At 61.4% G+C, this 56,444-nt stretch carries 57 protein-coding genes (2 of these 57 cut by a window edge); 25 read left to right on the top strand and 32 right to left on the bottom strand.

Annotated elements, in window-relative coordinates; translation table 11 throughout:
* From Q0908_RS07950 to Q0908_RS07965, 4 genes are all read left to right on the top strand, one after another.
* A protein-coding gene (locus tag Q0908_RS07950; protein ID WP_299283154.1) for a hypothetical protein crosses the window boundary here: on the top strand, positions 1-480 show its 3' portion. Its footprint begins 135 nt before the window's first position; the window shows 480 of its 615 coding nt (coding positions 136-615); the start codon falls outside the window, past its left edge; its stop codon occupies positions 478-480.
* A 122-nt stretch (positions 481-602) separates the two neighbouring features.
* Positions 603-1,673 (top strand): transporter substrate-binding domain-containing protein, encoded by a 1,071-nt coding sequence (locus Q0908_RS07955; protein ID WP_299282687.1) that lies wholly within the window; start codon positions 603-605, stop codon positions 1,671-1,673.
* Between the two features lie 2 nt (positions 1,674-1,675).
* The gene (locus tag Q0908_RS07960) at positions 1,676-2,758 is read left to right on the top strand and encodes a transporter substrate-binding domain-containing protein (RefSeq protein WP_299282690.1); all 1,083 of its coding nucleotides are present in this window, start codon (positions 1,676-1,678) and stop codon (positions 2,756-2,758) included.
* Between the two features lie 92 nt (positions 2,759-2,850).
* Positions 2,851-3,561 (top strand): alpha/beta fold hydrolase, encoded by a 711-nt coding sequence (locus tag Q0908_RS07965; RefSeq protein WP_299282693.1) that lies wholly within the window; start codon positions 2,851-2,853, stop codon positions 3,559-3,561.
* A 125-nt stretch (positions 3,562-3,686) separates the two neighbouring features.
* Here the strand turns inward: Q0908_RS07965 and Q0908_RS07970 are convergent, their stop codons facing one another.
* Together Q0908_RS07970 and phaZ are read right to left on the bottom strand one after the other, a co-directional pair.
* On the bottom strand, positions 3,687-4,271 hold the full coding sequence (locus Q0908_RS07970; protein ID WP_299282696.1) for a DUF6151 family protein: 585 nt from the start codon (positions 4,269-4,271) through the stop codon (positions 3,687-3,689).
* A gap of 3 nt (positions 4,272-4,274) precedes the next feature.
* On the bottom strand, positions 4,275-5,549 hold the full coding sequence (gene phaZ / locus Q0908_RS07975) for a polyhydroxyalkanoate depolymerase (protein WP_299282699.1): 1,275 nt from the start codon (positions 5,547-5,549) through the stop codon (positions 4,275-4,277).
* A gap of 154 nt (positions 5,550-5,703) precedes the next feature.
* Here phaZ and phaC point away from each other — a divergent pair, with 154 nt between their 5' ends.
* Positions 5,704-7,509: a class I poly(R)-hydroxyalkanoic acid synthase gene (gene phaC / locus Q0908_RS07980; RefSeq protein WP_299282702.1), complete on the top strand. Its 1,806-nt coding sequence runs from the start codon at positions 5,704-5,706 to the stop codon at positions 7,507-7,509.
* A 141-nt stretch (positions 7,510-7,650) separates the two neighbouring features.
* The gene (locus Q0908_RS07985; protein WP_299282705.1) at positions 7,651-8,103 is read left to right on the top strand and encodes a phasin family protein; all 453 of its coding nucleotides are present in this window, start codon (positions 7,651-7,653) and stop codon (positions 8,101-8,103) included.
* A gap of 93 nt (positions 8,104-8,196) precedes the next feature.
* Here Q0908_RS07985 and Q0908_RS07990 read toward each other — a convergent pair whose 3' ends face one another.
* Entirely contained in the window at positions 8,197-9,066 is an 870-nt protein-coding gene (locus tag Q0908_RS07990; protein WP_299282708.1) for a LysR family transcriptional regulator, read from the bottom strand.
* Between the two features lie 106 nt (positions 9,067-9,172).
* Here Q0908_RS07990 and Q0908_RS07995 point away from each other — a divergent pair, with 106 nt between their 5' ends.
* Positions 9,173-10,108: an NAD(P)H-binding protein gene (locus tag Q0908_RS07995; protein WP_299282711.1), complete on the top strand. Its 936-nt coding sequence runs from the start codon at positions 9,173-9,175 to the stop codon at positions 10,106-10,108.
* Between the two features lie 93 nt (positions 10,109-10,201).
* Positions 10,202-10,756, top strand: a complete 555-nt coding sequence (gene phaR, locus Q0908_RS08000; RefSeq protein ID WP_299282714.1) for a polyhydroxyalkanoate synthesis repressor PhaR — start codon at positions 10,202-10,204, stop codon at positions 10,754-10,756.
* A gap of 25 nt (positions 10,757-10,781) precedes the next feature.
* Here the strand turns inward: phaR and Q0908_RS08005 are convergent, their stop codons facing one another.
* The 19 genes from Q0908_RS08005 to secG form a co-directional block, all read right to left on the bottom strand.
* Complete coding sequence (locus Q0908_RS08005) at positions 10,782-11,678, bottom strand: aminotransferase class IV (RefSeq protein WP_299282717.1); 897 nt, start codon at positions 11,676-11,678, stop codon at positions 10,782-10,784.
* A 140-nt stretch (positions 11,679-11,818) separates the two neighbouring features.
* Positions 11,819-13,006 (bottom strand): aminotransferase class I/II-fold pyridoxal phosphate-dependent enzyme, encoded by a 1,188-nt coding sequence (locus Q0908_RS08010; protein ID WP_299282720.1) that lies wholly within the window; start codon positions 13,004-13,006, stop codon positions 11,819-11,821.
* Positions 13,007-13,104: 98 nt separating this feature from the next.
* Complete coding sequence (locus tag Q0908_RS08015) at positions 13,105-14,406, bottom strand: FAD-binding oxidoreductase (protein ID WP_299282724.1); 1,302 nt, start codon at positions 14,404-14,406, stop codon at positions 13,105-13,107.
* A 45-nt stretch (positions 14,407-14,451) separates the two neighbouring features.
* Positions 14,452-15,840, bottom strand: a complete 1,389-nt coding sequence (locus Q0908_RS08020) for a glutamine synthetase family protein (protein WP_299282726.1) — start codon at positions 15,838-15,840, stop codon at positions 14,452-14,454.
* 3 nt (positions 15,841-15,843) lie between these two features.
* Positions 15,844-16,521 (bottom strand): type 1 glutamine amidotransferase, encoded by a 678-nt coding sequence (locus Q0908_RS08025; RefSeq protein WP_299282728.1) that lies wholly within the window; start codon positions 16,519-16,521, stop codon positions 15,844-15,846.
* Between the two features lie 39 nt (positions 16,522-16,560).
* Positions 16,561-17,895: a glutamine synthetase family protein gene (locus tag Q0908_RS08030; protein ID WP_299282731.1), complete on the bottom strand. Its 1,335-nt coding sequence runs from the start codon at positions 17,893-17,895 to the stop codon at positions 16,561-16,563.
* Positions 17,896-17,949: 54 nt separating this feature from the next.
* Entirely contained in the window at positions 17,950-18,756 is an 807-nt protein-coding gene (locus tag Q0908_RS08035; protein WP_299282733.1) for an ABC transporter permease subunit, read from the bottom strand.
* Positions 18,753-19,634 (bottom strand): ABC transporter permease subunit, encoded by an 882-nt coding sequence (locus Q0908_RS08040; protein WP_299283156.1) that lies wholly within the window; start codon positions 19,632-19,634, stop codon positions 18,753-18,755. Before Q0908_RS08040 ends, Q0908_RS08035 begins: the two co-directional genes overlap by 4 nt.
* Positions 19,635-19,717: 83 nt before the next feature.
* Positions 19,718-20,440, bottom strand: coding sequence for a transporter substrate-binding domain-containing protein (locus tag Q0908_RS08045; RefSeq protein ID WP_299282736.1), 723 nt, complete (start codon positions 20,438-20,440; stop codon positions 19,718-19,720).
* A gap of 30 nt (positions 20,441-20,470) precedes the next feature.
* Positions 20,471-21,244: an ATP-binding cassette domain-containing protein gene (locus Q0908_RS08050; protein ID WP_299282740.1), complete on the bottom strand. Its 774-nt coding sequence runs from the start codon at positions 21,242-21,244 to the stop codon at positions 20,471-20,473.
* 123 nt (positions 21,245-21,367) lie between these two features.
* Positions 21,368-22,105 (bottom strand): PhnD/SsuA/transferrin family substrate-binding protein, encoded by a 738-nt coding sequence (locus Q0908_RS08055; protein ID WP_299282743.1) that lies wholly within the window; start codon positions 22,103-22,105, stop codon positions 21,368-21,370.
* A complete protein-coding gene (locus Q0908_RS08060; protein ID WP_299282746.1) occupies positions 22,102-22,536 on the bottom strand; it encodes a TerB family tellurite resistance protein in 435 nt (144 codons plus the stop codon). Before Q0908_RS08060 ends, Q0908_RS08055 begins: the two co-directional genes overlap by 4 nt.
* A gap of 27 nt (positions 22,537-22,563) precedes the next feature.
* Complete coding sequence (locus tag Q0908_RS08065; RefSeq protein ID WP_299282749.1) at positions 22,564-22,995, bottom strand: TerB family tellurite resistance protein; 432 nt, start codon at positions 22,993-22,995, stop codon at positions 22,564-22,566.
* Positions 22,996-23,009: 14 nt separating this feature from the next.
* Entirely contained in the window at positions 23,010-23,783 is a 774-nt protein-coding gene (rlmJ, locus tag Q0908_RS08070; protein WP_299282752.1) for a 23S rRNA (adenine(2030)-N(6))-methyltransferase RlmJ, read from the bottom strand.
* Between the two features lie 74 nt (positions 23,784-23,857).
* Positions 23,858-24,457 (bottom strand): ferric reductase-like transmembrane domain-containing protein, encoded by a 600-nt coding sequence (locus Q0908_RS08075; protein ID WP_299282755.1) that lies wholly within the window; start codon positions 24,455-24,457, stop codon positions 23,858-23,860.
* A gap of 7 nt (positions 24,458-24,464) precedes the next feature.
* The gene (locus tag Q0908_RS08080; protein ID WP_299282758.1) at positions 24,465-24,953 is read right to left on the bottom strand and encodes a Twin-arginine translocation pathway signal; all 489 of its coding nucleotides are present in this window, start codon (positions 24,951-24,953) and stop codon (positions 24,465-24,467) included.
* 67 nt (positions 24,954-25,020) lie between these two features.
* Positions 25,021-25,869, bottom strand: a complete 849-nt coding sequence (locus Q0908_RS08085; protein WP_299282761.1) for a hypothetical protein — start codon at positions 25,867-25,869, stop codon at positions 25,021-25,023.
* Between the two features lie 60 nt (positions 25,870-25,929).
* On the bottom strand, positions 25,930-27,573 hold the full coding sequence (locus tag Q0908_RS08090; protein ID WP_299282763.1) for a CTP synthase: 1,644 nt from the start codon (positions 27,571-27,573) through the stop codon (positions 25,930-25,932).
* A gap of 157 nt (positions 27,574-27,730) precedes the next feature.
* A complete protein-coding gene (secG, locus tag Q0908_RS08095; protein ID WP_299282765.1) occupies positions 27,731-28,099 on the bottom strand; it encodes a preprotein translocase subunit SecG in 369 nt (122 codons plus the stop codon).
* Between the two features lie 166 nt (positions 28,100-28,265).
* Here secG and nthA point away from each other — a divergent pair, with 166 nt between their 5' ends.
* The 3 genes from nthA to Q0908_RS08110 are packed head-to-tail and all read left to right on the top strand — an operon-like array spanning position 28,266 to position 29,859.
* Complete coding sequence (nthA, locus tag Q0908_RS08100) at positions 28,266-28,883, top strand: nitrile hydratase subunit alpha (protein ID WP_299282768.1); 618 nt, start codon at positions 28,266-28,268, stop codon at positions 28,881-28,883.
* Positions 28,880-29,554, top strand: a complete 675-nt coding sequence (gene nthB / locus Q0908_RS08105) for a nitrile hydratase subunit beta (protein ID WP_299282771.1) — start codon at positions 28,880-28,882, stop codon at positions 29,552-29,554. Before nthA ends, nthB begins: the two co-directional genes overlap by 4 nt.
* Positions 29,551-29,859 (top strand): nitrile hydratase accessory protein, encoded by a 309-nt coding sequence (locus tag Q0908_RS08110; RefSeq protein ID WP_299282774.1) that lies wholly within the window; start codon positions 29,551-29,553, stop codon positions 29,857-29,859. The genes nthB and Q0908_RS08110 overlap by 4 nt, the downstream gene beginning before the upstream one ends.
* 92 nt (positions 29,860-29,951) lie before the next feature.
* Here Q0908_RS08110 and Q0908_RS08115 read toward each other — a convergent pair whose 3' ends face one another.
* Positions 29,952-30,347 carry a DUF6524 family protein gene (locus Q0908_RS08115; protein ID WP_299282777.1) on the bottom strand — a complete coding sequence of 132 codons (396 nt, stop codon included), beginning with the start codon at positions 30,345-30,347 and terminating at the stop codon, positions 29,952-29,954.
* 188 nt (positions 30,348-30,535) lie between these two features.
* Here Q0908_RS08115 and Q0908_RS08120 point away from each other — a divergent pair, with 188 nt between their 5' ends.
* Together Q0908_RS08120 and Q0908_RS08125 are read left to right on the top strand one after the other, a co-directional pair.
* Entirely contained in the window at positions 30,536-31,828 is a 1,293-nt protein-coding gene (locus Q0908_RS08120; RefSeq protein WP_299283158.1) for an adenylosuccinate synthase, read from the top strand.
* 10 nt (positions 31,829-31,838) lie between these two features.
* Positions 31,839-32,054 (top strand): DUF2842 domain-containing protein, encoded by a 216-nt coding sequence (locus tag Q0908_RS08125; RefSeq protein ID WP_299282780.1) that lies wholly within the window; start codon positions 31,839-31,841, stop codon positions 32,052-32,054.
* On the opposite strand, the gene Q0908_RS08130 is transcribed toward Q0908_RS08125, so the two are convergent.
* Positions 32,033-32,581, bottom strand: coding sequence for a GNAT family N-acetyltransferase (locus Q0908_RS08130; RefSeq protein ID WP_299282782.1), 549 nt, complete (start codon positions 32,579-32,581; stop codon positions 32,033-32,035). The genes Q0908_RS08125 and Q0908_RS08130 overlap by 22 nt on opposite strands.
* Before the next feature lie 71 nt (positions 32,582-32,652).
* Entirely contained in the window at positions 32,653-34,812 is a 2,160-nt protein-coding gene (locus Q0908_RS08135; RefSeq protein ID WP_299282784.1) for a hypothetical protein, read from the bottom strand.
* A 138-nt stretch (positions 34,813-34,950) separates the two neighbouring features.
* Here Q0908_RS08135 and Q0908_RS08140 point away from each other — a divergent pair, with 138 nt between their 5' ends.
* Positions 34,951-35,670, top strand: coding sequence for a thiamine diphosphokinase (locus Q0908_RS08140; protein WP_299282785.1), 720 nt, complete (start codon positions 34,951-34,953; stop codon positions 35,668-35,670).
* Here the strand turns inward: Q0908_RS08140 and Q0908_RS08145 are convergent.
* The 3 genes from Q0908_RS08145 to Q0908_RS08155 form a co-directional block, all read right to left on the bottom strand.
* Entirely contained in the window at positions 35,588-36,541 is a 954-nt protein-coding gene (locus tag Q0908_RS08145; RefSeq protein ID WP_299282788.1) for a DMT family transporter, read from the bottom strand. The genes Q0908_RS08140 and Q0908_RS08145 overlap by 83 nt on opposite strands.
* A gap of 153 nt (positions 36,542-36,694) precedes the next feature.
* Entirely contained in the window at positions 36,695-38,068 is a 1,374-nt protein-coding gene (locus Q0908_RS08150) for an L-serine ammonia-lyase (protein ID WP_299282791.1), read from the bottom strand.
* Positions 38,068-38,757, bottom strand: a complete 690-nt coding sequence (locus Q0908_RS08155) for a glutathione S-transferase family protein (protein ID WP_299282793.1) — start codon at positions 38,755-38,757, stop codon at positions 38,068-38,070. Before Q0908_RS08155 ends, Q0908_RS08150 begins: the two co-directional genes overlap by 1 nt.
* A 126-nt stretch (positions 38,758-38,883) precedes the next feature.
* Between Q0908_RS08155 and Q0908_RS08160 the strand changes: the two genes are divergently transcribed.
* The 7 genes from Q0908_RS08160 to Q0908_RS08190 all read left to right on the top strand — a co-directional run bounded on the left by Q0908_RS08160 (position 38,884) and on the right by Q0908_RS08190 (position 45,885).
* The gene (locus tag Q0908_RS08160; protein WP_299282796.1) at positions 38,884-39,471 is read left to right on the top strand and encodes a hypothetical protein; all 588 of its coding nucleotides are present in this window, start codon (positions 38,884-38,886) and stop codon (positions 39,469-39,471) included.
* Between the two features lie 165 nt (positions 39,472-39,636).
* The gene (rpiA, locus tag Q0908_RS08165; protein WP_299282800.1) at positions 39,637-40,425 is read left to right on the top strand and encodes a ribose-5-phosphate isomerase RpiA; all 789 of its coding nucleotides are present in this window, start codon (positions 39,637-39,639) and stop codon (positions 40,423-40,425) included.
* 18 nt (positions 40,426-40,443) lie between these two features.
* On the top strand, positions 40,444-41,910 hold the full coding sequence (locus Q0908_RS08170; protein ID WP_299282803.1) for an FAD-dependent oxidoreductase: 1,467 nt from the start codon (positions 40,444-40,446) through the stop codon (positions 41,908-41,910).
* A 74-nt stretch (positions 41,911-41,984) separates the two neighbouring features.
* Entirely contained in the window at positions 41,985-43,151 is a 1,167-nt protein-coding gene (gene hflK / locus Q0908_RS08175; protein WP_299282806.1) for an FtsH protease activity modulator HflK, read from the top strand.
* Positions 43,151-44,038, top strand: a complete 888-nt coding sequence (hflC, locus tag Q0908_RS08180; RefSeq protein ID WP_299282809.1) for a protease modulator HflC — start codon at positions 43,151-43,153, stop codon at positions 44,036-44,038. Before hflK ends, hflC begins: the two co-directional genes overlap by 1 nt.
* Before the next feature lie 3 nt (positions 44,039-44,041).
* Positions 44,042-44,236, top strand: coding sequence for a DUF2065 domain-containing protein (locus tag Q0908_RS08185; protein WP_299282812.1), 195 nt, complete (start codon positions 44,042-44,044; stop codon positions 44,234-44,236).
* 176 nt (positions 44,237-44,412) lie between these two features.
* Positions 44,413-45,885, top strand: coding sequence for a Do family serine endopeptidase (locus Q0908_RS08190; protein WP_299282815.1), 1,473 nt, complete (start codon positions 44,413-44,415; stop codon positions 45,883-45,885).
* Positions 45,886-45,957: 72 nt separating this feature from the next.
* On the opposite strand, the gene Q0908_RS08195 is transcribed toward Q0908_RS08190, so the two are convergent.
* Entirely contained in the window at positions 45,958-49,005 is a 3,048-nt protein-coding gene (locus tag Q0908_RS08195) for a valine--tRNA ligase (RefSeq protein WP_299282818.1), read from the bottom strand.
* A 100-nt stretch (positions 49,006-49,105) separates the two neighbouring features.
* On the opposite strand from Q0908_RS08195, the gene Q0908_RS08200 reads away from it, so the two are divergent.
* The 3 genes from Q0908_RS08200 to Q0908_RS08210 all read left to right on the top strand — a co-directional run bounded on the left by Q0908_RS08200 (position 49,106) and on the right by Q0908_RS08210 (position 53,115).
* Positions 49,106-49,663, top strand: a complete 558-nt coding sequence (locus tag Q0908_RS08200; RefSeq protein ID WP_299282821.1) for a hypothetical protein — start codon at positions 49,106-49,108, stop codon at positions 49,661-49,663.
* 82 nt (positions 49,664-49,745) lie between these two features.
* Positions 49,746-52,043, top strand: a complete 2,298-nt coding sequence (locus Q0908_RS08205; protein ID WP_299282824.1) for a xanthine dehydrogenase family protein molybdopterin-binding subunit — start codon at positions 49,746-49,748, stop codon at positions 52,041-52,043.
* Complete coding sequence (locus Q0908_RS08210; protein WP_299282827.1) at positions 52,021-53,115, top strand: DUF2235 domain-containing protein; 1,095 nt, start codon at positions 52,021-52,023, stop codon at positions 53,113-53,115. Before Q0908_RS08205 ends, Q0908_RS08210 begins: the two co-directional genes overlap by 23 nt.
* A 7-nt stretch (positions 53,116-53,122) precedes the next feature.
* Here the strand turns inward: Q0908_RS08210 and Q0908_RS08215 are convergent, their stop codons facing one another.
* Both Q0908_RS08215 and Q0908_RS08220 read right to left on the bottom strand, forming a co-directional pair.
* A complete protein-coding gene (locus Q0908_RS08215; protein WP_299282830.1) occupies positions 53,123-53,608 on the bottom strand; it encodes a PaaI family thioesterase in 486 nt (161 codons plus the stop codon).
* 67 nt (positions 53,609-53,675) lie between these two features.
* Positions 53,676-54,533: a methylenetetrahydrofolate reductase gene (locus Q0908_RS08220; RefSeq protein WP_299282833.1), complete on the bottom strand. Its 858-nt coding sequence runs from the start codon at positions 54,531-54,533 to the stop codon at positions 53,676-53,678.
* Positions 54,534-54,621: 88 nt separating this feature from the next.
* On the opposite strand from Q0908_RS08220, the gene Q0908_RS08225 reads away from it, so the two are divergent.
* Positions 54,622-55,527 carry a LysR family transcriptional regulator gene (locus tag Q0908_RS08225; protein ID WP_299282837.1) on the top strand — a complete coding sequence of 302 codons (906 nt, stop codon included), beginning with the start codon at positions 54,622-54,624 and terminating at the stop codon, positions 55,525-55,527.
* A 54-nt stretch (positions 55,528-55,581) separates the two neighbouring features.
* Here Q0908_RS08225 and Q0908_RS08230 read toward each other — a convergent pair whose 3' ends face one another.
* Positions 55,582-56,444, bottom strand: the 3' portion of a protein-coding gene (locus Q0908_RS08230; RefSeq protein WP_299282840.1) for an NADP-dependent oxidoreductase. Its footprint extends 175 nt past the window's final position; 863 of the gene's 1,038 nt are visible here — the last part of the coding sequence; the start codon falls outside the window, past its right edge; the stop codon is at positions 55,582-55,584.

The following is a 56,444-nucleotide window of genomic DNA, read 5'->3' on the forward strand; positions in this document are numbered from 1 at the left end:
GGGCGGATGCTGTGTACGCAGTTGCTCGACCCGCTCGAAGAGACGTTTGGGCGGCTGGCGGTCCGCTCCGGCTATCGCTCGCCCGAGCTGAACCGATATGGCAACGAGAACAAGCTGAACTGCGCGCGCAACGACAATCCGATCGAGTGTCATATCTGGGATTGGGGCACCGGAGAGACGGCGATTGCGGGCACGTCCCTCGCCATCCCCTGGTTCACGGATCAATACGAACAGGGCCGCGATTGGCGTGATCTGGCATGGTGGATCCATGATCATCTGCCCTATTCGGGTATGTGGTTTTTCCCGAAACTCTGCGCTTTCAATCTGGATTGGCGGCCCACGCCGCACCGCATGATCGGCAGCTATATTGCGCCCAAAGGTCTGCTGTTGCGCCGAGGAGCGCAGCCTGCCGAACCGGCCAAGGCACGGGCCAAGCGATATGCCGATTTCCCGCCGTTTCGGGGAATCGCCTACCCATGATGCGGCGGGCGTCCATCGCACAGTGTCAACATATATACTTGCCCACCACATCTCGTTTTGGCGTTGACGGAGCCCCTCAAAATAAGGGATTTTGCCGCCACATTCGGACTGGGGGATGAGGGATGAAGCGATTCTTGGGGCTTGCGGCCGCATTCTGCGTTGCGTCGGGCATTTCTGCGGCCGCCCAGACCTGTGGTGGCAGTTACACGGTCAAGCGCGGCGACAGCCTGTCGGCCATCGCGGATGCGCAATACAAGAACGCCTCGGCCTGGACCGAAGTGCATCGCAACAACCTGTCGGTGATTGGTGAAAACCCCAATGCACTGCGGATCGGGATGCGGTTGCAACTGGGCTGCATCGCTGGCCTGCCCGTGGGTCTGGACGCGGGAACGCCTGCGACGCAGACGGCTGCGGCGGCACCTGCGCAGAACACCCCGCGCCGCAAATTGGAACAGACGATCAATTTGGTGACGGCAGGCGACTTTGCCCCTTTTACAGATCAGGCCTTGGACAATCAGGGCCTGATCACGGATGTGGTCAACACCGCGATGGGGCGCACGGCGTCGCGTGAGGGGTACAAGGTGCACTGGGTCAATGACTGGTCGGCCCACCTTGATCCGTTGATGACGAGTGCGATGATGGATATGGGCTTTCCCTGGTACAAACCCGATTGCGACGGATCGCCTGACAATTTCCGCTGTGCTAATTTCCACTTCTCGGATCCGATGTTCGAGATGCTGATCCTGCTGTTCGTGGACAAGTCGCGCCCCGTGCCCTTTGCCCAGGACGCCGATATTGAAGGGCGCACCCTGTGCCGCCCTGCGGGTTACTTTACCCATGATCTGGACCGCGCGGACCGGCGTTGGATCACGGATGCAAAAATTACGCTGAAACAGCCCGCGACGGTGGCGGCCTGCTTTGACATGCTGGTGTCGGGCGAGGTGGACGCGGTTGCGATGAACGAGTTTACGGGGCGTGCAGCGATCAAGGATATGGGCCTCAAGGATCAGGTCGAGGTGGTGCAGGGCCGCCCCATTTCCATCGAAGGGCTGCATGTTCTGGTGCACAAGGAACACCCTGACGCCGCCACGTTGATGGAGACGATCAATGGCGGTCTGGATGCGATCAAGGCCTCGGGCGAGTACCAGCAGGTGATTGACCGGCACATGACCAAAATCTGGGCTGATTTCTGAGAATGGGACGGGTGTGGGCTCAGCTTGGGGTGAGTGCGGCCGCAGTCCTTGGATGGGCCGGAGCGGCGGTTGCCTGTGCGCCCTCGCATGTTGTCGCGCCCGGTGAGACGCTGTTTTCCATCGCCGAAGAACAGCTTGGCGATCTGTCGCGCTGGTCGCTCATTTTCTACAACAACCCGGACATCCAGGGCGGCAGCCTTTTGGAGTTGCCTGCGGGTACCGTTCTGGCCATTCCGTGCCCGGATACGGCGGCAAGCGCCCCGGTCGCCACGCCAGAGCCGGTCGCCGCGCCCGAGCCCGAAACATTCGTGCCTGACCCGACGCCGCTGTTGCAGGACGAGGCGGAGCTGCGCCTTGTCACAGCGTCAAACTACGCGCCGTTTACGGATCTGGATTGGCCGGGGCAGGGGATGTTGACCGAGTTGGTGAATGCGGCACTGGAGGAGACGCCAAATCCGCTGACCTATTCAATCACATGGGAAAACGATTGGTCCAAGCACCTGTTTCCCATGCTCGATTCCAAAGAGTTCGACATGGGCTTTCCCTGGTATCAGCCGGATTGCACGGGCAATCCAACCCATGAGCGCTGTGCCAATTTCCACTTTTCCGAGCCATTGGTCGATCTGGTGATCCTGCTGTTTTCTCGCAGCGACGCGCTGTTGCCGTTCGAGAGTGATGCGGATCTGGTGGGCAAGACCCTGTGCCGCCCTGCAGGCTACTTCACCCACGATCTGGACCGCGCGGATCGTCGGTGGCTGTCGCAGGGTTTGATCACGCTTGAGCAGCCAAGCTCACCGGATGCGTGTTTCGAGATGCTGATGGCCGGCGAGGTCGATGCAGTGGCCCTGAACGAGTTTTTGGGTGTGCAGAAGATGTTTGAACTGGGCCTGACGGACAAGGTCGCGCCCCTGTCGCGTCCTTTGTCGGTCGAAGGGCTGCATGTGCTGATCTCCAAGAAACACTGGCGCGGGACTGCACATCTTTATCGCTTCAACGCCGGCCTGGCCAAGCTCAAGCAGACCGACCGCTACAACGCGATTGTCAGCCGCCATCTGGCGCTGTTCTGGGATCAGATCAAACAGTGACCGGGGGCTTGTGGCGCACGGGCGCAAGGGTCATTGTGTATCACACAGGCAAATCAGCAGGCAGCAGATGGCGTTAGAAGCAAGGCGGGTACATGGCTGAGCCGTTGGTATTCCTTCCCGGTATGATGTGCGATGCGCGCCTGTTCGGGCCGCAGATCGCGGAGTTGTCGTCGGAGTTTTCGGTGATGGTCTCGCCGGTGACCCGCGGCGAGCGGATCGAGGAGATCGCAAGCGGTTTGCTGGACGAGTTGCCTCAACGCTTTGCGCTGGCGGGCCTGTCCATGGGCGGGATCGTCGCGATGGAAATCTTGCGCCGCGCACCCGACCGGATCACGCGGCTGGCGCTGATGGACACCAATCCGCTGGCCGAGACCCCGCCAGTGGCCGCGGCGCGAGAGCCACAGATCGTCAAGGCGCGCACGGGCCGGATGGCCGAAGTGATGCGCGAGGAAATGAAGCCGAACTATCTGGCACCGGGCCCCTATCGAAACGAGATTCTGGATCTAGTGATGGATATGGCCGAAGCGCTTGGCCCGGAGGTGTTCATCCGCCAGTCGCGGGCCTTGCAGCGGCGCCGTGATCAACAGGGCACATTGCGCAAATGCCGGGTGCCGACCCTGGTTTTGTGCGGGGCGCATGATGCATTGTGCCCGGTCAAGCGGCACACCTTTATGGCTGAGTTGATCCATGGCGCTGAATTGCGGGTGCTTGAGGATGCAGGCCATTTGCCCACGCTCGAAGCGCCAGCCGAGACGACGGCCGCACTGCGCGACTGGCTGAAGCAGCCATTGATTTTGCGCTAAAGCTTGATCCGAAGGGCGCTTGCGCGACACCCTGTTTCAGGGGGCTCTGCCCCCGTCGCGTGCGCGACTCCCCCGCGGTATTTTTGGTCAAAAGAAATCTGTAGGGCGGGCGATTTGTCCACCTGTCAGTATTTGGGCAAGTGCAGGTTGTCGCGTTCGGCCGGGCTGACCAGATAGATGTCGCGCACCGGCGTGTTGGTGGCTGCATCAAAGAATGGCGTTTGCTTCCACTTTCCATTCAGGCGGCGGGGCAGCACCCGTGTGAGCATTCCGAGGATGAACGCGGCAGCCCCTTCATGGCCGCGTTTGCCGTTGGGCTTGCGCACAAAGGCGCGTGCCTTGATGGGGCCAAGGGGGCTGTCATCGGCCAGCCGGTCCGTGCGCAGTGATGTGAATGGGACTTTGGCGGAGCGTGTGGTGAGAAACATCATCGCGCCGCAGCATTGGGCCTGCCAGCGCAATGCGCCTTTTTCCGAAAGGGAGAAGACGGCCAGTTGATCGAGCCCATCGTCGAACCGCACCCGGTCCGGCGTCGTCTGGTAGAGTTGCACCGCGCCCGGTGCCGGATCGGGCTGACCTGCAAAGACTTCAGCGGCGCGGCAATCGTGGCAAAAGCACTCGGCGCGGGTCCCATTGTCCGGCGACACCCCTAGCAGGGTGCCCCGCAGCTTGTTGCAGTCACAGGCGAAGGGAAGATCGACGCCTGCCATGGATCACGCTGCCCGGTTTTTGTTGGCCGCCTTCTTTGGTGGCGGTGGCGAGTTTGCGTCTATGAAGTCGAGCACCAGAGGCCGGATGTTGTTGCGCCAGCTGCGCCCCGCAAAGATGCCGTAATGGCCTGCGCCCGGCTCAACATGGCTGGCCTTTTTGCTGTCGGGAAGCCCTGTGCACAGATCGAGGGCGGCGACGCATTGGCCGGGTGCCGAAATGTCATCATCCGCACCTTCGACGGTTTTCACGGCCACGGTCGTGATCTTGCCGATATCGACCCGCTTGCCCGCCACGGTGAACAGGTTCTTGGCAATCTCGGCCCGTTTGAAAATCCGGTCCACGGTCGAGAGGTAGAATTCCGCCGTCATATCCATCACGGCCAGATATTCGTCGTAGAACTTGTTGTGTTTATCGTGGTCTGCCGCATCACCCCGGGCAACGGCACTGATCTGGTCCTGAAACGCCTTGGAGTGCTTTTCACTGTTCATCGACATGAAGGAGGCCAATTGCAGCAGGCCTGGATAGACCATACGCCCCACGCCCGGGTATTTGAACCCGACGCGCTGGATCATCATTTCCTCAAGCTGGCCCATGGTGACCCTATGCCCGAAGTCGGTCACGTCCGTGGCATTTGCATTGGGATCGATCGGCCCGCCGATCAGGGTGAGCGAGCGGGGCTGGGCCTTGGGGTCTTCTTCCGCCAGATAGGCGGTGGCGGCCAGTGTCAGCGGGGCCGGCTGGCACACGGCGATCACGTGGGTTTCGGGGCCCATATGGCGCATGTAGTCCACCAGATAGAGCGTATAGTCCTCGATATCGAACTTGCCAGCGCTCACGGGGATGTCACGCGCATTGTGCCAATCGGTGATGTAGACCTCGCAGTCGGGCATCAGGGACATCACGGTCGAGCGCAGCAACGTCGCGTAGTGGCCCGACATGGGAGCGACCAGCAAAACTTTGCGCTTGCGCGGCTTACGGCCAACCACATTGAAGTGCAGCAGGTCCCCAAAGGCCCCGGCGACTTCGATATCGACGCTGACCAGATGATCCTTGCCGTCCTCTTCCGCTGTAAACGAGGGGATGTTCCAATCGGGTTTGACCACCATGCGCTGGAATGTGCGTTCTGTGACCTCGCCCCAGGCCCGCATCATTTCCATCGCCGGGTTGGGCACCATCGCGAAGGCCGGATAGGCCCCGATGGCCTGCGCAGTGGCACCGAGCCACTGGTTTGTGTTCCGCATGGTTTCCATGAAGTCGTAGCTGGCCATAAAGCGCATAACATTTCCTTCGTACCCTAGGGGCCGGTGCATGCCGTGCGCATACATCGGACGGTTTGTCGCTTTGCCCCCTGAAACATGCGACCATACATACAGGCGGTGCGTTCCCAAGCGCACATGCTGCATGTGCAAACATTACGAGGAAGACATTAATATGACAACCAACGACACAACAGATGGTGTCGTCTCTGGCGAAAACCTCGACAAATTGAACACAAACTTGCGCAAAGTTGAGGAGTTGACGCAGCGACTCACGCAGGTTTTGACGCACCGCAGCACGCATAACGCGGCCCTTGATGGTCCGAATCAGGAGTTGTTCAACAAGGCGGCCACCGCCTATTGGCACGAAGCCTTCCGTGACCCGGCCAAGGTGCTTGAGCATCAATTGCAGTTCTGGTCAAAATCCGTGACCCATTTTGTCGAGGCCCAACAGGTGCTGGCCAGTGGCAAGCTGGCAGCCCCCGCCGATCCCGGCCCTAAGGACCGCCGCTTTGCCAATCCGCTCTGGGACACGCACCCCTATTTCAACTACGTCAAACAGCAATATCTGATCAATGCTGCCGCCGTGACCCAAGCCGTCGAGGATGTGACGGACATGGACCCGGCTGAGAAACAACGCCTTGCTTACTTCTCGCGTCAGATCGTGGATATGATGTCGCCGACCAACTTTCTGGCCACCAATCCGGATGCTTTGGAAAAGGCTGTCGCGACCGAAGGGCACTCATTGGTCAAAGGGCTCGAGAACCTGATTTCCGATCTTGAGGCCAACAATGGCGAGCTGATCGTAAAACTGGCGGATGACACCGCGTTCGAATTGGGCCGCAACATCGCCACTACGCCCGGCAAGGTCGTGTTCCGTAACCGCATGATGGAGCTGATCCAGTACACGCCCACCACCGAAAAGGTGCACAAGACTCCTGTGGTGCTGTTTCCGCCGTGGATCAACAAATTCTACATCCTCGACCTCAAGGAACAGAACAGCCTTGTGAAATGGATTGTCGAGCAGGGGCACACCCTGTTCGTGGTCTCGTGGGTCAACCCGGATGCGGCCTATGCCGGTGTCGGTCTCGAAGACTATATCAATGACGGATATCTGGCCGCCATCGGAGAGGCGAAGGCGATCACGGGTGAAAAGCAGGTCAACGCCATCGGTTACTGTATCGCGGGAACCACACTGTCGCTGACCCTGTCGCTGCTGAAACAGCGCAAGGACAAGTCGATCAAATCGGCGACCTTCTTTACAGCCCTGACGGATTTCGGCGATCAGGGGGAGTTTGCACCGTTCCTGACAGACGACTTTATCGATGGAATCGAGGCGGAATGCGCCGATAAGGGGATATTGCCCTCGGTCATCATGGCGCGCACCTTTACCTATCTGCGCTCGAACGACCTTGTGTATACCCCCGCCATCAAAAGCTACATGATGGGAGAAACGCCGCCCGCCTTTGATTTGCTTTATTGGAACGGGGACGGGGCAAACCTGCCGGCTAAGATGGCGATGCAATATCTGCGGGGTCTGTGCCAACGCAACGAACTGGCCGAAGGCGGCTTTGATCTGATGGGCCATCACCTGACGCTGGATGACATTGATGTCCCACTTTGTGCGATTGCCTGCGAGACGGATCATATCGCGCCGTGGAAGGACAGCTATCGCGGCATTCAGCAGATGGGGTCCAAGGACAAGACGTTCATCATGACCCAGTCTGGCCACATCGCAGGGATCGTAAACCCGCCCTCCAAAAACAAGTACGGTCACTATACAAACCCGGACCTGAAGCTGGATCACGAAGCATGGCTGGCCTCGGCTGACTTCAATGAAGGATCGTGGTGGCCTCGGTGGGGTGCCTGGCTGAAAAAGCGGGCAGGGGCCATGGTCAAGGCGCGTGAACCGGGTGATTCTGAGCATCCCATCCTCGGAGATGCCCCCGGAACTTACGTAAGCGTCAAGGCAAAGTCCTGATTTCGCTCACTCTTTCCCTTGGGTAAATCTTTTTTGCCGCAGCGCAGCATTTTTACTTGAAATGCCGCGCTGCAGCATACATATTGCTCTCAGACGCAGGAAACGCGAGAATGATCTCGCAGCGATAAGAGGAAGAGTACCATGGCTAAGACAACTACACCTGACATGACCGCAATGTTCAAAGACGTGATGGGCTCGTTCCCCGTCGACACAGCGGCTATGGAAGACGCGTTCAAGACAGCGACATCGCTGAACGAAAAACTGAGCACCGTCGCTATCGACGCCGCCGAAAAATCGACAGAAATCTCGTCCAAGTGGACAAAAGAAACTCTGGCGAAACTGGCAGACATGTCCAAAGCGAAAACCGAGCCAGCTGACTACGCCAAAGCGATGACCGATTTCGCCTCCGCTTACGCCGAAGTGACATCCGAGCATATGGCCGCCTTCGCCGAAGTTGCGAAGAAAGTCCAGATGGACACAGTTGAGCTGATGATGGCCGCTGGCAAAGACATGAGCGAAGACGCGCAAGCCGCCGTAACCAAAGCAACAGGCGACATGACAGCGGCTGCGAAAAAAGCGACTGCTGGCAAGTAAGCACTATCGAGATATCGCGCCGTATTTCCTCCCTGAAATGGTGCGATGACTTTGGCGGGTCCCTGCTTGGGATCCGCCTTTTTCGTGTCTGCCCTACTTTTTCAGATGATCGGCCAGCCAGTCATAGACCCGGCGCACGCGCGGTGTGCTGCGCAGATCGGGGTGGGCCGTGAGCCACATGGGCACGATGGCCAACGTCTCGGCACCGGACACACAGATCAGGTTGGGGTCCGCATCGCCGATGCTGCGCTGCATGAACCCGATGCCTGCACCGGCCTGTACCAGCGCCCAACAGACCACCTGATCATCGCTGCGAAACGCAAAGAAGTCGCGATTGACCTCGTGCCCGGCGGCCCGGAACCCGTCAATGATCAGTGTCGAGCGGTCGTAGCCGATCACATCGTGGTTCAGCACATCTGCAATGTCTTTGGGGGCTCCGCGCCGCGCGATATAGCTGCGCGCCGCATAGGCGGCGACCGGCATGTCACGCAGATGCCGTGTGATGACATCGTTCTGGGTAGGGCGGTACATGCGCAACGCGATATCCGCCTCGCGCCGCAGCAGGTTGTCGGTGCTGTCCGAGGCGACCACCTCGATGATGATGTCCGGATAGGTGAGCCGCAGCGCGCTGATGGCGTCCGGCAACAGATAGGCTGCAACCACCTGGCTTGCCGTGATCCGCACCGTTCCGCTCAGATCGCTATGCGTGCTTTTGGTATGAAAACGCGCGGCGGCATCTGACATTTGCATGGCATGTGCCATCAACTCGGTGCCCGCAACGGTCGGCGTCATCCCCCCGAGGCTGCGATCAAAGAGCCGCGTGCCCAGATCGCTTTCAAGCGCCGTGATGTGGCGCGACAAGGTGGGCTGGCTGGTCCCGACCGCACGCGCCGCGGCTGACAAGGACCCGTGTTCGGCCACCGCAGCAAAGGATTGGATGTGAGACCAGTCAGTTTGGGACATTGGCATGTATCCATTTTTGAATAGACAATATCAGATTTGACCAAATGCTATTCGATTTTGACTCGCGTATCTATCCCCCTAGAGCAACCCAACAAGGAGAAGTGACATGGAATCGGTGATCGTTTTAGGTGCAAAAGGACGGTTCGGACGCGCGGCTGTGGCCGGATTTCGCGCGGCAGGGTGGCGGGTGACAGAGTTGGCGCGCGCCTGGCCCGAAGAGGGGACCGGCCGTGTGACTGCGGACGTCACGGACACAGCGGCGGTCGTGCAGGCCTGCATGGGCCATGATGTGATCGTCAACGCGGTGCATCCCCCCTATCCGCAATGGAGCGAGATGGTGCCAAAGATCACCTCCACCGTGATTGCCGCCGCCAAGGCAAGCGGTGCGACCGTGTTGATCCCGGGCAATGTCTACAATTACGGCACGAGCATGCCGGAACGGTTGTCGGAAACCTCGCCGTGGGTCGGCGATACAAAGAAGGGCGCAATTCGCATCCGTATGGAGAGTGCGTTCCGCGACAGCGGCGTGCGCACCATCGTGCTGCGGGGCGGCGATTTTATCGACGGGGCCGACACGGGCAACTGGTTCGAGACATATATCACCGCCAAAGCCGACAAGGGCAAGCTGACCTATCCGGGCAAACGCGACCGGGTGCATGCCTGGTCCTATCTGCCGGATATGGGCCGTGCGGCGGCTGCATTGGCGGGCAAGCGCGCTGAGTTCAGCAGCTTTGAGGAGTTCGGGTTTGGGGGCTATGCGCTCACGGGCGACGCGCTTATTGCTTTGACCGAGGGCGCTTTGGGCCGCCCCATGAAAGTGTCCGGCTTTCCCTGGTTTGCCATCAAGACCATGGCATTGTGGTCGCCGCTGATGCGCGAAGTGCTCGAGATGCGCTATCTGTGGAACGCGCCGCATCATCTGGATGGATCCAAATTGCGCGCCGCCTTGCCTGATTTTGTGGAGACGCCGGTCGAGGCGGCCTTTGCGCAGGCCCTGTCAAAGCATACGCAAGCGAATGTTTTGCAATCGGCTCTAGCGTGATGGATGGCTAATTTTCCCCAAATGCGCGCAACGCTTTCTTTTTGCGAAACCTGCGCCTAAGCTGCAATGCAGCGAAACCGGGGAGAGCGGCACGTGACAGACAAACCAGCACCATTGTTGATCAAGCGCTATGCGAGCCGGCGTCTCTATAACACCGAGACCAGCGATTATGTGACGCTCGAAGATATCTCGGGCTTTATCCGGGATGGGCGCGAGGTGCAGATCGTGGACCTTAAGACCGGCGATGATCTGACCCGCCAATACCTGCTTCAGATCATTGCCGAACATGAAAGCCGCGGTGAAAGCGTTCTGCCGGTGGATGTGCTGAACGATCTGGTGCGCAGCTATATGGGGGGCGGGGTGTCTGTTGTGCCCCAATTCCTGCAAGCCTCGTTCGAGATGCTGCGCGATGGTCAAAGCAAGGTGGTCGAGAATATGAGCGCCATCAATCCGATGACCAAGATGCCCGGTTTCGAGGCGATGCAGGCGCAGCAAAAAGCCTTTATGAAGGCGATGACCGGGGGGATGCCAACGCCCTGGACGGGTGCCGCGACATCTGGCCCTGAAGCCTCCGATGGGTCCGAAGATCTGGAGGCCATCAAGAAGCAGTTGGCCGAGTTGCAGGAAAAACTGTCCAAGATGAGCTGACGGTCGGGCGCACCACAGGTGCGCCTTACGTGATTGGCGTGCGGTATTTTTCTTGGCTGATCCAGTCAAAGTATCGCTGTCTGAGGTCCGTCGCCACTGGCCCCGCCGCCCCGTTCGAAAAGTGGTGTTGGTCGACCCGCGCCACCGGAATGACCCCACCACCCGAGGACGACAGAAAGACTTCGTCGGCGCGCCACAGTTCTTCGAGCGGCAGGGGCCGCGTTTGTGTCTTCAGCCCCGCCTCTGCGCACATTTCCAGCACTGTGGCCCGCGTGATCCCGTGCAGAACGCCATGGTCTGAGGTCACAACCGTGTCCCCAAACACTCCAAATACGTTGAACCCCGGCCCTTCGGTCACATTGTCTGCGTGATCCAGTAGTATGGTCGTCTCGAACCCGTTGTCCTTGGCCTCGAACAGGCCGGATGTGAAATCGCCCCAGTGGTAGTTCTTGACCCGTGGGTTCACGCTGTCGGCCGGGATGCGGCGGACGGATTTGGCGATCCAGACCGAGGTGCCTTTGGCCGCAGTCTCGGGCGTCACGATGTGCACATACGGCACGCACCATGCGTAGAAGTGATTGGCGCAGTCGCGCGGGTCCCGGCTGCCTGCCACCGGGTTGCGTCCGCGTGCAGCTACCATCGCCACATAGGCGTCGCTTAGGCCTGACGCCTTGACCATGGCGTTGAGCGCGCTGCAGATGTCGCACCGGTCCATGCCAATGTCGTATCTGGTGGCGGTCAGCGAGGTGATAAACCGCGTTACATAATCGTCCAGCCGGAAGAACGCGCCCTGCCAGACCGGAACCACATCATAGGCGATGTCGGAATGCGTCAGCCCCCAGTCCGTGACCGGGATTGCGGCTTGGTCGATGGGGATGATCTGGCCACCCATCCAGGCGGCCCCTTTGGAGAGGTCTGTCATGGGCCGCAGCGTAGTGGATCGCGTAAAGAGGTAAAGAGGCTCCGGCCTCCAGCCAAGAGGCGGGGATACCTTGAGCGGGGGCTCTGCCCCCGGGCTTACGCCCTCCCCCGAGGTATTTGGGGCGAAAGGATGATGTGGGGTCAGGTGCCGTAATTGCGCTGTGGTTCAGTTGCGTGGCTGATGGCCGTCAGGAGGACGTTAGCCACATCGTTGAGCGTGTCGGTGGGCAGATGTACGGGCAAGCGCACATCGCAGGCCCGCATCAGCATCGCCCGCGTTTGCGGCAGGTCCGGCAGGTCGGGGATGAATTGCCAGTTCCAGAACGCCCGTGCGTTGTCGGCGCTGGCACCGAACACCTGCACTTTGACACCGTTTTGTCCCGCAACGGCGACGAAATCCCCAACCTCCTCATCGCTCATGCCGATCAGGTTGAACTGGATGGAATCCGGTGCACGCTCCTCCCCCGGCAGGGGGGTGGGGACTTGAATATGGGCGCTTTGCCCGAGCAGGTCGGCGACATGATCGTGATTGCGTCGCCCGTCCGCCACTCTGCGCGCAAGGTGGGGCAGTTGCGGGCGGATCACAGCGGCGCTGAGGTTCGAGAGCCGCAGATTGTAGAGCGGCAGCTGGTTCTGGTGCGCGTCAAAGGCGTCTTGCAGCACCGGGTGCTTTTTCCAGTTATGTTCATAGGCACCTGACATGATGATCGCCCGCGCAATCAGGTCTGCATCGTCAGTGATCATGATCCCGCCTTCGCCTGCGTTGATCATCTTGTAGGACTGGAAGGAAAAGCAGCCCACCCGGCCCATCGTCCCGATCTTGGCCCCGTTCCACGTGGTGCCGAGCGAGTGCGCTGCATCCTCGATGACAGGCACATCGGCGGCATGACACAGCGCCATGATCGCGTCCATGTCCGAGGTATGCCCGCGCATGTGGCTGACAATCACCGCGGAGACGTCCGGCAGCTTGGCAATGAAGTCGTCGATATCAATGCGGTAGTTGTCACCGACTTCGCATAGCACAGGCACGCAATCGGCGTGCACGACCGCCGAGGGCACGGCCGCAAAGGTGAAGCCGGGGATCAGCACGCGCGCGTCCCGCGGCAGGTCGAGCGCCTTGAGCGACAGGAACAGCGCGGCCGAGCAGGAGGACACGGCCAGTGCAAACTTGCTACCCATCATCTGCGCAAATTCGGCCTCGAGCAGACTGACGGGCGCGTCGCTGGCGGCGGTGTAGCGGAACAGGTCACCTGAGGCGAGCAGGCGGTCAATCTCGCTGCGGGCTGCAGGGGGGATGGCTTCGGCGCTGTGCATATCTGGCAGGGACATATTTCAGAATCCTTATGCTTGGTTTTCATATCTATTAAATCAGCAGCGGCGCAAAGGAAACAGTTTTGTGAGCGCAGTCTCAAACGGGCCGATTGCGTTCAGAGGCCTAAACGGTCGCGCAGGCTGTACCACGTCATCGCAAGCGCCAGCAGGGGCGTGCGCATCCTCATGCCACCCGGAAAGGCGGGGGTGGGGATCGCGGCCATCGTGTCGAACCCGGCCGCATCGCCTGCAATCGCGTCGGCCATCAGCTTGCCTGCATGAGTGGCCGTGCCGACCCCGTGCCCGGAATAGCCCGAGGCGGACAGGATGTTGGGTGCCACCCTTGCGAGATAGGGCAGCCGTTTCATCGTGATGGCCAATGTGCCGCCCCAGGCATAGTCGATAGGCACCTCGGCAAGATGCGGAAAGATCTGGGTCATGGGTTTGCGCACTTTGGCGGCGATATTGGTTGGAAAGCGGTAGCCGTAGCTTTCCCCACCCCCGAACAGCAGCCGATTGTCGTGGCTGAGACGAAAGTAGTTCACCACAAAGCGACTGTCAGACACCGCGATGTCCTTGGCCAGCACGCGGGCGACGTCAGGGCCAAGAGGGGATGTGGCCGCGATAAAGTTGTTGATCGGCATGACGCGTGCCGCGACCTGTTGGCTGAGCCCGCCCAGATACCCGTTGCAGGCCAGAACCACATGATCGGCCGTCACCGTGCCAGATGCTGTGCGCAACCGAGAGGGCGCACCTTCGGTGATGTCCTCGACCGCGCTGCCTTCGTAGATTGTAACGCCAGCCGCCTCAGCCGCGCCCGCCAGCCCGAGCGCAAAGCGCAAAGGGTGCAAGTGGGCAGCGTCCCAGTCGACAATGCCCCCTTTGTAGGCGGGTGAGGGGCAGACAGCGTAAAAGGCCGCCTCGTCCAGCACCTCGACCGGGTAGTCATAGTGCGCGCCCATGTGATCGGCGTAGGCGCGCAGATCGTCCACATCCGCCGCGCTTTCTGCCGTCCAGGCAACACCTGGGCGCAGATAACAATCGATGGCGTGATCCGCGATCTGGGATTTGACCAGCGCCTTGGCCTCTTGCCCAAGCGCCCATAATTTGGCCGCATCCGCGCGCCCCAACATCTTTTCCAGATAGGGTTGTTCGACCCGCTGGCCCGAGCCCAATTGGCCGCCATTGCGACCTGATGCGCCAAAGCCGACGCGCTGCGCCTCAAGGATCGCCACGGACAACCCGCGCTGCGCCAGATGAAGGGCAGCGGACAGGCCGGTATAGCCCGCTCCAACCACGCAAATATCCACACGGACCTCGCCGTCAAGCGCCGGGCGCGGCCCTGCAATGTCTGCCGTCGCGGCGTACCAACTGTCGGGATAGGCCCCCGCCCGGTCATTTGCGTGAAGCAGGTTCACCTTCGTTGTTCCCCAAAAATCTCCCCCGGACGGGCGGGCGGTGATTTACACATTCAGTAGCAGATGTTCCCGCTCCCATGGCGAAATCACTTGCAGGAACTCGTCATATTCAGCGCGTTTCACGATGGAATAGACGCGGGCAAACTCTGGGCCCAGAACCTCGTGCAGGTCTGTGGCCGCATCAAAGAGATCGAGCGCCGAGCCAAGCACGCGCGGAATATCACCGTCCCCCTCATAAGCGTCACCCTTGAACTGTGCCGAGGGGCGCTGTTCGTTCACAAGCCCCAGATAGCCGCAGGCCAGCGAGGCGGCGATGCCAAGGTATGGGTTGCAATCCATACCCGCGATGCGGTTTTCGACGCGCCGTGCCTGCGGCTCGGAGAGAGGAATGCGGATGCCCGTCGTGCGGTTGTCGCGCCCCCAAGCCAGGTTGATCGGGGCCGCGTGATCTTTGACATAACGGCGATAGCTGTTCACGAAAGGGGCCATCACCGCCAGCGCGGCGGGCATATGCGTCTGCAGACCGGCGATGAAGTGAAAGAACGCGTCTGTGTCCCCGCCCTGCTTGCCGACAAAGATGTTCTGGCCCGTTTCCGCATCCAGCACCGAGTGGTGGATGTGCATGGCCGAGCCGGGTTCGTCCTCGATCGGCTTGGCCATGAAGGTCGCAAAACAGTCGTGGCGCAGTGCTGCCTCGCGGATCAGCCGTTTGAAATAGAACACCTCATCGGCGAGCTTGACCGGATCACCGTGGCGCAGGTTGATCTCCAATTGGCCCGCGCCGCCTTCCTGCGTGATGCCGTCGATCTCGAACCCCTGCGCCTCGGCAAAATCGTAGATGTCGTCGATCACGGGGCCGAATTCGTCCACCGCCGTCATGGAATAGGCTTGGCGTGCGGCTGCGGGGCGGCCCGACCGGCCCGTCATCGGCCTGATCTCTTGCGCAGGATCCAGATTGCGCGCGATCAGAAAGAACTCCATTTCCGGGGCCACAACCGGTTTCCAACCCCGGTCATGATACAACTGCACAACGCGTTTTAGCACATTGCGCGGACTGAAGGGCACCGGATTGCCCTTGCGATCAAAGGCGTCGTGGATCACCTGCAGCGTCCAGTCGCCCGTCCAGGGGGCGGCCGTGGCCGTGCTCATGTCGGGGCGCAGGATCATGTCCTTTTCGATGAAACCGTCCTCGTCCGCCGCCTCGCCCCAATCCCCGGTGATGGTCTGGTAAAAGATGCTGTCGGGCAGGTGGAAATAGTCCTGCTTGGCGAATTTGGAGGCGGGCACCGCCTTGCCACGCGCGATGCCGGGCAGGTCGGAGATGATGCATTCGACCTCGTCCAGCCGCTTGCCCTCGAGGTAAAGCAGCGCGGCTTCGGGCAGGTCGGGAATGGTCGTGTCCGGGATCGGACTCGGGTCTGGGAATGAATTCATGGCTCAGGCTCCTCGCTTGAGAAAGGCGGCCATGTCATCGGCAATGGCGGTTTGATCGATGGGCGCGTGAAGCGCGGCGCGGGCGGCGTCAAGATCATCATCAGGCACCACGCCGGGGCCGCGATGGGTGGCAAGGGCCTCCACCATCGGCGCGCCGAATTCGGGGTGCGGCTGGATCGTCCAGATGCGATCCCCATAGACAAGGGCCGCATTGGCGCAGAAGTCATTCGAGGCGATGACCTCGGCCCCCTCGGGCACCTCGATCACCTGATCCTGATGCCAGGCGTTCAGGGCAATATCCCGGCCCCGATAGGTATAGCCCTTGCGGCCCACCGACCAGCCGCCATCAAATTTCACGACTTTGCCGCCCATGGCTTGCGCGATGATCTGATGGCCGAAACAGATGCCGACCATGGGCCGGTCGGCGGCATGGATGTCGCGGATCAGATCCTCGAGCGGCGGGATGAACGCGTGATCCTCATAGGCCCCGTGTTTCGAGCCGGTCACAAGCCAGCCATCACACGCCTCAGGGCCGCCCGGAAATTCCATGTCCACCACGTTGAAGGTCTGGAATTCAAAGCCGTGCCCGCCCAGAAGCCGCGCGAACATGGCATCATAATCCCCGATATCGCCCAACACTTCGTCAGGGGCGTGGCCGGTTTGCAAAATGCCGATTTTCATGGATCACCTGAGGTTTACGCCTCTTTGATAAAGTGCGCGTCAAACCGTGTCGAGGTAGATTTCGGTTTGCTCGTCCGTGCTCAATTCCGCCATTTCTCGGGCCTCTTGGCGCTTGGTCATGACCATGTTGCGGATCAGCTCGGCATCGAAAATGCGCGCGGTCTGCGTGCTTGTCTCGAACGCGTCTATGGCGGCCTCCCAGGTGCCCGGCACTTGCGGCAGGTCCTGGGCATAGGCGTTGCCGGTGATGGGCGCGGGCGGCTCGGCGGCGTCCTCGATCCCGTTAAGGGCAGCGCCGAGGACGGCGGCGATAGACAGGTAGGGGTTCACGTCCCCCCCTGCGAGGCGGTGCTCGATCCGACGTGCCGCTGGTGGGCCTGATGGGACGCGGATCGCGGCGGTGCGGTTCTCATACGCCCAGGCGATACCGGTGGGGGCGTGCGCACCGGGCACAAAGCGTGCATAGGAATTGGCGTGCGGCGCAAAGATCAGGGTCGAGCCGGGCATGGCCTGCAAACAGCCCTGCACCGCGTGGCGCAGCATGTCACTGCCTTGATCGGTGCCGTTGTCAAAGACGTTGCGCCCTTCCGCGTCCAGCACCGAAAAATGCATGTGCAGCCCAGAGCCTGCGTAATCCTCGTAAGGTTTCGCCATGAACGAAGCCGCAAAGCCATGCTTGCGCGCCATGCCCTTGACCAGCATCTTGAACAGCCACGCGTCATCCGCCGCCTTCAGCGCATCGCCCTGGTGCATGAGGTTGATTTCGAATTGACCGAGACCCGCCTCTGAAATGGCGGTGTCGGCGGGAATGTCCATCGCCTCGCAGGCATCGTACAGCTCGGTAAAGAACCCGTCGAACTGATCGAGCGCGCGCAGCGACAGGATCTCGCCCGCCACACGGCGCTTGCCCGACCGGGGCGAGGGCGGCACGCGCAGCCGCGCGCCTGCATCGTCGATCAGAAAGAATTCAAGCTCCACCGCAACAACGGGTGTCAGCCCCTTGTCCTTGAACCGCTTTTCCACGGCCGCCAAGGCGTGGCGCGGATCACCCATGTAGGGGCGGCCATCCTCATGCGACATCCAGATCGGCAGCAGGCCCGTGGGCGTGTCGAGCCACGGCATCGGCACAAACCCCCGCTCGGTGGGGTGCAGGATGCCGTCACGATCCCCGCTTTCCATCACCAGCGGGCTGTCCTCGATATCCTCGCCCCAAATGTCGAGGTTCAGGACAGACATGGGAAAGCGCGTACCTTCGACACTCACCTTGTCGGCAAAGCGCACCGGCACACGCTTGCCCCGCGCGACCCCGTTAAGATCAGCCGCCGCCACACGGATCGCGCGGATTTCAGGGTTCTCAACCAGCCAGTCGTGCATCGTGGTCTTTCATTGTTCTACAAATATGCCCGCCGGAGGCATGAAATCCTTGGCTCAGCGGATGAGGTTGGGGCGCAGTTTGAGTTTCTGGCCTGTGTTGGCCGGTAGATGTCGGTTGAGGCGCGTGTTCACAAGTCCAAAGCAGCTGATGATGAGCAGGGTTAGCAGGATGAAGTACATCGCCAGGATGGGGTAGGGAATGAAGGGGTTGAACGTCTTGTCGGCAAAATAGCTCGCGTAATAGAGCGCGTCGCCACGTTGCTGCCAGGCCGGAAAGCCCGAGAAATAAACCAGCGTGGTGGCGTGAAAGAGAAAGATCGCCTCGTTCGTATAGGCGGGCCAAGCCAGACGCAGCATCGTGGGCCACACGACCCGGCGAAAGCGGGACCAGCCCGAGAGACCATAGGCGTCGGCGGCCTCGATCTCCCCTTTCGGGATGGACTGCAGGGCACCGTAAAAGATTTCGGCGGAATAGGCAGCGGTGTTCAGAAACAGCACGATCAGCGCGCCGAGCCACGCGGCGGTGAAAGGCGAAAAGAACGGATAGACCCCCTTGAGGCTCAGGAACACGAAATAGGCAAAGAAGAACTGGATGAACAGCGGCGAGCCGCGGAACAGAAAGATGAACCATTCGGCAGGTTTGCGAAACAGCGGCTTGGCTGACGCCTTGCCAATCGCCAGCGCAGTGGCAAAGAAGAAGCCGAAGATCAGCGCAAGCAGACCGAAATAGACGTTCCAGATCATGCCCGACCCGATCAGGGTGAACTGCTGGCACAGGGTGAAATCCTCACGCGGCAGCAACCGCTCACCGATTCCGATGGCGCGCAGGCCGTAATCGGCGATGGTCTGTACGCAGCTCATGCGGCTTTCCTTTGCGCTTCACCGCCGGTGGTGGCTTGCCCGAGAGTGAGCCGCGCCATGATCCGTTCCAGCACCACTTCGGAGGCGCGGGTGAAGAGCAGATAAAACACCAGAAGCGCCAGGAAATACCACATCCGCCAGTCGCCGTGGGGGTATTCGGTGAACCGTTCGGTCTTGGTGCCGCCCAACTCGCGCGCCCAATAAACGATGTCCTCGACGCCGAGCAGAAACAGCAGTGGCGTCGCCTTGATCAGCACCATCCACAGGTTCGACAGGCCCGGCAACGCATAGACCCACATTTGCGGCACGAGCACCCGCATGAAGGTCTGGCGCGGGCTCATGCCGTAGGCTTCGGCCGTTTCCAGCTGCGCGCGCGGCACGGCGCGCATCGCGCCGAACAGCACGTTGGCGGCGAAAGCGCCGAAGACGATGGCAAAGGTGAAGACGGCCGTGAAAAATCCATAGGTTTCGTGGACCCATTGGGGGGCGGTGCCAAGAGGCATCTTGGCCGCCGCGCAGACCACGAAATCATTGCCCTGCCGGATCGGCTCGGACCAGTCAGGGCAGAGCGCACGGTGGCGCACATATTCGATCATCTGATCCAGCGCGATGACGAAAAACAGGAAAAAGGCGATATCGGGCACGCCGCGCACAATCGCGATATAGCCTTTGCCAAGCCATGAAAGCGGCGCGATGCGCGAGCGTGCGGCGGACGCTCCGGCAAAGCCAAAGGCGAGCGCAGCAGGGGCGGTGATCGCAAGTAAAAGCAGGACCGTCAGCACCGACCAATAGATCGACATGTGCTTGCCCGTCGTCAGATAGCACGCCATCCACTGCCAATCGGGCAAGCTGCTTGGATCTGTGCAAAAGCTGAAAATGGCGGGCCTCGTATCAGGCGTGGTCAGTGCATATTTTTGGAACAATGAAGGGGAGGGTACGTGACCCTCCCCCGGTTTTTTCTTTAGAAACCGTCGCCGATTTCCCATTTTGCGATCAGTTCATTGAGCGAGCCGTCTTCTTTCATCGAGGTGATGGCCGCGTTGAACTTGTCCTTCAGCTCCGTGTCGCTTTCGCGCAGGCCAAGACCGACGCCGCCGCCGATCAGCTCTTCTTGTTCGAGCATGACCAGATCCGCGTCGGACTCCGCGATGGGCGTCAGGAACGCCTTATCGGCCAGAACCGCATCCGCTTCGCCGTTTTTCACGGCAGCAACAGTTTCTTCGGGCGTTGCGAATTCGACCAGTGTGGCACCTGTTTCAGCGATGAAAGCGGCCTGGATCGTGTTGGCCTGCGCGGCCAGTACGCCCCCTTCGAGGTCCACGTCTTCGGACGCTGCGACATAGGCGGAGGGGTCAGGCAGCGTGTAGTTCTGTGTGAAATCAATCACTTCGTCACGCTCGTCCGTGATGGACATGCCGGCGATGATGACGTCGTAGTTGCCCGATACGAGGTTGGGAATGATGCTGTCCCATTCGTTGGTGACCCACTCGCAGGTCAATTCGGCGCGCGCGCACAGCTCGTCGCCCAAGTCGCGCTCAAAGCCTGCGACTTCGCCCGCGTCATTGATGAAGTTGTAGGGAGGGTAGGCACCCTCGGTGCCCATGCGCACGACCGAGTGGCCGTCGGCAAGCGCAAATGTAGCCGTCAGGGCGACCGCAACAGTGCTGAGAAGAATGGATTTCATGAGTGATAACTCCCGTTTTTTGTTTTTGGGTTACGCGGCGTGGGTGGATGATAGAAATCCACGCAAACGTTCGGATTTAGGTGCGCCGAACAGCTGGTCCGGTGCCCCTTGTTCTTCGATCAGGCCCTGATGCAGGAACACGACGTGATCACTTACGTCGGCGGCCAGTTTCATGTCATGGGTCACGATCAGCATGGTGCGTCCTTCGGCAGCCAAGTCTTTGATGACGCGGACGACTTCCTGCTCGAGTTCGGGGTCTAGGGCGCTGGTGGGCTCGTCAAATAGCAGAGCCTCAGGTTCCATGCAAAGGCCCCGCGCGATGGCGGCGCGCTGTTGCTGGCCACCCGACAATTGCGCGGGATAGACGTCGCATTTATCGCCAATTCCCACCTTGTCGAGATAGCCGCGCGCGGCACTTTCGACCTCGGCCGGGTCACGGCGCAGCACGGTCACGGGCGCCTCCATCACGTTTTGCAGGATGGTCATGTGGGCCCAAAGATTGAACTGCTGGAACACCATCGACAGGTTCGTGCGGATGCGCAGCACCTGTTTGGGATCGGACGGGCGGCGCGCATGGGCGCTGCCTTTCCACGCCACCGGTTCGCCCTTGAACAGCACCTCGCCCTGCTGGCTGTCCTCGAGCAGGTTGCAGCAGCGCAAGAGCGTGGATTTTCCAGAGCCGGACGAGCCGATCAGCGACACCACATCCCCCCGCTTGGCGGCGATGTCGACCCCCTTGAGCACCTCAAGTGCGCCATAGGCTTTGTGGAGATTTTTGATCTCGATAACGGGTTGGTCGGTCAAGGGGCAGGCCCATCTTGGTTTTATCAGCGGGTATATGGGCGCAGAATCGGTGCCAAGTCCACGGCCAAATGCCTGAGAGTGCACATGGATTGTGCGATCTGGCGCCAAGTGATGCCCGAATGATCAGGGCATCGGTGGTATAGGTTGCGCGCGGTAGGTCGCCTCATTGATGTCGACCAACCCTTTGAGGTAAAGGATCGCGCGGTCCGCCTCGGACATGGCCTTGATCGCGCAGGTCACGGCGCGGGCAATGGGTTTTGGATCCCGCTTGCGGGCGGTGATCAGTGGCAGGCCGGGCGTGGGGGTGGTGCGCATGAAGGTCTCGAGCCCGGCGGCAGCATCGGGATGCGCCGCGCTCCACATCAGATAGGTGACGACGTCGATGCCTGCGTAATCCGCCGCACCGTCCAATACCGCCTGGATCGAGGCGACGTGACCGCCTGTTTCCACCTTGTTCCCAGGGGTTTGGCCGATCGACGATATCTGCGCATAGGGGGCCGCCCAGCCCGATTGGGACAATGGGTCGTTATAGGCCAGCCGCCCTGTACGTGTCAGCTCACGCAGGTTGCGGGTGTCCCGGCGTCGGCGTACGATATAGCTGTAATAGTATCCCGGCGGGCAGTCGCGTAGCCCGTAATCGGGGGTGCCGACCAGCGTGACCTGTCCGAACAGCCGCGCCCGATAGGGCAGCCCACAGGTCTGGGAGATCAACAGGTCGGGCGATTGCCAGCCTTTCCACATCTCCGTAGTGCGGTCGAGCGCATGCGGTCCATAGCCCAACTCGGCCCGGATGGCGGTCCAGAGGCGATCATGTGCAGCGGTGGCATGCGGCATGTCGTACATGCCAAGGGATGCGATCACCCACCAACCCTCTGTCGGGCAAGGGCACTGTCGCGGTCGGTGATGCCAAGCAGGTTCGAGACCAGACGCAACAGCGCATCCTCTTCCTGCGCGCGTTGGCCATCGGCCAGCACGACCTTCCACAAGGCCTCGATCACCCCGAGGCGGTGCTCATAGGCGACCGCGTCCTTGATGGCGCGGGTAAAGCGGACGGTGTCGGGGGCCTCGGCTTCCATCGCTTCGGCTTCGACGCGTAAGTCATTGGCACCGCTGGCTGAAAGCCCGTAGCGATCCTGCGTGATCGCGTCGATCAACCGCTTTTCATCACCGGAATAGTCATTGTCTGAGCGTGCGACACGCACAAGCAGCGCGGTCAGAGCCAAACGCGCATCAGAGTCGGTGATGGGCGCGGGTTCAGGCTGGATCAGCCGTTTTAGGAGGTCCTGGAACATGAGTGGTACATAAGGCAGTGCAACGGATTAACCAAGCGCGCGTGTCTTGATATCCGCGCTGTCCGCCGGGGTGATGCCCATTGCCGCCTCGATCTGGTGCAAGCTGTCTTCTTCAATGGCGGCGTGTTGGCCGTCAGCCAGCAAGACCTGCCACATCGACAGCGCAAGCCCCAGGCGATCGGCGTAGGGCACCGTGTCGCGCAGGATTTCGGCAAACTCAGGCGTGCCAGGTGCGTGGCGCTCAAGTGCTTCGCAGGTGGCGCGCAGCTTGGCCGCGTCCAGGGGTTTGAGGTTGAACGTCGCCGACAGGATCTTGTCGATGGCTCCCACTTCGGCGGCTTGGTATTCGCTGTCGGCCATCGCGATCCGCACCAAAAGCGCACCCAAGGCCAGTTGCGGCGTGGGTTCGGGCAAAGGCTGGGTGGTCGGCGGGCGTTTTGGAAATAGGCGTTCGAACACGTGGGGTGAACCCTTTAACTGAGAGTGTCGAAGCGAGTTTTCAGAATTGCAGCCTGCTCGGCAAGCCCAAAGGGGGGGCGAATGACGAACAAACCTGATCCAATCATGCCGTGCCCGGGCCGCGCGGGCGGGAATGAAACCTCGTATCGCGCGCCGTCGGGATGGTCATTTTTTAGTGTTTTCAACATCCTATGATGTGCGCCTGACGTGAGGACTGGATACCACAAAACGATGATCCCGACGTTCCATGCGCGTGCGTATTTTTTGATGTGGCCGGGAATGGTGTCGTAGTCATCCTTGATCTCGTAACTGGGGTCGATCAGCATCAGCCCCCGACGCGGTGTGGGCGGCAGCATCGCATGGCCCAAGGCAAACCCGTCGGTGCGCCGGCAGGTTGCGGTGGGCAGGGCCAGTTCAAGGGCACTGTGCTCGGCGGGGTGCAGTTCAGCGACCGTAATCTGATCGGTGTCGCGCAGGCGCTGTATTGCGATCATAGGCGAGCCGGGATAGGAATTTTCTCCAGCTTTTTCAGAAGTTTGGCGCAGGGACTGCATGTAGGGATGATCGCTGTCAAACCAATGTCTGACGCGCGCGATCCCCTGTGCGGCCTCACCGGTTTTCAGCGCCTCATCGGCGCTCAGATCGTAAAGCGCGCGCCCCCCATGCGTCTCGATATAGCTGACCGGTTTGTCCTTGCGCGTGAGGTAATCCAGCATCCAAGCCAGCAGGCTGTGCTTGTGGACATCCGCCAGATTCCCGGCGTGGTAGATGTGTTGATAGCTGAGCATGTGGCGCGGTGTAGCGGAAAGAGCGGGCAGCGCAATGCTGATCGTGTGGCAGGCGAATCATATGATGGGCAATGTCAGTCGCGCCGTGGCAGCTTGAGGTAGACCATCCGGGCTGTGGCGGCCCCCACCAGCAGGCTCAGGCCGATCTTGGTCACGATCTCCATCGTGCCGTCGATCAGCGCCACATGGGCAATCGTCGTGGCCACGATCAGGATGGCCACGCTCATGTGCAGGACGCGCCACATCGAAAGCCTAAGGTGCCGCCGAAACACTGCCAGAGCGGCTGCGCAAAACACCGCCCACATCGCAGTCACACCCCAGATCGAGAACGGGGTGGGCGAGGACAACAGCAGTGCATCCACCACATCCGGCGGACTTGTGATCCACAATCCGACCACATGGGCAACAACCGCCGCCACCAACAAGGCTCCGATCCCACGATGCACCCGCCGGGCGCGCATTGGGTGCAACCCCGGCAGCGCGTTGGTCGCCAGCAGCGGTTGGAGCAGCAACAGGCCCATTGCAAAAATGCCCGTAAAACCCGAGGCAATGTAGATCCCGCTGCGCCACGCCAGCAGTGGACTGGTCACCGCCGCGATCAACGGCAGGGTCACGCCAAGCGCAACACCGGCCCAGATCAGCGCGGTGCGCAGGCCCGACTGTCCGTGGCGCACCGTCAGTTCAGGCCGGTTGCAAGACGAAGGCCACGTCCAGCGTCGTGTCGGACGCGCTGCGCATCACCGGGCGCAGGAATACGGTCTGGAAACCGTTGCCATCCAAGTCGGCGTCATAGGCGAGGTGGCCATGCGCCTGCCCAAAGGCGGGTACGATTTGCGGCATATCCATCTGAAAGCGGCCATTGGCGTCCGTCAGCGTGGCCCCGTGGCTGCGCTGGTCGCGTTCGTGCCCTTCGGTGGTGTGCGCCCACATCTGGATGCGCGCGTTGGCAATCGGGGTACCGTCACCGGCACGCCGCACCGTGCCGGTCATCAAAAAGCCGCCGCCGCCGATGCGTTCGACGATGGGCGCACCCGGCAGATAATTGTTGGCCCCACCGCGCATGGTCGGTGTGGGGGCGACCCCTTGGGCGCGGGCGGGAATGCCGAGGGCGGTGGTCAGCAAGGCGGCGGAGCCGGTCGCAAGCACCGTGCGACGGGGGAGGGTGATCATGGCGGGTCTCCTCGATGTGTGGCGGTTCCTCTTGAGGTAAGAGGATATCACGCCGGATAAACCGGGGTCACGGGGTCGTGATGGGGTCGCCCGCGGTCAGAGCTACCTGATCGACATGGCGCTTGTCCCAGAACCGCCCCTTGACCATCCACGAGTAGCCAAAAGCGTAGAGGGCGATTGCTTCAAAGATGAGGGTACCGTTCAGGTCGTTCCAGTGTGGGATAGGTTCGCGGGTTATTTTCTCGACTACGATGTTCGAGCCGATAGCGGCAATAGACGCCACCATGACCCATCCGCATGCCCGATAGATCCGGTTGCGCCGCAGCTTTTCGGGACGGATGTCGCCGGTGGCCGGGTCGATATCGCGCTCGGGCACGATGCGGGTGAACACGTAGCGGGAGAAGTAGGCGAGCACCACAAACAGGATCGTGGCGCTGATAAAGTGTGCAGTTGAGGTCCAAGGCAATAGCGCAAAGGGACTGTCAAAGGTTGCTGTGATGATGTCGTCGTTCAAAGCGAGGTCGGCAAAGACGCGCCCTTCCCATGTTGGCTCCGTACAACCCGCGCCTGCGGTGGGGAACAGGGCCACCCCCCAGGCGAAGGGGGCCGCGAAGTTGGCGAGGATGCGCTCGCCATCCGAATGTCCCTGCCAGGCCAGCAGGTAGGTACCGATAAACAACAGGCAGCCGATAAAGACGCTGCCCCAAAACTGTGCGTAATAATAATGCGAGATGCTGTCGTAAAAACACGTGGACAGTAACAGCCCCACAAGGATCATAGCGGTCGGCAAACCGACGGCCACAGCACCCACCAGAAAGGCTGAGCGCCGCTGGTTGATCTGCGCGTCATGGCTCATGTTGATATGCGGCTGATAGCGGCGCTCGCCAGTCTGAATGGCGGTGCTAATCATGGTCATCGGGGCACTCCTTGAGGCGCGTCCCAAAGGTGCCATAGCTGCCGATTCCCGCAAAGCGGATCAGACGAGGCGGCTGACGTCCCTTGCGGCGCGCACAAAGTCCTGAAACAGCGGGTGCGGCTCAAAGGGTTTGGATTTCAGTTCGGGGTGGAATTGCACCCCGATAAACCAAGGATGATCCGACCATTCCACGATCTCGGGCAACTTGCCGTCGGGCGACATGCCCGAGAAGCAAAGCCCGGCCCTTTCAAGCTGTTCGCGGTAGGCGATGTCCACCTCGTAGCGGTGGCGGTGGCGTTCGTCGATGGCGGTGCGCCCGTAGACCTCGGCCACGCGCGATCCTTCCTTGAGCGTCGCATCGTAGGCCCCAAGGCGCATCGTGCCGCCTTTGTCGTCGCCCACCTTGCGTTCAACCTTGTGATTGCCCTGCACCCATTCCTTGAGGTGATAGACGACCGGCTCGAACCGCTTTTTGCCCGCCTCGTGATCAAATTCTTCGGAGCCAGCGGCCTTGAGGCCCGCCACATTGCGCGCCGCCTCGATCACCGCCATCTGCATGCCCAGACAAATGCCCAGATAGGGTACCTTGTGGGTGCGCGCGAATTCGGCGGCCTTGATCTTGCCCTCGGTGCCGCGTTCGCCAAAGCCGCCGGGGACAACGATGGCATGGAACCCGTCAAGGTGCGGGGCCGCGTCGGCATTGTCGAACAATTCGGCATCCACCCACTCGATCTTGACGCGCACCCGGTTGGCCATGCCGCCATGGGTCAGCGCCTCGGCGATAGATTTATAGGCATCCTCAAGCTGGGTGTATTTGCCCACGATGGCGACCTTTACCTCACCTTCGGCGTTGTGGATGCGGTCGCTGACATCTTCCCATTTGGACAGATCCGGCTTGGGCGCGGGGCTGATCTGAAAGGCGTCCAGCACGGCCTGATCCATGCCCTCACGGTGATAGGCGAGGGGGGCGTCATAGATGGTGGACAGGTCCTGGGCGGCGATCACCGATTCAGGGCGCACATTGCAAAACAGGGCGAGTTTCTCGCGTTCCTTGACGGGGATCGGCCCTTCGGAGCGGCAGACCAGAATGTCAGGCGCGATCCCGATGGAGCGGAGTTCTTTCACCGAGTGCTGCGTGGGCTTCGTTTTCAACTCACCGCTCGCCTTGATATAAGGCAACAGGGTCAGGTGCATAAAGATACATTGCCCGCGCGGCTTGTCCTGACTGAATTGCCGGATCGCTTCAAAAAACGGCAGCCCTTCGATATCGCCCACTGTGCCGCCGATCTCGCAGAGCATGAAGTCGACCTCATCATCGCCGATATTGATGAAATCCTTGATCTCGTTTGTGACGTGGGGGATCACCTGAATGGTCTTGCCCAGATAGTCGCCGCGCCGCTCCTTTTCGAGGACGGTGGAATAAACGCGACCCGAGGACACGGAATCAGTCTTGCGCGCCGCCACCCCGGTGAAGCGTTCGTAATGACCCAGATCCAAATCGGTTTCTGCTCCGTCATCGGTCACGAACACTTCGCCATGCTCGAAAGGCGACATCGTGCCGGGATCGACGTTCAGATAAGGGTCGAGCTTGCGCAAGCGCACCGAAAACCCACGGGCCTGCAAAAGCGCGCCCAATGCGGCCGAGGCCAGACCCTTGCCAAGCGATGACACAACGCCGCCGGTGATGAAGATATAGCGTGCCATATGGTGGTGGTCTCCCGTGGTTCATGCAGGCCAAGGCCGAATGCGGGCGGCGCAAATCAACGCTCCCCACGGGGCCTCAGTATAACAGGATTCGCATTGAAGGGGCAAGGCGCGCGCTACATGATGTTATAGCGCGTTGATTGCCCTCAAGATTTCGTTAATCGGCGCTTGGCACCAGCGGGGCGTCATCCCCTGCGGTCGGCGGCAAGAGATCGCCCCCGGGCGGGGCAAGGTCCGCGTCAGGGGTGTTTTGCGCAGGCGGTGTGATGCCCAACTGGTCAATGACGGATGTGCCCGAGGCATTGCGCGCCGCAATGATCGTCAGCGTGATTGAGGTGATGATAAAGCAGATCGCGAGCACCCAGGTCACCTTCGACAGGGCCGACGCCGCAGACCGGCCCGTCATCGCGCCGCCACCGCCGCCACCACCCATGCCCAGACCGCCCCCTTCGGAGCGCTGCATCAGCACCACGGCAATCAGGCCGAGCGCGAGGATCAGATGGACGATGAGAACGACGTTTTCCATGTGAGGGAATTGCCCTTTCAAGCTGCGCGATGGGCGGTATCTATGCAAGAACGCCCCCTCCCGCAAGTCGCCTTTTGCCCGCACGCGCGCGCGGCTGCATGTGGTCGGTTGGACGGCGTGCAAAAACGGGTGGATATTTGGGTTCGCCTGTCCCAAAGTCGAACGCATGCCCCATGACCATTCTGATCACGCTCACCCGCACAGCCTGCTGCCGTCTGACCCTGCCTTGCGGGTCAAGGCGCTTGAAACGATCCTGACGCAGAAGGGGCTGATTGATCCCGCCGCGCTGGACGAAATCATCGACACCTACGAAAACAAGATCGGGCCGCGCAACGGAGCCCATGTGGTGGCCCGCGCCTGGGCGGACCCGTACTTTAAGGCGGCTTTGTTGGAGGATGCGGACGCAGTGGTGTCCGAGATGGGATATTATGGGCGCCAAGGCGAACATATGGTGGTCGTCGAAAACACGGCGCAGGTGCACAACATGGTCGTGTGTACCTTGTGTTCCTGTTACCCGTGGCCGCTGCTTGGCATTCCGCCGGGCTGGTACAAATCCGATGCCTACAGGGCGCGTGCGGTACGTGAGCCGCGCAAGGTGCTGGCCGATTTTGGCGTGACGCTGCCCGAAGACACCGCCGTGCGGGTTTGGGATTCGACAGCGGAAGTGCGCTATCTGGTGCTGCCGATGCGCCCGGAAGGGTCCGAAGGGCTGGAAGAGGCGGGTTTGATGGACCTTGTCTCCCGTGACGCGATGATTGGCTGCGCGCTGGCGGGCACCCCATGAGCCGGGTGCATGATATGGGTGGCCGCTTTGGCGACGGGCCGGTGATCCCCGAGGAAGAGGGAGTGATGTTTCACGCCGATTGGCATCCCCGCGCGTTGGCCGTGACTCTTGCCTGCGGTTCGCTTGGGCTGTGGAACATTGATGTATCGCGCCATGCCCGCGAGTCGCTGGCCCCGATGGACTATGCGCGATTTTCCTACTACGAAAAATGGATGGCGGCGCTGGCTGACTTGCTGGTAGATACAGGCGCGCTGAGTGCGGATGAGCTGGCCCAAGGCAAAGCGTCGAGCGACAGCCCCTTGGCCGCCAAACGGCTGGAACCGGGCGCGGTTGCGGCCGTGCTGGCCAAAGGGGGGCCTGCCGACCGGCCGAGCACCGTGCCCGCGCGGTTTGCACCCGGCGATACGGTCGAGATCAGAGCGTTTGCCGAAAACGTAACCGTGCCCGGTGGCCACACCCGCTTGCCCGAATACGCGGCAGGGGCCAAGGGCACCATCCTGCGCCTGCACGGCAGTCACGTTTTGCCCGACAGCAGCGCACATCGCTTGGGCGAAGCCGCCGAACCGCTTTACGCAGTGGCCGTGCGCGCCGTTGATATCTGGGCGCATCCCGAACACCCGCAGGACGAGGTGATCCTTGATCTGTGGGACAGCTATCTGGCACCCGGATGAGGCCCGAACCGGCATTCGAGGCCCCTTGGCATGCCCAGGTCTTTGCGCTGACGGTGCATCTGAACGAGGCGGGTGTCTTTGCATGGCCCGATTGGGCTGCGCGGTTTGGGGCGACCCTCAAAACCCATGGGCTCAGCAAGGATCTCAATGGCGGCGATGATTATTTCGCGGCATGGCTGGAAACGCTTGAAGCCTACCTCGCCGAATTGGGTGCGGCCTCGCCAGACAAGGTGCGCGAAGCGCAGGCAGCATGGACAGCGGCCTATCTGGCCACACCCCACGGCCAACCCGTCACGCTGGACTGAAAGACCCCGTGCCCTTCATTGTTCAACAAATATGCCGGGGGAGGCCGCAGGCCGGGGGCAGCGCCCCCAGCTAAGCCGCGACATGGCGCGTCTTACTCGTCCACATCATCCATATCTGCCTGACCCGACAGATAGCGGCGCACATGGCTCCAGCTCAGACCAACCCCAAGGACCAGCGACAGCGCCAGAAGTGCCAACCACACGTTCAGCCCGGGATTGTCGAGTTTGAGCACGCCCAGATCATAAAGAACCCACAGGCTCGCCCCGACGACGGCCAGAACCAGCGCCATGCCGAACCCGCCGATTGAGCGCAGCGTTGCGCGTAGATAGATGATGTATCCAATCAGCAAAAGCAGCCCGGCCAGCACCGCGATGGACAGGTTCTGCGCGCCGAAGTCTCGGACCCAGGCCACGTAATTGTAGGCCGTCGGGTTGTAGGTTGCGGCCAGCAGCCCAAAGGCAAACAGCCAGCGCCAGAGAAAGCCCATATCGGTCATCCGTGCGTTGTTATGGGCGTGCTCATGCCGCGAAGTCGGGTCTGTTGCAACTGTGGGATGCCTCCGGCGGCGGTATTTTTGGTCAAAAGAAACATGTCCGCAGGCTTTGCGTCAGATACCGGTTTCGCATGCCGCACAGCCTCGCTATACGGGCGCGGGTTTGCATGAAAGGGATCAGCATGGCCAATGTGGTGGTTGTCGGCGCGCAATGGGGCGACGAGGGCAAGGGCAAGATTGTCGATTGGCTGAGCGAGCGTGCCGATGTGATCGCGCGCTTTCAGGGGGGCCACAACGCGGGTCACACGCTGGTCATTGACGGGGCCGTCTACAAGCTGCATGCGCTGCCATCCGGCGTTGTGCGCGGCGGCAAGCTGAGCGTGATTGGCAACGGTGTGGTACTTGATCCCTGGCACCTGATTTCCGAGATCGAAACGCTGCGCGGTCAAGGGGTCGATATCTCGCCCGACACGCTGATGATCGCTGAAAACACGCCGCTGATCCTGCCCATTCATGGAGAGTTGGACCGGGCCCGCGAATCCCAAAACTCCGTGGCCAAGATCGGCACCACGGGCCGGGGCATTGGGCCGGCTTATGAGGACAAGGTCGGTCGCCGCGTCGTGCGTGTGGCAGATCTGGCTGACGCGGCAACGCTTGAGCTGCGCGTGGACCGTGCGTTGATCCACCACGACGCGTTGCGCCGCGGCCTGGGGCTGGACCCTGTCGACCGCGACGGTCTGATCGCCAAGCTGAAAGAGATCGCACCGGCCATCCTCGAATACGCCGCCCCGGTCTGGAAGGTCATGACCGAGGCGCGCAAAGCGGGCAAACGCATCCTGTTTGAGGGCGCGCAGGGCGCGTTGCTGGACATCGACTTTGGCACATATCCGTTTGTGACGTCCTCGAACGTGATTGCAGGGCAGGCGGCCACGGGCGTTGGGGTCGGCCCCGGTGCGATTGATTTCGTGCTGGGCATTGTCAAAGCTTACACCACGCGCGTGGGCGAGGGCCCATTCCCGACCGAACTTGAGGATGCGGACGGTCAGCGCCTTGGCGAGCGGGGCCACGAGTTTGGCACCACCACCGGGCGCAAACGCCGTTGCGGCTGGTTTGATGCCTGCCTTGTGCGCCAAACCTGCGCGACCAGCGGCGTGAATGGCATCTCGCTGACCAAGCTCGATGTGCTGGACGGGTTCGAGACCCTCAAGATCTGTGTGGGCTATGAATTGGACGGCAAGCAGCTGGACTATCTGCCCACCGCCGCTGATCAACAGGCCCGCTGCACACCCGTTTACGAAGAAATGCCCGGTTGGTCCGAATCCACCGAAGGCGCGCGCAGTTGGGCCGAATTGCCGGCCAATGCGATCAAATATGTGCGCCGCGTCGAAGAGTTGATCGACTGCCCTGTCGCCCTACTTTCCACCTCACCCGAGCGGGAGGACACCATTCTCGTCCGGGACCCATTTGCGGACTGAAGGGGTGCATATGGCACTGGCGTACAAGACCCGAAAGCGGCTGGCTTTGGCCATTCTGATGCTGGGCGTGCCGCTTTACATCGTGGTGGCAGTAACGGTCGTGGGCTGGTTCGAGCGGCCAGGCTTTTTGGTCGAGTTGTTGATCTACATCATCCTCGGGGTGATCTGGGCCTTTCCACTCAAGTTCGTCTTCAAAGGGATTGGTCAGCCTGATCCTGACGCCTGAGCGGCCTTCCACACTGATTTTTCCAACGCGTAGCACATCCACATCCCCGGTGATGTGCCCAAGGGGCGTTCACGCGTTTCGATGTATTTTGCGCCCAGTTTTGCCGTCGCTTTCTGCGAGCGGATGTTGCTGGGATCGATATGGAACCACACGCGGTCCACGTGGCGAAATGCGTGGTCCAGCATCAGGGTTTTGAGGTCTCGATTGGTGGTGCCGCCCCAATGCGCGGTGGTCAGGAATGTGAAGCCGATCCCGATTTCGCCGGGGCCTTCGGGGGCGGGGTAGTAGCGTGAGCATCCGATCACCGCATCGCTGCCCCGTTCCGTGATCACAAGGGTGCCGCCCGCATCAAGCAACATGTCGAAATAGGGGGCAAAGACCTCTGGCTTATGACGATCCCGTGCGGGATGGCCTGTCCAGATCGCCGGATCACTGGCCGCTGCGGCGAGGGCTGCGTGGTCATCAAGGCGCAGCGGGCGCAGATGCAGCGTCGGGCCTGTCAGTGTGGGTTGATCGGGAAATGTCATGCCGGTCACAGAGCATGAAAAAAGGCGCTCCGACAAGAGCGCCTTTTTCGTGATTATCGCTGTGGCCGGTATCAGCCAGCGGCGCGTTGATCAGGGCGGTAGCCGATATCACCTGTCACGGTAAAGCGGCCCCCCTTGATCTTTTCGATCTTGCCTGCCCGCAGCAGTTGACCGAACGAACGCAGCCCGTCTTCGCGGCTGAAGTCGCGTTCCTCCACCTGACGCACTTTGCTCATCAACTGGGGACGCGAGAATTGATCGCGGCCCTCGACAAAGCTGAGGTAGCTGGCCGCCGCCTCAAGCAGGTCGGGCAGGGTATGCGCGCCCATGTCCGAAGCGTAATCGGCAAAGTTGCCTTCGTCCTCGGTGTCGTGGGTCACCTCTTGTACGGCAGCGACGCGGCGTGGGCGTACGGGGCCTTTAGGTGCGGCCTCAACATCGACGCGCTGTTCTGCGACGAGTTTCAGAGGGGCGGGACGTTCGGCCGAAGGCCGCTCGCCGCGGCTGCTGGATACGGTGGGTCGGCGGGGTTTGACGACCGAGGCCAGATCAGAGCGGAACGCCCCTTCTTCTTCCTCGTCCTTGCTGCCGATCCCGGCATCCGCCTTTTTGGCGGCCACAGCGGCCTTGAGATGGGCAAACGCGTTGCGGCGGCTTGAGCCTTCGGGTTCGTCCATCTGATTGTCCGCCTCGGCCATCAGGCGCGAGACATCATCGTCGTTGACTTTGGTCTCCTCGGACTCTGCCTCGGCTGCAACCTCGATATCTTCGGCGATATCGTCCTCAACGAGGTCATCCTCTGCAATGACGTCGTGTGCGTCGGCGTCTTTGGAAACGTCATCTTCTGCAATGTCGCCTATCAGATCTTCGTCAAGGGCGTCTTCGAATGTGGCGTCGTGCGCGTCGTCGGGCAACTCCGCTTCGACCTGCGCAAGGTCTGCCAGCAGTTCCGCTTCCTCTTCGTCGGACAGGGTCGAGGTGGCGGTTGCGTCGTCGTCTGCGACTTCCTCGATCTGGCCTTTGGCGATGGCGGCATCGATGTCGGCGCGCTTGACCTTGATCACACGGGCGCGGCGCGGCGCGGGCGCGGCGAGGTCTTCGTCCTCATCGGCGTTGATCGCTTCGACGCTGTCCTCGAACAGGTTTTCCTCGGCTTCGGCGGTGTACACCTCGTCCTCTGTGTCGCGCGCCATCAAGGCGGCCAGCGAGTCGAGGCCCAGATCATCATCGTTGTCTTGCGATGTCTCTTCTGCGGCGTCGGACGAGATGTCGTCCGACATGTCCGACGCGATATCGGATTGTTCGGCCACGGCCTCGTCATTGGTGTCAAACCGCGAGAGGATCGACGAGATATCATCCTCGTCTTCAGCGACGTCCGCTTCGGTGCTATCCTCATCCGACTGCGCCGACTCAATGGCGTCTACCGTTTCGGCGACGAAGGCGGATTGGTCGGTGTCCGCCGCAATCGCGTCATCCACGTCTTGGGACGGCGCGAGGTCTTCGGCGTGTTCGTCTTCGAACATCGCATCCTCGTCATCGTCGTCCTGATGCTGGGACACCACGGCCCGGATGCGTTGCAGCTTGGCTGCGATGCTGTCGGGCGCAAGGGTAGCGGCGTCTTCGACTGCGTCAGTGGCGTCTTGCGCGGTCATTTCAGGGGCCGCATCTTCGGTCACATCCGCAAAGAAAGCCTCGGCGCTGTCTTCAATCTCGGCGACGTCCGTTGTGTCATCGGCCTCAGCGACGGCCTCGGGCAATACCGGCTCGGGCGTGATGTCTTCGGCGACGGGTGTGGTCGCCTCAACGACGTCCTCTTGAGTCGGCTCCTCGACGTCTGCGACCTCGGGGACTTCGGCGGTTTCAACCTCAGCCTCTTCAACCTCGGCGATGTCCGGCACCTGCTCTGGCTCGGGGGCCTGTTCTGGCACGGTCACCGGGGCGAGGGCGGCGGCTGCTGGCGCTTGGGCCACCTCGGCCTCACCTGCGCTCAGCACGATGCGGCCCTTGTCCTCGCGCGCCTCGACACGTCGCGAAATCTCGCGCTCTGCGATTCGTGCCAACATTTCAGCGTCGGGTTGCGGAGGCTCGGCCCCGAAATATCGGTCGTCAGAGGCCAGATCGCGGAAATATTCTGCAATCGCCTTCATCGTGCCGAAACTATCGTCAAAGCCTTCCAGCGTGCACGAGAAGGTGCCGTAGGAGACCGTCAAAATCTTATTGTTATTTGTCATCGGATGCTCGTCCTCTGCCGATTTGCGGAGGTTTCTATAGGGCGCAATGCCGGACCAAAGCGGCCCGAATCTGTGCCGAGGAGGGTATCATTTCGCGGCGACATTGTGATCTGTTTCCGAAAAATGCATTAAAAACCCATGACCATGCAGATTGTTCACAGTTTTGACCCTATCACCTTGTTGGGCGGTGGGGAGGCGTCTGTCGCGGATGTCATGGACGCGGTCGCCTTGGCCCCCACCTGCGTCGCGGCGGACGGAGGTGCTGAACTGGCGGACAGGGCCGATGTCGCCGTGGCGGCCATCATCGGTGATTTTGACAGTGTGTCGCCCCAGACCCTTGCCCGCATTCCGCCCGACCGCCAGATCAGGGTCAGCGAACAGGACAGCACCGATTTCGACAAGGCCCTGCGCCATATCGAGGCCCCTGTCGTCGTCGCCGTGGGCTTTACCGGGGGGCGTGTTGATCATCACCTTGCCGTTCTTCATGTGCTGGCTGCCCGCCCGGAGCGCCCTTGCATTGTGCTGGGACCAAGCGAGGTCACGTTTCTGTGCCCGTCTGACGTGACGCTGCCGACCGAGGACGGGGATACCGTGTCCTTGTTTCCCCTTGGGCCGGTGGGCGGTGTGTCAGAGGGGTTGCGCTGGCCGATCGAGGGATTGCGCTTTGATCCTGCCACGCGCATCGGGACGTCGAATATGGCCACAGGCCCTGTCAGCTTGCAGATGGATGCGCCCTGCATGTTGGTGATCCTGCCCCGTGCGCGGCTGGCGGGGGTCATACGGGCGCTGGCGTGCGCGCCTCAAGCTGCGCGATGGCCCGCTCGCGAAATACGATATACAGACCCGCCCCAACCGTGATGCAAATCCCGATGGCGGCCAGCCCGTTTGGCAGATCGCCAAAGATGGCGAGGCCGATGATCGTGGCCACGGGAATTTCGAGATACTGCATCGGCGCAAGGGTCGCCGAGGGCGCATAGCGCAGCGACCATGTCATCAACAGATGCGCCAGCGTGCCAAGCACCCCAATCGCGATCAGTTGGAACAGGGGCATCTCGAACAGGGATGTCCATTGATCACCGGGCAGCGAGATGTCGAGCGTGACAAGCTGCAATGCGGGCAGGTCAGCGCCTTGGGTCAGCCACAGGATAGGCCCCATGATCATCATCGCCATGACCCCGCTGACCGCTTGCAGGCCGACCGGGTCGGTGTCCTTGGCGATATGGCGCGTGACCAGCATGAAGAAGGCAAAGTTGATCGCCACGGCCAGCGGCAGCAAGGCGGGCCAGCCCACCTCGGCAAAGCTGGGTTGAACCACCAGCAGCGTGCCAACAAAGCCGACCACACAGGCCCAAAGGCGGCGGCTGCCCACCTCTTCGTTCAGCACGTATTTGCCGAGCAGCATCATGATGAAGGGCATGACAAAGGCAATGGCGACCGCATCGGCCAGTGGCAGGAATTTGAGGGCCGTGAACATTGCCCCGATACCGACGATGTGCAGCACCGTGCGCAGCAGCGTCAGCCACAACACCCGCCCCCGAATCCGCCAGGCCCGCCCGGTCACCCAGATCAGCGGGATCAGCAGGACAACTTGAATGCCAAAGCGCACAAATAGCAGTTGCCCAAGCGGGATGGACCCGCCCAACAGTTTTGCAAACGCGTCACCCATGGGGGCCACGACGCAAAAGCCCAGCATAAGCATGATGCCGAGAAAGGGGCGGTCTTGAGTCATTGCTGCACGGTAGCAGCGGATCACGCGAACACAACGTGGGAGTTGCTGCGGTCATGATGCGCGTTGGCGTCAGAGCGTGCTGGTGCGGTCCGCTGCGTGGGACTGTTTCGCGGTCGCGAAAGGCGCCCACCCACCGACCCTGCCGCGCGGGCCTCAGCAGTTGGGGACGTTGACGGCCAACCCTCCCAGGGAGGTTTCCTTGTATTTCTCGCTCATATCCGCGCCTGTCTGGCGCATGGTTTCGATGCATGCATCCAGCGGCACAAGGTGGGTGCCATCCCCGCGCAGGGCCAGCGAGGCGGCGCTGACCGCCTTGATCGCCCCCAGTCCGTTGCGTTCGATGCAGGGCACCTGCACGAGCCCGCGCACCGGATCGCATGTCATTCCCAGATGGTGTTCCAACGCGATCTCCGCCGCGTTTTCGATCTGTTGGGGGGAGCCGCCCATCACCGCGCACAGCCCTGCGGCCGCCATGGCCGCCGCACTACCGACCTCCGCTTGGCAGCCCGCTTCGGCCCCGGAGATAGAGGCGTTGAATTTGACCAGACCGCCAATGGCGGCTGCTGTCAGCAGAAAGTCCTGCATATGCGCCTCGGAGGCCCCCGGCACATGGTCGAGGTAATAGCGCAATGTTGCGGGCAGCACCCCCGCCGCTCCGTTGGTAGGGGCGGTCACGACCTGACCGCCTGCCGCGTTCTCCTCGTTGACGGCCATGGCATAGACGCTCATCCAGTCGTTGATCGTATGCGGCGCGCTTTGGTTCAGCCCGCGCTCGGCGATCAGGGCGTCATGAATGCCCTTGGCCCGGCGTTTCACGGATAGACCGCCCGGCAGGGTTCCTTCGGTCTCAAGCCCACGGTCGATGCAATCGCGCATCACCTGCCATAGCCGCTTGGTCCCCGACTTGAGGTTTTCGGCCCCGCCGCGGGATTCCTCGTTTGCTTGCTTCATCTGCGCGATGGTCTTGCCAGATTGCGCGGCCATTTCCAGCATCTCGGCGGCGGATTTGAACGGGTAGGGGACGGGGGCACCCTCATCCGTGGCTTTGCCCGCAGCGAGTTCCTCTTCGGTCATGACGAAGCCGCCACCGATGGAGTAGAACACTTGCCGCAAGGTCACGTCCCCTTGCGCATCCGTGGCCATCAGGATCATCCCGTTGGCATGCCCCGCAAGTTGCGTGTCATAGTCAAAGATCAGGTCGGTCTTGGGATCAAACCGCAAAGGTCCGAAGCCGTCAGGGTGCAGGGTTTGCGTGGCGTGCAGATCTCCAAGCACCTGTTCGGCACGGTCATGGTCGTATGTGTCGGGCACAAACCCGGCAAGGCCCAGTATCGTCGCTCGATCTGTCGCATGTCCGACCCCGGTGAAGGCAAGGCTGCCATGCAGGGACGCCTTCAGCCCTGAAAACTGGAAGGGCGAGGCGCGCATCATCTCCAGAAACCGTGCGGCAGCCACCATAGGCCCCATGGTGTGGGACGAGGATGGGCCGATGCCGACCTTGAACATCTCGAATACGGACAAAAACATCAGAGTGCGGATCCTTCCGGGGGATTGGGTCGTGCGGGCGCGGTAAACGGGGTTGCGCCAAGCCCTTCGGCCATCTGGGCGCGGCCTGTGGCGGGCAGGGCCTCAACGTGGGCACAAATGCGCGCCAGCGCCGGTGTGTCGGCCAGCGAAAACCAGGTGCGATCCTCGGGGCCGTAGATCGCGCACCAGCGTAGCATCGTTGCGATATAGAGGTCGATGACCGTTACCTCTGTCTGTGCGAAAGCTGACGTTTGCGCGGTGTCCAGCGTCGCGAAATGGGCGCGCAACAGCCGCTTGGCCCCGGTCGTGACCATCTTGCAGGCCTCTGGATCATCGCCGACCAGCTTGTGCGGATAGAACAGCAGTTGCAGGGCCGGGTGTACGGTGTTGGAGCAGAAGAACAGCCACTTGAGGAAGTCGGCGCGGCGGCTGTTCTGGGTGCCGGGACCCAGATCGCCATGCGTGTCGACCAGCCAAAGCAGGATCGCGCCAGTCTCAAAGAGTGGGCCATGCGGCGTGATCAGCGTCGGGATCAACCCGTTGGGATTGAGTGCAAGATAGGCCGGGTCGCGTTGGCTGTGCGCCGCGCGATCCACCAGCGCCGTCTCGAACGGCACGTCCAGGGCGTTGAGCGCCAGTCGCACGATCAGCGATGCGTTGTCGGGGGCGTAGTGCAGCACGTAAGTCATGGGCCAGTGATAGCGCGCGGGCGCACCCCGTGCACTGCCCTAAAGCGACCGTTTGGTCGGTGATTTGGTCAGGCTTAACCCAGACTTAACCCTGATGGGATTGGATCGAAGCAGGAGGATGTCACGATGCGATGGATTATTGCGGTTTTTGCCTTGATTGCCTGTTTGATGCCCTGGCGCTTTGCGTTGGCGCAGGATGTGTCGGGGCAAGCGTTGTTGGAGGTGCTGGTGGCGCGCACGCCGGGGACCACGCTGGATCGAATGCGCACCCGTCCCGAAGCCTTTGTGGAAGAGGCGGCGGGGCTGATCCTTGGCTACGGAGGCCGGGACGGTCTGCGAGCCGCCCATATCGAACAGGCGATTGCGGCGGAGTTGGCCCGACTGCGCGCCCGCGAGATGCGTCGGCTGCTTGAGGCGGATCTGAACGGCGATCTGGCAGTGACCCGACCTGAGTTGAACGTGTTGCTGGGCGCGGCAAGTGCAACGATGCGCGGCCGCTTGCTGGTCTGGTTTCGTGCGGCAGATGTGAACGGCGACCACGTCGTCTCATGGGGCGAGATACGCGCGCATGCCAGCCGCAAGGCACAGGTTGCGATGGGTCCACATGCAGCGGATGCGATGCGCGCGATGATGACGTTTGATCTTAATCGCGACGGCGCGGTTGAGATGTCCGAGGTGCTGGATGTAATGAATGCGCTCAAAACGCCGGCTTGAGTAGTGCACCGCCTGACGGATTACCAAGTCCTTTAAGGGGGCATGCCCCCCGTGTTGAGCGATACACCTTCGCCGACCAAGGTGAACACCCAAACCCCCTTGGGGGGTCGCAACGCACCGCGCGGGGTCGTATAAGCGCCTCAACACACGGGGAGTCGCCATATCATGACCGGAGAATTGTCACCCATCGACAAGGCGAAGTTCGTCGCCGCCAAACGTGCGGCGGACTATGTCGAGGATGGAATGCGCGTGGGCCTTGGCACCGGATCCACAGCGGCCTGGCTGGTACGGTGTCTGGGCGAACAGGTGCGCGATGGCGGATTGCGCTTCAAGGGTGTGCCGACCTCGACCCGCACGGCTGATCTGGCCCGCGAAGTCGGCATCGAAGTGATCTCTCTGGACGAGGCGAAGTGGCTGGATGTCACCATTGACGGCGCGGACGAATTTGATGGGGACCTGAACCTGATCAAGGGCGGGGGCGGCGCACTGCTGCAGGAAAAGATCGTGGCGACCGCCTCTGATCAAATGGTGGTGATCGCCGACATCGGCAAAGAGGTCGAACATCTGGGAGCGTTCCCCCTGCCGATCGAGGTCATTCCCTTTGGCTGGCAGACCACCCAGGCCCTTGTCGAGGAAACCCTTATTTCCATGGACGTTCTGGGCCGCCAGTCCAGTTTACGCATGAACGGAGACCACCCCTTTGTCACGGATGAGGGGAACTACATCATGGATCTCCATTTGCAGCGGATCGGCAACCCGCGCCAGCTCAGCCTTGTCATCAACCAGATGCCGGGCGTGGTTGAAAACGGGCTCTTTATCGATATTTGTGATGCTGTCGTGATTGGCTATGGTGATGGCCGGGTCGAGGTGCGAGATATCAATGAAGGCACGGTCGAACAGGAGCGGCTTGATTTCCTCGAGACGGACAACCTGTTCACGGACCTTGCAGACTAAGAACCAAAGGCGGCTGACATGGCGGACTATGACTACGATCTGTTTGTAATTGGTGGCGGATCGGGCGGGGTGCGCGCGGCGCGTGTGGCCGCTGGTGAGGCCGGTGCCCGCGTCGCACTGGCCGAAGATGATCGTTATGGCGGCACTTGCGTGATCCGGGGCTGTGTGCCCAAAAAGCTGATGGTCTTTGCCAGCGAATTTTCCGGCATGCCGGAGCTTGCCCGGGGCTATGGCTGGGACATGAACGAGGGCGCGTTCCACTGGGACAAGTTTCAGGGCCATCTGACAGCCGAACTTGACCGTCTTGAAGGGATTTACCGCAACCTGCTCAAATCGTCCGGCGTCGATACGTTTGACGCCCGCGCCCGTCTCAAGGACGCCCACACGGTGGAGCTGTCCACGGGGGAAACCAAAACGGCCAAGACGATCCTGATTGCAACCGGCGGCCATCCGGTGCGCCCCGACATCCCCAATGCCGATCTTGGGATAGTGAGCGACGATATTTTCCACCTCAAGACACTACCCAAATCCATCCTGATCATCGGCGGCGGCTATATCGCCTGCGAATTTGCCTGCATTTTCAACGGGCTTGGGGTCGAGGTGACGCAGTTCTATCGCGGGGCCCAGATCTTGCGCGGCTTTGATGACGAAGCCCGCGGGTTGATCGCCGAGGCCATGCGCGAAAACGGGATCAATCTGCATTTGGGAACCAACATTGTCGAAATGGCCCCGGGCGGTGGCGATTACGACGCCGTCAACGGACCCACGGCAACGGACGCGGCCATGGGGGCCGACGCCAAACAATCGGCTGCTTTGATAGCGGCGCGCTCCGGCGACGGGTCACAGTCGGTCTGGGTCAAACCCACAAGCGGGGACGCGCGCGAATATGACATCGTGCTCTTTGCCACGGGTCGCGACCCAAACACCGCCGATCTGGGGCTGGAAGAGCTTGGCATCAAAATCGGGCGCCGCAAGGAGATCGTGGTCGATGAATACTCCAAGACGGCCGTGGACAGCGTCTATGCCATCGGGGACGTCACCAACCGCGTGAACCTCACACCGGTCGCCATCCGCGAGGGTATGGCCTTTGTCGAAACGGTGTTCAAAGACAACCCGACCGCTGTCGATCACGACCTGATCCCGTCGGCGATCTTTACCCAGCCCGAAATGGGCACCGTGGGGTTGAGCGAAGAGGACGCGCGCGAGCAGGAAGAGATTGATGTCTACTGCACCTCGTTCCGCCCAATGAAGACGGCTTTTGGCGGCAAGAATAGCCGCGTCCTGATGAAGCTGGTGGTCAGCCAGACAACCCGCAAGGTTCTGGGTTGTCACATCGTCGCGCCGGATGCGGGCGAAATGATCCAACTGGCGGGTGTCGCCATCAAAATGGGCGCAACCAAAGAAGATTTCGACCGGACCGTGGCGGTTCATCCGACCATGTCCGAAGAGATCGTGACCATGAAGACGCCCATGCGCACCGCTTGAATTTTCGATATCTAGACACAAGTGACAAGTTAAGGTGCGGCACATGTCGCACGACAAGAGGAGAACTACACCATATGGCTGGCAATACAGGCGGCCCCTGGGGGGGTGGCGGAAATTCGAACGGCGGGGATGACGGGCGCAAAAACGGCTCGCGTGAGCCTGGCCGTGGCAGCGGCGGGCGTCGGCCCGGTGATGACGGTCCGCAAATCCCCGAGATCGATGAGCTGGTCAAGAAAGGCCAGGAACAACTGCGTGTCCTGATGGGCGGTCGCGGTGGCGGCGGCACAGGTGGGGGGCGTGGCAATGGCGGGGGCTCCGGCCCGTTCCTGACCCGCGGCACGCTTGGCCTTGGTGCCTTGGCCGCGATTGTACTCTGGGGGATGGCCAGCTTTTACACGGTCCGACCCGAAGAACAGTCGGTTGAGTTGTTCCTTGGCGAGTTCTCTGCCATCGGCAACCCGGGTCTGAACTTTGCGCCCTGGCCCGTGGTCACAGCCGAAGTGATCCCCGTCACCCGCGAACAGACCGAAGAGATAGGAGTGGGCGGACGTGGGGGCGATGCGGGTCTGATGCTGACCGGTGACGAAAACATCGTCGACATCGACTTCCAGGTCGTCTGGAACATCAACGATCCCGCCAAGTACCTGTTTAACCTGCGTGATCCGCGCCCGACCATCCGCGCTGTTGCGGAATCGGCGATGCGTGAGATTATCGCGCAGTCGGACCTGGCTCCAATCCTCAACCGGGACCGTGGTGCGATTGCCGTGCAGCTGCTCGACCTCATTCAAAACACGCTCGACAGCTATGACAGTGGTGTGACGGTCATCCGCGTGAACTTTGACAAGGCCGACCCGCCGCAATCCGTGATCGACGCCTTCCGCGACGTTCAGGCCGCTGAACAGGAACGGGATCGTTTGCAAAACGTGGCGGATGCCTATGCCAACCGTGTTCTCGCCGAAGCTCGTGGTCAGGCCGCGCAGCTTCTGGAAGAGGCCGAAGGGTATCGCGCTCAACAGGTCAACCAGGCCGAAGGTGAAGCGTCTCGTTTCTCCGCCGTTTTGGAAGAATATGCCAAGGCCCCCGACGTGACCCGCAAACGTCTTTATCTTGAAACGATGGAGCGTGTGCTGGGCCGTGTCGACAAGGTCATCATTGACGAAAACGGAGGCGACGGCCAGGGCGTGGTGCCCTATCTGCCGCTCAACGAACTGCGTCGCAACACTACTGAAGGGACAAACTGATGCGTAAATCTGCGTTTCTGATCCCCGTCGTCGTGGTGGCTGTGGCCATCGCATTGTCGGCACTTTACATCGTGGACGAGCGTGAAAAGGCGCTTGTGCTGCAATTCGGCCGCGTGGTCGATATCAAGGAAGAGCCCGGGCTTGGGGTGAAAATTCCCCTGATTCAGGAGGTCGTGCGCTATGATGACCGGATCCTCAGCCGTGACGTCGAACCGCTTGAAGTCACGCCGCTGGATGACCGTCGTCTGGTGGTGGATGCTTTTGCGCGGTATCGGATCGCTGATCTGAATCAGTTCCGCCAAGCGGTTGGTACAGGTGGTGAAGGGGCCGCTGAACGCCGGATCGATGGTATTTTGCGCAACGAACTGCGCGAAGTGCTGGGTTCGGTGTCGTCCAACGACATCCTGAGTTCGGATCGTGCCGCGCTGATGCTGCGCATCCGCAATGGTGCGATTGCCGAAGCCCGCGCGCTTGGCATTGAAGTCGTGGATGTGCGTCTCAAGCGGACGGACCTGCCTACCGAAAACCTCGATGCAACCTTCCAACGGATGCGCGCCGAACGTGAGCGTGAGGCGACGGATGAAAGGGCCCGTGGTAACGAGGCCGCCCAACGGGTCCGCGCGCAAGCTGACCGTACGGTGGTTGAGCTGACGTCGGATGCGGAACGTCAGGCCGAGATCATTCGCGGTGAAGCGGATGCGCGCCGCAACGCCATCTTTGCCGATGCGTTCGGGGCCGATCCTGAATTCTTTGAATTTTACCGGTCGCTGACAGCGTATGACCGCGCGCTCGGGGCGACGAACTCGACCATGGTGATGTCGCCGGACAGTGAGTTCTTCAACTATCTGAAGTCCGATCAGGGCGCGCGGAGCCTTGAGGGGGAATAACCCATGGCATGGGTGCTTCTGGCCCTTGGCCTTGTGATGATCGTGGAGGGGCTGGCCTATGTGCTGGCCCCTTCGCTTATTGAACGCGTCCTTCAAGTGCTGCGCAGCCTGCCCGAAGGCGTGCGCCGCCAACTGGGTGCGCTGGTGATGGTGTCGGGTCTGATTTGCGTGTGGCTTGCATTCTATATCGGCATTTGACCGCCCCGCACGTGTCTCGCGTTCACACATTGGTAACGGGATGTTGAAACCAAGCGCGACAGAGCCATCTTTAATGTTGCAAGGATGCAACCCTACATGCACCCTGTGTGCAAACGCACATACGTGTGTGTGTTATTCGGCCGGACTGGCCACCAAGACGAAGCAGGAGAGACCTGATGCAGCGACAGGCAATTGCCCTTTCGAGACAGCTTATTGATGTGAATTACATCCGCGCCCTCTGGATGGGCGCGCTCGCGCTGGCCTTTGTGCTGGTGCAAACCGTGACGGCCACGGCCCGCCCCGAAAGCCTCGCGCCGCTGGCGGAACAGATCAGCCCATCGGTGGTCAACATCACCACCTCCACCGTGATTGAAGGACGCACAGGGCCGCAAGGTGTTGTGCCCGAAGGCTCCCCCTTCGAGGACTTCTTTCGGGAATTCCAGGACCGCAACGGGCAGGGCGACCGCCCCCGCCGCTCATCCGCTTTGGGTTCGGGCTTTGTGATTTCCGAGGATGGCTTCATCGTCACCAACAACCACGTGATCGAAGGTGCCGACGAAATCTTGATCGAATTCTTCAACGGTGACGAGCTTGAGGCCGAATTGATCGGCACCGACCCCAACACCGACATCGCCTTGCTCAAGGTCAGCGCAGAAGGCCCGCTGCCTCATGTGCCCTTCGGCAACAGCGATGAGGCGCGTGTGGGCGACTGGGTCATTGCGATGGGCAACCCGCTTGGCCAGGGCTTCTCGGTGTCGGCCGGGATCGTGTCTGCGCGCAACCGCGCCCTCAGCGGCACCTATGACGACTACATCCAGACCGATGCGGCCATCAACCGGGGCAACTCGGGCGGTCCACTGTTCAACATGGACGGTCAGGTGATCGGCGTGAATACCGCAATCCTGTCGCCCAATGGCGGCTCCATCGGCATCGGCTTTTCCATGGCCTCCAACGTGGTGACCCGCGTAGTTGATCAGTTGCAGGAATTCGGCGAAACCCGCCGTGGCTGGCTGGGTGTGCGCATTCAGGACGTCACCGAAGACATCGCCGAGGCGATTGGCCTTGAGGAAGTCGCCGGCGCGTTGGTCACCTCAGTGCCCGAAGGCCCGGCACTTGAATCAGGTATGCAGGACGGCGATGTGATTCTCAGCTTTGCTGGCGTGGACGTGGCCGACACCCGCGGTCTGGTACGTCAGGTCGGCAACAGCCCCGTCGGTGAAACCGTGCGCGTGGTCGTGTTCCGTGATGGCGAAACCGTGACATTGCGGGTGACCCTTGGCCGCCGTGAAGAGGCCGAAGGTGCAACGCCTGCGGTGGCAGACACACCTGCCGAACCCGAAGAGGCCGAAACCAAAGAGGTGCTTGGCCTGACCCTCAGCACGCTGACGGATGAGCTGATCGAACAGCTGAGCGTGGGTGAAGGCCAACAAGGTCTGGCTGTGACGGACGTGGATGAAACCAGCGAAGCCTATGAAAAAGGTCTGCGCGCGGGCGACGTCATCACCGAAGCCGGACAGCAAAAGATCGCGAGCATCGCGGATTTTGAGACCCGTCTGGCCGAAGTGAAAGAGGCAGGCCGCAAGTCGCTGCTGCTGCTTGTGCGCCGTGCCGGTGATCCGCGCTTTGTGGCGCTCAGCCTTGCGGAGTGACTCCACCCCTCTGAAATGACAAAAGGCGCCCTTTGATCGGGGCGCCTTTTTCGTTGGGTCGTTTGGTTCGGTTCAGCCGAGTTCTTGAAGCCGGGCGAGGGCCTCTTGCAACTTGCCCTCTTCCTCAGCGCGCGCATCAAGGTTGGCTTGCGTTTCGGCCACCACTTCGGGCGGCGCGCTTCGCGCGAACTTGGGATTGTTCAGCCGCCCACGCAGCCCGCCCACTTCCTTGGCCAGTTTCCCGAGCGTCTTTTCCAGTCGCGCGATTTCTTCGGCGACGTCGATCACACCGTCCAGCGGCAGGCCAAACCGCCCGCCTGCCAGCCCAAGTGTCACGGTGCCTTTCGGGAAGTCGTCCACCTCGTTCAACTCGGTGATGCGCGCCAGCGCGTTGAATGCGCTTTCGTTCGCCTCCCACGCAGCCCGGGCCGCATCCTCAAGGCCCACGACCACCATCGGGATGCGTGCGCCCGCAGGCACGTGCATCTGCGCGCGGGCCGAACGGATCGCGTCGATTGCACTTGTCACCCAGCCCAGTTCCGCATCCGCACTCGGGTCCGCCAAATCGGCTGCGCTGTAGGTCGGCCAGTCGCCATGCACCAGCGGTTTGGGCCGCGCCGTCTGGCCCCACAACTCTTCGGTGATGAAGGGCATTATCGGGTGCAGCATCAAGAGGCACTGATCGAGCCCCCACGCATAGACGGCACGGGTTTCGGTGATCTCGGCCTCGCTACCGCCCTCGAAAATGGGTTTCGTCAACTCGATGTACCAGTCGCAGAACGTGCCCCATGTGAAGGCGTAAAGCGCGCTGGCCGCATCGTTGAACCGGTATTCGGCGAGGGCTGCATCGACCGCCTCGCGGGTGCGCGCGACCTCGCCCTTGATCCAGCGGTTGGGGGTCAGGGTGGCGGCGGGCACCGCGTCGGAATGGGCGACCTCAAAGGTGCCGTTGCGCTCGCCAAAGCTGGCGGCGTTCCACAGTTTCGTGCCGAAATTCCGATAGCCTGCGATCCGTTGGGTGTCGAGTTTCAGCGCACCCCCAAGCGAGGCCATGGCCGCATTGGTAAAGCGCAACGCGTCCGCGCCAAATTCGTCGATCAGATCGAGTGGGTCGATGACGTTGCCGGTCGATTTCGACATCTTCTTGCCCTTGGCATCGCGCACAAGGCCGTGCAGGTAGACGTTCTTAAACGGCACCTGATCGACCACGGCCAGCTGCATCATCATCATCCGCGCGACCCAGAAAAACAGGATGTCCTGCCCGGTGATCAGATCGGAGGTCGGGAAGTAACGCGCGAGTTCGTCCGTGTCCTCGGGCCAGCCAAGCGTGCCGATGGGCCAGAGACCGGACGAGAACCACGTGTCGAGAACGTCCGCGTCCCGCCATAACCGCACGGGCTGGCCGTCCTCGTGATAGGTCAGCGCAATCGCCTCATCCGCATTGGCGGCCTCTTCGTCCACGAGGAACCCTTTGGCACCGCTGTTCATGTAATACTCGACCGCGAGTTCCAGCGCCTCGGCATGGGTGGGCGCGCAGAAATGTTGCGGGTTCTGAATATCCCATTCGTCGGATTCGGTGCCGTCGGCGTTTTCGATGTGGGTGACACTTGGCCCGTACCAAACCGGGATCTGATGCCCCCACCACAACTGGCGCGAAATGCACCAAGGCTCGATATTCTCGAGCCAGTGGAAATACACTTTTTGCCCGCTTTCGGGCATGATTTTCACATCGCCATTGCGTACCGCGTCCAGCGCCGGGCCGACGATCCTGTCAGTGTCCACGAACCACTGATCTGTCAGCAGCGGCTCGATCACCACTTTTGAGCGATCCCCGAAAGGCTGCATGATCGGCTTGTTCTCGACCAATGGCATGGCCTCGACCGTCTCGTTGCCCTCCGCGTCCGTGACTGGCACCATGTGCATCACGGCCAGCCCTTCGGCGGTGATGTCAGCCACGACTTTCTTGCGCGCCTCAAACCGGTCCAGCCCGCGATATTCGTCCGGGACAAGGTTCATCGCCGAGATCATCGCCTCGTCAAAGTCGCGTTCCCCGTTGGCGATGGCTTGGGCAATCGCGGCCTCGACCGCGTAGGGCTGCCCGTCGTCGCGCATCCGCGCCTTTGTGTCCATCAAGTTGTACATCGGGATGCCGCCGCGCTTGGCAACCTGATAGTCGTTGAAATCATGCGCGCCGGTGATCTTGACCGCGCCCGACCCGAAATCCTTGTCCGGGTACTCATCGGTGATGATCGGGATCAGGCGGCGATGTTCCTTGGGGCCAACCGGAATTTCGCAGAGTTTGCCCACGATGGGGGCATAGCGTTCGTCGGATGGGTGCACGGCCACGGCCCCGTCGCCCAGCATCGTCTCGGGGCGGGTGGTGGCAATGGAGATATAGTCGCGTTGCTCCTCCAGCGTGACGTTCCCGTCTTCGTCCTTTTCGACGTAGGTGTAGGTCTCTCCCCCCGCGAGCGGGTATTTAAAGTGCCACATGTGGCCGGGCGTTTCGATGTTCTCGACTTCGAGGTCCGAAATGGCGGTCTCGAAATGCGGGTCCCAGTTCACCAGCCGCTTGCCGCGATAGATCAGGCCCTTGTTGTACATCTCGACAAAGACTTTGATGACCGCGTCGTGAAAGTTGCCTTCCTCGCCCGCCGGTGCACCGGGGGCGCCGGACATGGTGAAGGCCTCGCGCGACCAGTCGCAGGACGCGCCAAGCCGCTTGAGTTGGGACACGATGGTGCCACCGCTTTCGGCCTTCCACTCCCACACTTTTTCGGTGAAGGCGGCGCGGCCAAGCTCGGCACGCGAGGGTTGTTGCTGTTCGGCGAGACGCCGTTCAACCACCATCTGCGTGGCGATGCCCGCATGGTCCGTCCCCGGCTGCCACAGCGTATCGAACCCGCGCATGCGGTGCCAGCGCACCATGATATCCTGTAGCGTGTTGTTGAACGCGTGGCCCATGTGCAGCACGCCCGTCACGTTGGGCGGTGGGATCATGATCGCATAGGACGAGGCCCCGTCGCGCGCATTTGCGCCCGCCTTGAAACAACCCTGCGCCTCCCATTCAGCATAGATGCGCGCCTCGACGTCTGCGGCGTTGAATTTTCCAAGGGCCATGGCGCGTATCCTCTGTGTTCCGTGGCCCGTGAGATAGCCGCGCGGGCCTATGAAGGAAAGGGGGTTTTGGGGGCCGCGACGCTGCGCTAGCGCGCGGTCTATGAACGATGCGACACACGGACCGCCCCTCGGGCTTGTCGAGATACTGTGGCGCTTTGGTGGGCTGTGGCCCTTTGGTCTGTCTGTGCTGTGCGTGATCCTGAGCGCGGCGAGTTGGGGCTATGGGATCAATGCCGAGTTGGCCACCGGCCCTGAGGCGGAAGACTCCAGAAACTGGGCAACCCTTTTGCGCACTTATGCCTTGGGCGCTGGTGGGGCCTGCCTGATCTGGTTGCTGGTGATCTGGCGCAACGCGGTTGAGGCGATCCGCGCGCGCAATTTCGGCGTGGCCGAGCAGGCCGAGGTCATTGAAGTCCGCGAAGTGCGGGAATGGGCCCTTAAGGTCAATCGCGAGATTGAAGGTTATGTGCTGGTCTGGCGCGATGCGTCCGGCAACCGGCGCAAAAGCCTGCAAACCTACTCCGATGAGCGCTATGTCGGTTACCGGCCCGGCACAAAGATCGAAGTGTTTCGCGACAGCCGCAACCGCATATGGTGGGTTGGCGATGTCGGTCCACGCCAAAGGGCGTCAAACGTGCCGTCCGTGTCCAAATCCTAGTCGCTTACGGCTCTGGACACTGCCCGCGCAACCGCTAGGTTCGCACTCAACCAATGCCACTCCAGCCACAGGAGCGTTCCCCATGGAAAAGTTCGGAAAAAGCCAGTCAGTCACGCGGCGCGAAGATGTGCGGTTCTTGACCGGAGAGGGGCGCTATGTCGATGACATCGCACCTGCAAATGCGCTGCAGTCTTTCGTGTTCCGCTCGCCCGTCGCGCATGCGGTGATCACGGAACTCGATGTGGCGGACGCCCGCACGGCAGAGGGTGTGCACGCGGTTTATGTGCTGGCCGATCTGGAAGCGGCGGGCATGAAGGTGGGGATGCGCGGGGCCACCATGCCCAACCGCGACGGAACCCAGGGCGCGGCCCCCGAACGCCCCATTCTGGCGCGCGACCGGATGCGCTTTGTGGGTGAGCCGGTGGCGATGATCGTGGCCGACACGTTGGCGCAGGCGCGCGATGCGGCGGAACTCATCATGCTCGACTATGACGACCTGCCCGCCAAGATGGACATTGACGCAGGGGGCGAGACGCTGCACCCCGAAGCGCCCGAGAACATCGCCTATGATTGGGAGATGGGGGATGCGGATGCGGCCGAGGCGGTCTTTGCCAAGGCGGCCCGCGTCATCAGTCTGGATGTGGGCGACAACCGGGTCATCGTGAACTCGATGGAGCCGCGCGGCTGTTACGCAGAAATGGAGGGCGACCGCCTGCATGTGGCCATCAACGGCCAAGGCGTATGGGGCCCCAAGGACCAGTTGGCCGAGGCGCTGAATGTCGATCCCGAGACCATCCGCGTCACCAACCCCGACACCGGCGGCGGGTTCGGGATGAAGGGTATGATGTACCCCGAATATTTCGTGCTCGCCCATGCCACCCGCGATCTGCGTCGTCCCGTGCGCTGGATGTCCGAACGCACCGAAGCGATGCTGAGCGACAATGCAGGCCGCGATCTCACCTCGCTGACCGAACTGGCCTTTGACGAAAACAATCGCATCATCGGCTATCGCGTCCATACGAAGGCGAATATGGGGGCTTACAACTCCCAGTTTGCCCAAGCGATCCAGACCCAATTGTTCAGCCGCGTGCTGATGGGGGTTTACGATGTGCAAACGACCTATCTGCGCTCTGTCGGGTATTACACGAACACCACGCAAGTGGATGCCTATCGCGGCGCGGGCCGCCCCGAGGCGATCTATATCCTCGAGCGCGCCATGGACCGGGCCGCGCGCGAGCTTGGGGTCGATCCGCTCGAGCTGCGCCGCATCAACTTCATCAAGCCCGACCAGTTTCCCTATGCCACGACCGTGGGCGAAACCTATGACGTGGGCGATTTCAACAAGGTGCTGAGCCGCGCCGAGGTCGAGGCCGACATGGCCGGGTTCGCCGCGCGCAAGGCGGCGGATGCGGATCGCGGTCTGCTGCGCGGGCTTGGGGTCTGTTATTACATCGAAAGCATCCTCGGCGATCCAACCGAAAGCACCAAGGTGGAATTTACCGATGAGGGTCGGGTCAACATCTATGTTGGCACACAGTCGAATGGGCAGGGGCACGAGACGGTCTATGCCAAGTTCCTTTCGGACCAGACTGGCATCCCGGTCGAGATGATCGACGTCGTCCAAGGCGACAGCGACCGGATCAAAGTCGGGGGCGGCACGGGCGGGTCGCGGTCCGTCACGGTTCAGAACAACGCGACCCTGTATACGGTGTCGGCGATGACCGAAGCCTTTGCCGCCTTCCTGTCGGACGAGATGGGCGTGCCTGCGGCCGAGATCACCTTTGATGATGAGCGATTCCGGGCCGAAGGGTCCAACATGACCCCCACCATGCTCGAGGTCGCCGAGATGGCCCGTGACAAGGGGCGCGACGATCTGATGGTGCATGAACGCCGCGTCAAACTCGAGGCGCGCAGCTTTCCAAACGGATGTCATGTTACAGAAGTGCAGATTGACCCGGACACCGGTGTCACGACTGTTGATCGCTATACGGTCGTGGATGATTTTGGCAATCTTATCAACCCGATGCTGGCCGAAGGCCAAGTGCATGGGGGCGTTGTTCAAGGTATTGGTCAGGCCCTGACCGAGCATGTTCAGTTCGACGAAGATGGCCAACTGCTCACGGCAACGTTCATGGATTATGCCTTGCCGCGCGCCGATGATGTTCCCTACATCGGGTTTACGTCAGAACCGGTTCCGTCAACGGCCAACATCATGGGGATGAAGGGTTGCGGCGAGGCTGGTACGGTCGGAGCATTGGCAGCGGTGGCCAATGCGGTGCAAGATGCACTGTGGGATCACGGTGTGCGCCAGGCGGATATGCCCTTCACACCGATGAAAGTGTGGGAATTGCTTAGGAATGACCCTATCGCGGCTGAATAAATCGATTGCGGGCTGGCTTCAAAGCCAGTTCGGAAAAGGTTTGCCGGAGGTGACGCCTCCGACCCGCGGACAGACGACGCATGTGATCATCATCGATGGCACGATGTCGTCGCTGGATGAGTGTGACGAAACCAACGCGGGCCTCACCAACAAACTGGTGGCTGAGATGGGCAGCGCGGTGTCGCTTTACTACGAGCCGGGTTTGCAATGGTCTCATTGGCGTCGCGGTGGCGACGTCATTTTCGGGCGCGGCATCAATCGCCAGATCCGTGGGGCCTATGGCTATCTCGCCTCGCGTTACCGGCCCGGCGACAAGGTGTTTCTGTTTGGCTATTCGCGCGGGGCCTATGCGGTCCGCTCGCTTGCCGGCATCATCGACCGGGTTGGGTTGCTCAAACCCGAGGCCGCGACCGAGCGCAATATTCGCGACGTCTACCGGTATTACGAATGCAATCCCGAAGGGGCAACGGCCAAGATTTTTGCCGAAAACAACTGCCACCAAGCGGTCGAGATCGAGATGATCGGCGCTTGGGACACGGTGAAATCCCTGGGTCTCAACATGCCCTTTCTGTGGCGCCTCAGCGCGCCGCGCCACGCCTTTCACAACCACCAGCTTGGCAAATCGGTCAAACGCGGCTTTCACGCGCTGGCCCGCAACGAAACCCGCGTCGCCTATGCGCCGGTGATGTGGGACACGACCGACGATTGGGACGGTCATCTCGTGCAGATGTGGTTTCGCGGGGTGCATGGCGACATTGGCGGGCATTTGTCCGGCAAATACGGCTCGCGCCCCTTGGCCAATATCCCGTTGGTCTGGATGCTTGAAATGGCCGAATGCTGTGGGCTGCCATTGCCCGAGGGGTGGGCGAGCCGCTTTCCGCAGGACCCCACGGCACCTTCGATGGGGTCTTTTGTGGGCTTCGGGCGATGGTTGGTGACGCGCAAGCCGCGTAAGGTCGGCCTTGACCCGTCCGAGCGGGTCCACCCGTCGGTCGCTCAGGCCCCGCCGCCCAAGGGCTGGGGCGAGTGGGTCGCAGGCCTGCGCGGATCGGCTGCCAAGGACGTTCTTTGAGTCGCTGTCAGGGTTTCAGTGTCATGATGATGCAGGTGGTTGAGCCGGTGGCATAGAGTTTGCCGTCCTCAACGCCGCGTATTTCGCCTGATGCGACACCTGTTGAGCGTCCCGAATGATCGACGACGCCCACACAGTCGATTTCCATACCCAACGGTATCGCGCGGGTGATGTTGATCTTGTATTCCAGCGTTGTGTAGACCGCGCCGCGCGGCACTTTGGTCATCACAGCACAGGCCATCGCACTGTCGAGCAACGTGCCGTACCAGCCCCCATGCACCGTGCCCATTGGATTGGTGACGGTGAATGCAGGCGCGCCGCGAAAGGTGACCCGACCGTCCTCAACCGCATGCAGCGTATATCCCATCGTCTGCGCGATGGGCGGTCCGGGCAGCGTGCCCTCGAGTATCCCGCGCATGAAGTCATAGCCCGACATGGACAAAAGCTCGTCCCGACTAAGCAGCTCGGCGACAGAGGTGGCTATGCGTGGCATGGGCAGGGTCCGGTGATTGTTACACCGGTGAGGTTAGGTGAGCCAGACCGATCGGTCTAGCCTCTGCTTATGCCACATTCCGAATTTGTGAGGGACGGACCAGACCAAGCGCGCGGCAGACCTTGAGCGTCAGATCGGGGCGGTTGAGCGTGTAGAAATGCAACGCATCGACCCCTTCATCCGTCAGCGTGTCACACAGGTCCGCACAGTGGGTCAGCGCGAACAATTCGGCGCGGTCTTCGCGCTCGGCGCGGTCAAAGGCGGTGCGCGTCACGGCCGAGATCGGTGTGCCGCATTTTTCTGCAAAGGATTTGGTGCGGCTCCAGTTGCTGACCGGCAGGATACCGGGCGTGATGGGCGCACTGATGCCCGCATCGGCACAGGCATCACGAAACCGCAGGAAGGTGTCTGCGTCAAAGAAGAATTGCGTGATCGCCTCGGTTGCGCCTGCGTCCAGCTTGGCTTTGAGGAAGTCGATGTTTTGCGCCATGGAAGCTGCATCGGGATGGCTGTCGGGATAGGCCCCCACACGGATTGTGAAATGGCCGGTGTCAGCCAGCGCCTTGATCAGCGCAATGCTGTCGGCAAAGCCATCGGGGTGCGGTTGAAAGGCTCCGCCATCCGGCGCATCCCCGCGCAAGGCCACGATATCGGTCACGCCCGAGGCGGCGTAGTTGCGTGCGGTGCGCATGACGTCCTCCCGGCTTTGCCCGGTGCAGGTCAGGTGTGCGGCAACCCGTAGGCCGGACGTCTTGCGCAAGGTCTGTGCGGCCTCTTGCGTCAGGGATTGGGTCGAACCGCCCGCCCCGTACGTCACCGACACGAAACGCGGCGCAAGCGGCGTCAGCGTCTGCACCGTGTCCCAAAGGTGAAACGAGGCATCCAGTGATTTTGGCGGAAAGGTCTCGAAGGACAGCGCGGTCATGGCAGGGCTCCTTTGGGCTTGTGTCGAGTATGTGGCAGGGCGTATCTTGAAGCAAATTCATAACTCTCAAGATAAACATGAGGATCACATGCATATCGAGTTTCGCCATCTGCGCACGATCAAGGCCATTCACGAGGCGGGCGGGCTTGCGAAGGCAGCGGACCAATTGCACATCACCCAGTCTGCCCTCAGCCATCAGGTGAAGGGTCTTGAGGATCAGGCGGGGGTGGAGCTGTTCGTGCGTCGTTCGAAACCGCTCAAGCTGTCGGCGGCAGGTATGCGCCTGTTGCGCCTCGCCAATCAGGTGCTGCCGCAGGTCGAGGCGATGCAGGCCGAGTTCACCGGTCTGCGCGATGGATCGTCGGGGCGGATGCACATCGCCATTGAATGCCACGCCTGTTTTGAGTGGTTGTTTCCGGTGCTTGAGGTGTTTCGCCGGTCGTGGCCGGATGTGGATGTGGATATCCGTCCCGGTCTGGCCTTTGACGCGCTGCCTGCGCTCATGAAGGAGGAGGTCGATCTGGTTGTGTCCTCGGACCCGGAGGATTTGGCGGGTGTCGCTTTTGTCGAACTCTTTGATTACGCGCCTGTTTTTGTGGCCGCCAGCGCGCACCCTTTGGCGCAGAAAGATTATATCGATGCGGCCGATTTTCGCGATCAGACCCTGATCACCTATCCGGTAGAGCGGACCCGGCTGGATGTGTTTAGCCAGTTGCTGATCCCGGCCAAGGTGGAACCGGCAGCGGTGCGCCAAGCCGAATTGACGGCGGTGATCCTGCTGCTGGTGGCGTCCAATCGCGGTGTGTCGGTGCTGCCCGACTGGGTGGTGCGCGAGGTGAAGTATTCGAGCGACTATGTGACCCGGCCCCTGACAAAGGACGGGCTGACCCGCCGCCTTTATGCTGCGGTGCGCGAGGATGATCTGGGCAAGCCCTATATGGACAAGCTGATCGAGTTGGCCCGCGTAGAGGCGCGCAAACTGCAATCTGTGTGACGGGCGGCGGGTGGTACTGTTTGCTGGCGCAAAGGCACCCACCCACCGACCCTTTCAGATCACCTTGACGATCTGCTTGCCGCGATTGCGCCCTTCGAGCAGGCCGATGAAGGCCTCGGGGGCGGCTTCCAGCCCTTCGGCGATGTCCTCAACCACTTTGATGTCGCCGGATTGCACTTTGGGTCCGACCTCTCGCAGGAATGCGGGAAACTGATCCCAATGGTTCGAGATGATAAATCCGTTCACGCTCAGGAACTTCACGAGGATCGGCCGCCAGAGTGCGGGCGCTGACATTGCTGCCTCTGCCCCTGCGCCAAGCCCGCCTGCGTTGTACCAGGAAATCATGCCGCAAATCGGAATGCGCCCGTGCGGGTTCATCAGCGGCATCACCGCCTCCAGCACTTTGCCGCCCACATTTTCGAAGTAGATATCGATGCCGTCGGGGCAGGCGTCTTTGAGGGCACTGCGCAGGCTGCGTGCATCCGCGTGGGCGCGGTGATCAAGGCAAGCGTCGAACCCGAACGTGTCGGTGGCCAGCGCGCATTTGTCGGCACCCCCGGCGATGCCAACCACCCGCATTCCTGCTGACTTCGCAAGCTGCCCAACCATCGAGCCGACCGGCCCGGTGGCTGCAGCCACCACCAGCGTCTCGCCAGATTTGGGCCGTCCGTAGGCGTTGAGCCCATGCCAGCCGGTAAAGCCGGGCATGCCCAGCACCCCAAGGGCTGCGGTGGTGGGCCCGCGCGTGGGGTCGAGCTTGCGCAAGGTGTTTGCCGCAGCCACCGCATGTGTCGCCCACCCAAACATCCCGAACACCATATCGCCCGTCGTAAAGCCATCGGCATTCGAGGTCAGCACCTCGCCCACGCCGCCGCCTTCCATTGTGCCCCCCAAGGGCACGGGGGCGGCATAGGATT

Source organism: uncultured Tateyamaria sp. (assembly GCF_947494755.1).
GTDB lineage: Bacteria > Pseudomonadota > Alphaproteobacteria > Rhodobacterales > Rhodobacteraceae > Tateyamaria.

Coding starts and splice junctions, on each gene's coding strand:
- Q0908_RS07955 (WP_299282687.1), top strand. CDS start 603: ATGAAGCGATTCTTGGGGCTTGCGGCCGCATTCTGCGTTGCGTCGGGC.
- Q0908_RS07960 (WP_299282690.1), top strand. CDS start 1,676: ATGGGACGGGTGTGGGCTCAGCTTGGGGTGAGTGCGGCCGCAGTCCTT.
- Q0908_RS07965 (WP_299282693.1), top strand. CDS start 2,851: ATGGCTGAGCCGTTGGTATTCCTTCCCGGTATGATGTGCGATGCGCGC.
- Q0908_RS07970 (WP_299282696.1), bottom strand. CDS start 4,271: ATGGCAGGCGTCGATCTTCCCTTCGCCTGTGACTGCAACAAGCTGCGG.
- phaZ (WP_299282699.1), bottom strand. CDS start 5,549: ATGCGCTTTATGGCCAGCTACGACTTCATGGAAACCATGCGGAACACA.
- phaC (WP_299282702.1), top strand. CDS start 5,704: ATGACAACCAACGACACAACAGATGGTGTCGTCTCTGGCGAAAACCTC.
- Q0908_RS07985 (WP_299282705.1), top strand. CDS start 7,651: ATGGCTAAGACAACTACACCTGACATGACCGCAATGTTCAAAGACGTG.
- Q0908_RS07990 (WP_299282708.1), bottom strand. CDS start 9,066: ATGTCCCAAACTGACTGGTCTCACATCCAATCCTTTGCTGCGGTGGCC.
- Q0908_RS07995 (WP_299282711.1), top strand. CDS start 9,173: ATGGAATCGGTGATCGTTTTAGGTGCAAAAGGACGGTTCGGACGCGCG.
- Q0908_RS08005 (WP_299282717.1), bottom strand. CDS start 11,678: ATGACAGACCTCTCCAAAGGGGCCGCCTGGATGGGTGGCCAGATCATC.
- Q0908_RS08010 (WP_299282720.1), bottom strand. CDS start 13,006: ATGTCCCTGCCAGATATGCACAGCGCCGAAGCCATCCCCCCTGCAGCC.
- Q0908_RS08020 (WP_299282726.1), bottom strand. CDS start 15,840: ATGAATTCATTCCCAGACCCGAGTCCGATCCCGGACACGACCATTCCC.
- Q0908_RS08025 (WP_299282728.1), bottom strand. CDS start 16,521: ATGAAAATCGGCATTTTGCAAACCGGCCACGCCCCTGACGAAGTGTTG.
- Q0908_RS08030 (WP_299282731.1), bottom strand. CDS start 17,895: ATGCACGACTGGCTGGTTGAGAACCCTGAAATCCGCGCGATCCGTGTG.
- Q0908_RS08035 (WP_299282733.1), bottom strand. CDS start 18,756: ATGAGCTGCGTACAGACCATCGCCGATTACGGCCTGCGCGCCATCGGA.
- Q0908_RS08045 (WP_299282736.1), bottom strand. CDS start 20,440: ATGAAATCCATTCTTCTCAGCACTGTTGCGGTCGCCCTGACGGCTACA.
- Q0908_RS08060 (WP_299282746.1), bottom strand. CDS start 22,536: ATGTTCCAGGACCTCCTAAAACGGCTGATCCAGCCTGAACCCGCGCCC.
- rlmJ (WP_299282752.1), bottom strand. CDS start 23,783: ATGCTCAGCTATCAACACATCTACCACGCCGGGAATCTGGCGGATGTC.
- Q0908_RS08080 (WP_299282758.1), bottom strand. CDS start 24,953: ATGATCACCCTCCCCCGTCGCACGGTGCTTGCGACCGGCTCCGCCGCC.
- Q0908_RS08085 (WP_299282761.1), bottom strand. CDS start 25,869: ATGACCATGATTAGCACCGCCATTCAGACTGGCGAGCGCCGCTATCAG.
- Q0908_RS08090 (WP_299282763.1), bottom strand. CDS start 27,573: ATGGCACGCTATATCTTCATCACCGGCGGCGTTGTGTCATCGCTTGGC.
- secG (WP_299282765.1), bottom strand. CDS start 28,099: ATGGAAAACGTCGTTCTCATCGTCCATCTGATCCTCGCGCTCGGCCTG.
- nthA (WP_299282768.1), top strand. CDS start 28,266: ATGCCCCATGACCATTCTGATCACGCTCACCCGCACAGCCTGCTGCCG.
- nthB (WP_299282771.1), top strand. CDS start 28,880: ATGAGCCGGGTGCATGATATGGGTGGCCGCTTTGGCGACGGGCCGGTG.
- Q0908_RS08110 (WP_299282774.1), top strand. CDS start 29,551: ATGAGGCCCGAACCGGCATTCGAGGCCCCTTGGCATGCCCAGGTCTTT.
- Q0908_RS08115 (WP_299282777.1), bottom strand. CDS start 30,347: ATGGGCTTTCTCTGGCGCTGGCTGTTTGCCTTTGGGCTGCTGGCCGCA.
- Q0908_RS08120 (WP_299283158.1), top strand. CDS start 30,536: ATGGCCAATGTGGTGGTTGTCGGCGCGCAATGGGGCGACGAGGGCAAG.
- Q0908_RS08125 (WP_299282780.1), top strand. CDS start 31,839: ATGGCACTGGCGTACAAGACCCGAAAGCGGCTGGCTTTGGCCATTCTG.
- Q0908_RS08130 (WP_299282782.1), bottom strand. CDS start 32,581: ATGACATTTCCCGATCAACCCACACTGACAGGCCCGACGCTGCATCTG.
- Q0908_RS08135 (WP_299282784.1), bottom strand. CDS start 34,812: ATGACAAATAACAATAAGATTTTGACGGTCTCCTACGGCACCTTCTCG.
- Q0908_RS08140 (WP_299282785.1), top strand. CDS start 34,951: ATGACCATGCAGATTGTTCACAGTTTTGACCCTATCACCTTGTTGGGC.
- Q0908_RS08145 (WP_299282788.1), bottom strand. CDS start 36,541: ATGACTCAAGACCGCCCCTTTCTCGGCATCATGCTTATGCTGGGCTTT.
- Q0908_RS08150 (WP_299282791.1), bottom strand. CDS start 38,068: ATGTTTTTGTCCGTATTCGAGATGTTCAAGGTCGGCATCGGCCCATCC.
- Q0908_RS08155 (WP_299282793.1), bottom strand. CDS start 38,757: ATGACTTACGTGCTGCACTACGCCCCCGACAACGCATCGCTGATCGTG.
- Q0908_RS08160 (WP_299282796.1), top strand. CDS start 38,884: ATGCGATGGATTATTGCGGTTTTTGCCTTGATTGCCTGTTTGATGCCC.
- rpiA (WP_299282800.1), top strand. CDS start 39,637: ATGACCGGAGAATTGTCACCCATCGACAAGGCGAAGTTCGTCGCCGCC.
- Q0908_RS08170 (WP_299282803.1), top strand. CDS start 40,444: ATGGCGGACTATGACTACGATCTGTTTGTAATTGGTGGCGGATCGGGC.
- hflK (WP_299282806.1), top strand. CDS start 41,985: ATGGCTGGCAATACAGGCGGCCCCTGGGGGGGTGGCGGAAATTCGAAC.
- hflC (WP_299282809.1), top strand. CDS start 43,151: ATGCGTAAATCTGCGTTTCTGATCCCCGTCGTCGTGGTGGCTGTGGCC.
- Q0908_RS08185 (WP_299282812.1), top strand. CDS start 44,042: ATGGCATGGGTGCTTCTGGCCCTTGGCCTTGTGATGATCGTGGAGGGG.
- Q0908_RS08190 (WP_299282815.1), top strand. CDS start 44,413: ATGCAGCGACAGGCAATTGCCCTTTCGAGACAGCTTATTGATGTGAAT.
- Q0908_RS08195 (WP_299282818.1), bottom strand. CDS start 49,005: ATGGCCCTTGGAAAATTCAACGCCGCAGACGTCGAGGCGCGCATCTAT.
- Q0908_RS08200 (WP_299282821.1), top strand. CDS start 49,106: ATGAACGATGCGACACACGGACCGCCCCTCGGGCTTGTCGAGATACTG.
- Q0908_RS08205 (WP_299282824.1), top strand. CDS start 49,746: ATGGAAAAGTTCGGAAAAAGCCAGTCAGTCACGCGGCGCGAAGATGTG.
- Q0908_RS08210 (WP_299282827.1), top strand. CDS start 52,021: ATGACCCTATCGCGGCTGAATAAATCGATTGCGGGCTGGCTTCAAAGC.
- Q0908_RS08215 (WP_299282830.1), bottom strand. CDS start 53,608: ATGCCACGCATAGCCACCTCTGTCGCCGAGCTGCTTAGTCGGGACGAG.
- Q0908_RS08220 (WP_299282833.1), bottom strand. CDS start 54,533: ATGACCGCGCTGTCCTTCGAGACCTTTCCGCCAAAATCACTGGATGCC.
- Q0908_RS08225 (WP_299282837.1), top strand. CDS start 54,622: ATGCATATCGAGTTTCGCCATCTGCGCACGATCAAGGCCATTCACGAG.